General features: G+C 64.8%; 43 protein-coding genes. 20 read left to right on the top strand and 23 right to left on the bottom strand.

The features are described from left to right. Window positions 1-337: 337 nt before the first annotated feature. Together MJ956_RS14945 and MJ956_RS14950 are read right to left on the bottom strand one after the other, a co-directional pair. The gene (locus tag MJ956_RS14945) at window positions 338-1,246 is read right to left on the bottom strand and encodes a hypothetical protein (RefSeq protein WP_253965238.1); all 909 of its coding nucleotides are present in this window, start codon (window positions 1,244-1,246) and stop codon (window positions 338-340) included. A gap of 73 nt (window positions 1,247-1,319) precedes the next feature. Beyond that, entirely contained in the window at window positions 1,320-1,544 is a 225-nt protein-coding gene (locus MJ956_RS14950; RefSeq protein ID WP_253965239.1) for a hypothetical protein, read from the bottom strand. A 3-nt stretch (window positions 1,545-1,547) separates the two neighbouring features. Between MJ956_RS14950 and rpsU the strand changes: the two genes are divergently transcribed. Continuing rightward, window positions 1,548-1,772: a 30S ribosomal protein S21 gene (gene rpsU, locus MJ956_RS14955; RefSeq protein WP_253965240.1), complete on the top strand. Its 225-nt coding sequence runs from the start codon at window positions 1,548-1,550 to the stop codon at window positions 1,770-1,772. A 324-nt stretch (window positions 1,773-2,096) separates the two neighbouring features. Next, entirely contained in the window at window positions 2,097-2,885 is a 789-nt protein-coding gene (locus MJ956_RS14960) for a tetratricopeptide repeat protein (RefSeq protein ID WP_253965279.1), read from the top strand. An 80-nt stretch (window positions 2,886-2,965) separates the two neighbouring features. Here the strand turns inward: MJ956_RS14960 and MJ956_RS14965 are convergent, their stop codons facing one another. Beyond that, the gene (locus MJ956_RS14965; protein ID WP_253965241.1) at window positions 2,966-4,798 is read right to left on the bottom strand and encodes a hypothetical protein; all 1,833 of its coding nucleotides are present in this window, start codon (window positions 4,796-4,798) and stop codon (window positions 2,966-2,968) included. A 184-nt stretch (window positions 4,799-4,982) separates the two neighbouring features. Between MJ956_RS14965 and MJ956_RS14970 the strand changes: the two genes are divergently transcribed. Then, entirely contained in the window at window positions 4,983-5,519 is a 537-nt protein-coding gene (locus MJ956_RS14970) for a DUF992 domain-containing protein (RefSeq protein WP_253965242.1), read from the top strand. Window positions 5,520-5,635: 116 nt separating this feature from the next. Here the strand turns inward: MJ956_RS14970 and MJ956_RS14975 are convergent, their stop codons facing one another. From MJ956_RS14975 to MJ956_RS14995, 5 genes are all read right to left on the bottom strand, one after another. Further along, window positions 5,636-7,036, bottom strand: a complete 1,401-nt coding sequence (locus MJ956_RS14975; protein WP_253965243.1) for an NAD(P)(+) transhydrogenase (Re/Si-specific) subunit beta — start codon at window positions 7,034-7,036, stop codon at window positions 5,636-5,638. A gap of 14 nt (window positions 7,037-7,050) precedes the next feature. Further along, a complete protein-coding gene (locus MJ956_RS14980; protein WP_253965244.1) occupies window positions 7,051-7,467 on the bottom strand; it encodes a proton-translocating transhydrogenase family protein in 417 nt (138 codons plus the stop codon). Further along, a complete protein-coding gene (locus tag MJ956_RS14985) occupies window positions 7,467-8,630 on the bottom strand; it encodes a Re/Si-specific NAD(P)(+) transhydrogenase subunit alpha (protein ID WP_253965280.1) in 1,164 nt (387 codons plus the stop codon). Before MJ956_RS14985 ends, MJ956_RS14980 begins: the two co-directional genes overlap by 1 nt. Before the next feature lie 209 nt (window positions 8,631-8,839). Continuing rightward, complete coding sequence (locus MJ956_RS14990) at window positions 8,840-9,064, bottom strand: aa3-type cytochrome c oxidase subunit IV (protein WP_253965245.1); 225 nt, start codon at window positions 9,062-9,064, stop codon at window positions 8,840-8,842. 234 nt (window positions 9,065-9,298) lie between these two features. After that, window positions 9,299-9,823 (bottom strand): regulatory protein RecX, encoded by a 525-nt coding sequence (locus MJ956_RS14995; protein WP_253965246.1) that lies wholly within the window; start codon window positions 9,821-9,823, stop codon window positions 9,299-9,301. 693 nt (window positions 9,824-10,516) lie between these two features. On the opposite strand from MJ956_RS14995, the gene MJ956_RS15000 reads away from it, so the two are divergent. Then, window positions 10,517-11,362: an isocitrate lyase/PEP mutase family protein gene (locus MJ956_RS15000; protein WP_253965247.1), complete on the top strand. Its 846-nt coding sequence runs from the start codon at window positions 10,517-10,519 to the stop codon at window positions 11,360-11,362. 44 nt (window positions 11,363-11,406) lie between these two features. On the opposite strand, the gene MJ956_RS15005 is transcribed toward MJ956_RS15000, so the two are convergent. Beyond that, window positions 11,407-14,868 (bottom strand): indolepyruvate ferredoxin oxidoreductase family protein, encoded by a 3,462-nt coding sequence (locus MJ956_RS15005; protein WP_253965248.1) that lies wholly within the window; start codon window positions 14,866-14,868, stop codon window positions 11,407-11,409. A 404-nt stretch (window positions 14,869-15,272) separates the two neighbouring features. Between MJ956_RS15005 and MJ956_RS15010 the strand changes: the two genes are divergently transcribed. Together MJ956_RS15010 and MJ956_RS15015 are read left to right on the top strand one after the other, a co-directional pair. Next, on the top strand, window positions 15,273-15,890 hold the full coding sequence (locus MJ956_RS15010) for a TRAP transporter small permease subunit (protein ID WP_253965249.1): 618 nt from the start codon (window positions 15,273-15,275) through the stop codon (window positions 15,888-15,890). Further along, window positions 15,883-17,703, top strand: a complete 1,821-nt coding sequence (locus tag MJ956_RS15015; RefSeq protein ID WP_253965250.1) for a TRAP transporter large permease — start codon at window positions 15,883-15,885, stop codon at window positions 17,701-17,703. Before MJ956_RS15010 ends, MJ956_RS15015 begins: the two co-directional genes overlap by 8 nt. A gap of 89 nt (window positions 17,704-17,792) precedes the next feature. Here MJ956_RS15015 and MJ956_RS15020 read toward each other — a convergent pair whose 3' ends face one another. Continuing rightward, window positions 17,793-18,911, bottom strand: coding sequence for a TRAP transporter substrate-binding protein (locus MJ956_RS15020; RefSeq protein ID WP_253965251.1), 1,119 nt, complete (start codon window positions 18,909-18,911; stop codon window positions 17,793-17,795). A gap of 291 nt (window positions 18,912-19,202) precedes the next feature. Between MJ956_RS15020 and MJ956_RS15025 the strand changes: the two genes are divergently transcribed. Together MJ956_RS15025 and MJ956_RS15030 are read left to right on the top strand one after the other, a co-directional pair. Then, on the top strand, window positions 19,203-20,705 hold the full coding sequence (locus MJ956_RS15025) for an ATPase domain-containing protein (RefSeq protein ID WP_253965252.1): 1,503 nt from the start codon (window positions 19,203-19,205) through the stop codon (window positions 20,703-20,705). Between the two features lie 2 nt (window positions 20,706-20,707). Then, entirely contained in the window at window positions 20,708-22,828 is a 2,121-nt protein-coding gene (locus tag MJ956_RS15030) for a hybrid sensor histidine kinase/response regulator (RefSeq protein ID WP_253965253.1), read from the top strand. A gap of 120 nt (window positions 22,829-22,948) precedes the next feature. On the opposite strand, the gene MJ956_RS15035 is transcribed toward MJ956_RS15030, so the two are convergent. Further along, complete coding sequence (locus tag MJ956_RS15035) at window positions 22,949-24,055, bottom strand: TRAP transporter substrate-binding protein (RefSeq protein WP_253965254.1); 1,107 nt, start codon at window positions 24,053-24,055, stop codon at window positions 22,949-22,951. A gap of 279 nt (window positions 24,056-24,334) precedes the next feature. Between MJ956_RS15035 and MJ956_RS15040 the strand changes: the two genes are divergently transcribed. Next, window positions 24,335-25,096, top strand: a complete 762-nt coding sequence (locus tag MJ956_RS15040) for a gamma-glutamyl-gamma-aminobutyrate hydrolase family protein (RefSeq protein ID WP_253965255.1) — start codon at window positions 24,335-24,337, stop codon at window positions 25,094-25,096. Window positions 25,097-25,185: 89 nt separating this feature from the next. On the opposite strand, the gene MJ956_RS15045 is transcribed toward MJ956_RS15040, so the two are convergent. The 5 genes from MJ956_RS15045 to MJ956_RS15065 all read right to left on the bottom strand — a co-directional run bounded on the left by MJ956_RS15045 (window position 25,186) and on the right by MJ956_RS15065 (window position 29,837). Further along, window positions 25,186-26,373, bottom strand: a complete 1,188-nt coding sequence (locus MJ956_RS15045; RefSeq protein ID WP_253965256.1) for a diguanylate cyclase domain-containing protein — start codon at window positions 26,371-26,373, stop codon at window positions 25,186-25,188. Window positions 26,374-26,491: 118 nt separating this feature from the next. Continuing rightward, on the bottom strand, window positions 26,492-27,601 hold the full coding sequence (locus MJ956_RS15050) for a nickel/cobalt transporter (RefSeq protein ID WP_253965257.1): 1,110 nt from the start codon (window positions 27,599-27,601) through the stop codon (window positions 26,492-26,494). Next, a complete protein-coding gene (locus MJ956_RS15055; RefSeq protein WP_253965258.1) occupies window positions 27,583-28,254 on the bottom strand; it encodes a DUF1007 family protein in 672 nt (223 codons plus the stop codon). The genes MJ956_RS15050 and MJ956_RS15055 overlap by 19 nt, the downstream gene beginning before the upstream one ends. 83 nt (window positions 28,255-28,337) lie before the next feature. Next, a complete protein-coding gene (locus MJ956_RS15060; RefSeq protein ID WP_253965259.1) occupies window positions 28,338-28,856 on the bottom strand; it encodes a L,D-transpeptidase in 519 nt (172 codons plus the stop codon). A 63-nt stretch (window positions 28,857-28,919) separates the two neighbouring features. Further along, window positions 28,920-29,837: a LysR family transcriptional regulator gene (locus MJ956_RS15065; protein WP_253965260.1), complete on the bottom strand. Its 918-nt coding sequence runs from the start codon at window positions 29,835-29,837 to the stop codon at window positions 28,920-28,922. Window positions 29,838-30,374: 537 nt separating this feature from the next. Between MJ956_RS15065 and odc2 the strand changes: the two genes are divergently transcribed. The 4 genes from odc2 to MJ956_RS15085 all read left to right on the top strand — a co-directional run bounded on the left by odc2 (window position 30,375) and on the right by MJ956_RS15085 (window position 34,870). Then, window positions 30,375-31,508 (top strand): ornithine/lysine decarboxylase, encoded by a 1,134-nt coding sequence (gene odc2 / locus MJ956_RS15070; protein WP_253965261.1) that lies wholly within the window; start codon window positions 30,375-30,377, stop codon window positions 31,506-31,508. Window positions 31,509-31,654: 146 nt separating this feature from the next. After that, window positions 31,655-32,269, top strand: coding sequence for a GNAT family N-acetyltransferase (locus tag MJ956_RS15075; RefSeq protein ID WP_253965262.1), 615 nt, complete (start codon window positions 31,655-31,657; stop codon window positions 32,267-32,269). A gap of 160 nt (window positions 32,270-32,429) precedes the next feature. Next, window positions 32,430-33,638, top strand: a complete 1,209-nt coding sequence (locus tag MJ956_RS15080) for a PAS domain-containing protein (protein ID WP_253965263.1) — start codon at window positions 32,430-32,432, stop codon at window positions 33,636-33,638. After that, the gene (locus tag MJ956_RS15085) at window positions 33,542-34,870 is read left to right on the top strand and encodes a sensor histidine kinase (protein WP_253965264.1); all 1,329 of its coding nucleotides are present in this window, start codon (window positions 33,542-33,544) and stop codon (window positions 34,868-34,870) included. The genes MJ956_RS15080 and MJ956_RS15085 overlap by 97 nt, the downstream gene beginning before the upstream one ends. A gap of 25 nt (window positions 34,871-34,895) precedes the next feature. Here MJ956_RS15085 and MJ956_RS15090 read toward each other — a convergent pair whose 3' ends face one another. The 3 genes from MJ956_RS15090 to MJ956_RS15100 all read right to left on the bottom strand — a co-directional run bounded on the left by MJ956_RS15090 (window position 34,896) and on the right by MJ956_RS15100 (window position 37,852). After that, the gene (locus MJ956_RS15090) at window positions 34,896-35,873 is read right to left on the bottom strand and encodes a WD40 repeat domain-containing protein (protein WP_253965265.1); all 978 of its coding nucleotides are present in this window, start codon (window positions 35,871-35,873) and stop codon (window positions 34,896-34,898) included. Continuing rightward, entirely contained in the window at window positions 35,873-36,970 is a 1,098-nt protein-coding gene (locus tag MJ956_RS15095) for a CobW family GTP-binding protein (RefSeq protein WP_253965266.1), read from the bottom strand. The genes MJ956_RS15090 and MJ956_RS15095 overlap by 1 nt, the downstream gene beginning before the upstream one ends. Window positions 36,971-37,060: 90 nt before the next feature. Then, window positions 37,061-37,852: a creatininase family protein gene (locus MJ956_RS15100; RefSeq protein ID WP_253965267.1), complete on the bottom strand. Its 792-nt coding sequence runs from the start codon at window positions 37,850-37,852 to the stop codon at window positions 37,061-37,063. A gap of 162 nt (window positions 37,853-38,014) precedes the next feature. Between MJ956_RS15100 and MJ956_RS15105 the strand changes: the two genes are divergently transcribed. The 4 genes from MJ956_RS15105 (at window position 38,015) to MJ956_RS15120 (ending at window position 41,154) form a co-directional block, all read left to right on the top strand. After that, window positions 38,015-38,458 (top strand): MarR family winged helix-turn-helix transcriptional regulator, encoded by a 444-nt coding sequence (locus MJ956_RS15105; RefSeq protein ID WP_253965268.1) that lies wholly within the window; start codon window positions 38,015-38,017, stop codon window positions 38,456-38,458. A 112-nt stretch (window positions 38,459-38,570) separates the two neighbouring features. Further along, window positions 38,571-39,590, top strand: coding sequence for a LacI family DNA-binding transcriptional regulator (locus tag MJ956_RS15110; protein ID WP_253965269.1), 1,020 nt, complete (start codon window positions 38,571-38,573; stop codon window positions 39,588-39,590). Between the two features lie 45 nt (window positions 39,591-39,635). Beyond that, a complete protein-coding gene (locus MJ956_RS15115; protein WP_253965270.1) occupies window positions 39,636-40,619 on the top strand; it encodes a 2-hydroxyacid dehydrogenase in 984 nt (327 codons plus the stop codon). A 91-nt stretch (window positions 40,620-40,710) separates the two neighbouring features. Continuing rightward, window positions 40,711-41,154 carry a hypothetical protein gene (locus MJ956_RS15120; protein WP_253965271.1) on the top strand — a complete coding sequence of 148 codons (444 nt, stop codon included), beginning with the start codon at window positions 40,711-40,713 and terminating at the stop codon, window positions 41,152-41,154. Here MJ956_RS15120 and MJ956_RS15125 read toward each other — a convergent pair. The 4 genes from MJ956_RS15125 to MJ956_RS15140 form a co-directional block, all read right to left on the bottom strand. Further along, window positions 41,129-41,857, bottom strand: a complete 729-nt coding sequence (locus MJ956_RS15125; RefSeq protein WP_253965272.1) for a GNAT family N-acetyltransferase — start codon at window positions 41,855-41,857, stop codon at window positions 41,129-41,131. The genes MJ956_RS15120 and MJ956_RS15125 overlap by 26 nt on opposite strands. Further along, a complete protein-coding gene (locus MJ956_RS15130) occupies window positions 41,854-42,774 on the bottom strand; it encodes an alpha/beta hydrolase (RefSeq protein ID WP_253965273.1) in 921 nt (306 codons plus the stop codon). The genes MJ956_RS15125 and MJ956_RS15130 overlap by 4 nt, the downstream gene beginning before the upstream one ends. Before the next feature lie 92 nt (window positions 42,775-42,866). After that, a complete protein-coding gene (locus MJ956_RS15135; RefSeq protein WP_253965274.1) occupies window positions 42,867-43,226 on the bottom strand; it encodes a cell division protein ZapA in 360 nt (119 codons plus the stop codon). Between the two features lie 20 nt (window positions 43,227-43,246). Continuing rightward, window positions 43,247-43,525, bottom strand: a complete 279-nt coding sequence (locus tag MJ956_RS15140) for a DUF4164 domain-containing protein (RefSeq protein WP_253965275.1) — start codon at window positions 43,523-43,525, stop codon at window positions 43,247-43,249. 236 nt (window positions 43,526-43,761) lie between these two features. Here MJ956_RS15140 and tkt point away from each other — a divergent pair, with 236 nt between their 5' ends. The 3 genes from tkt to MJ956_RS15155 all read left to right on the top strand — a co-directional run. Beyond that, window positions 43,762-45,792 (top strand): transketolase, encoded by a 2,031-nt coding sequence (gene tkt / locus MJ956_RS15145; RefSeq protein ID WP_253965276.1) that lies wholly within the window; start codon window positions 43,762-43,764, stop codon window positions 45,790-45,792. Between the two features lie 210 nt (window positions 45,793-46,002). After that, window positions 46,003-47,013 carry a type I glyceraldehyde-3-phosphate dehydrogenase gene (gene gap, locus MJ956_RS15150; protein WP_253965277.1) on the top strand — a complete coding sequence of 337 codons (1,011 nt, stop codon included), beginning with the start codon at window positions 46,003-46,005 and terminating at the stop codon, window positions 47,011-47,013. Between the two features lie 75 nt (window positions 47,014-47,088). Beyond that, window positions 47,089-47,929 (top strand): phosphoglycerate kinase (locus tag MJ956_RS15155; protein WP_253965278.1); only part of this gene is annotated, 841 nt, incomplete at its 3' end.

The following is a 47,929-nucleotide window of genomic DNA, read 5'->3' on the forward strand; positions in this document are numbered from 1 at the left end:
CCTCGTATTGGCGGCGCGGCTCGGGCGACGCCCACTGTTCACCCCAGCCGGAATGACCGCGCATCGCCTCGCGCGCAATGGCAAAGGCCGAAAATTTCCGCATCTTTCGCCTCGCGTCCTAAAACCTGGCGTCGTTCGACGACGGCTCGCTCTGGTGTAGCGCCCCGCCGCCGCCTCCGGCAACCTGCCCCGACCCTGGACCTTCAGCGGTTATCGCGTCGCCATCGATGTTTATCGAGGATGGGGCGTCACCATGCTCGAATCGCGACAGCCGGTGACGCACAGGCGACGCGGGCGACACGCCGCGCCCGCCTCACCCATTCAGGTGGCCTCCAGATCAGACCCGGCTAGAGACGTGCGATCCTTTCGGGCGCCCGAGGAGACCTCCGAGTGCGCCAACGATAAGACCGAGCGCCAGGGCGACGAAGGCCGCGAACGAGGCGGCGGCCACCGCGCGGGCAGCGGCGTCAGCGGCAACGCGAGCCTCCCGCTTGGCGCTGTCGTAGGTCTGCTGGAGCTGCTGCAGTCGCTGTTCCGCTTCCGCCTGCGGGACCCCCGCCTGTTGCGCGATGGCCCGGCTCGCGGCCTGGCGCTGATCGGCCGTCGCTTGCTCGCCAAGGCCCGCGAGAACGGTTGCGACCATTGTCGCGTCATCCGACGCAACCGGCGCAGGCTCGGCTGCGGCCGGCGCCCCCTCGCCCTCTCCGGCTGGCTCGATCGTGGCCGGCGACACAGCGCCGGCACGCGGACGCAACGCCGCCTCCGCCGCGCGATTCAACGATCTGTCGGACATCGTATCAGGTGACATCGCGGACGACGCCTGCGCCAAACCCTGGATCGAGCCGCCGATCGCACCGAATGCGGCACCGAGTACCGCCGAGGCGCCGCTGGTTAGCAAAAAGACGACCAGAAGCGTCGACGTCGCCCAAGTGACGATGCCATGGAGGATCGCATCGGTTCTGGACGGGCTGCCGGCTAGCCGGCCGGCGGCATAGGCACCGACGAAGAGGCCGATCAGCACGACGGCGACGGTCCACAGGCCGCTGACGGATGCGAATGTGTTGGGGTCGAAGCTCTCCGCTCCGGTCGGATCGATGGTTGCGAGGCCGATGCCGAGCCCCAGCAAGCCCAGCATCAACTGGATGGCGAGGGCCAACAACGCACCGGCGATGATCGCGCCCCAGGATATCCGCCTGCGGCCGTCCGTCGCGACGACCGCCGCGCGCTCCCGTCTGATCTCGTTCATGTGCTCAGTTGCCTCCTGCCACTGTCTCGCGCGACCGCACCCGGCTGCCGGGCTTTCGCTATGCGACACCCTATCATCGAATGCGCGTGAAACCGCCCCGGGGCGGCATGGTTCCCTGCTCACCCGCCCGCATCGACTGTTCCGGCCGCGACAAGCGCTTGATCTTGAGACCGATCTTCCGCCCCTCGACAAAGGCCTGCCGACCTGCTAAGGGGCTGCCGAATTTCGAGGAATTTCTCTTCGTCAACGCTTCATCTCTGTACAGGCCAACGTCGGCCGCACGCCAGAAACGGAACATCCAGTGCAGGTATCTGTCCGCGACAACAACGTCGACCAGGCTCTCCGCGCCCTCAAGAAGAAGATGCAGCGCGAGGGGATCTTTCGTGAAATGAAGATGCGCAATTTCTTCGAGAAGCCCTCGGAGAAGCGCGCCCGTGAGAAGGCGGAAGCGGTTCGTCGCGCCCGCAAGCTGGCGCGCAAGCAGGCCCAGCGCGAAGGGCTGATCAGCGGCGGTCGCAGTCACTAGCAGCGGACCATAACAGGGCGCGCTCAGCCGCCTTTCTTCCGGCAATTTCAGGTCGTATCGGAGGCGGTCGTGGCGCGAGCCCGCCGCCTCTTTGCTTATGGGCCCGCGAGAGTCCATAAGATCGACCCCGGCCATGCGGTCCGGGCCGGCCACCGGGTTGGCGGGCCGCCTGATTCGTCTCTCGAGGGAAATTCATCGATGCAGCAGCCTCTGAGCCTCGTCGCCCGCGCGTTCAACCGCGGTCCCGTCCCGAGCCCCGCGACCTCGGCACCGGCGAGGCGAGGCGCGCAAACGACGTGGCGCGCCGTGGCGGTGCTGGGCCTGATGACGGTTCTCACCGCGTGCCAATCGACGCCGGACGCACCCGCTGTCACGGCGATCGCCCTCGATCAAAACCAGGGGCTCGACCAAAACATCGCCTCGCTGACCCAGGCGGTCAGCGCCAATCCCAGCGACCCGGAAGCCCTCAATGTGCGCGGTACCGCCTATGGCCGCGCCGGCAAATACGACGCGGCTATCCAGGACTTCACCACGGCACTGCAGCTCGATCCGAATTTCTATCAGGCCTACGCCAACCGCGCGCTGGTCTACCGCCAGACCAACCAGCCAGCGAAGGCGGTTCAGGATTACAGTACGGCCCTTCAGATCAATCCGAACTACGATTCGGCCTATATCGGACGCGGCAATGTCTACCGCGTCGCCGGCCGCAATCGCGAGGCGCTCATCGATTTCCAGCGGGCCATCGACCTCAACACCACCGACCCGCGCGCCTATCATAACCGCGGCCTGCTCTATCAAATCGACGGCCAGCACAAGCAGGCGATCGAGGATTTTTCGACGGCGATTTCGTTGCAGGCCACGGCGCCGGAACCCTATTCGGGACGCGGCGTCTCCTACCTTGCGCTCGGCGACGAGGAAAATGCCTTCGCCGATTTCAACGCGGCACTGAAGCTCGACGAGTCCAAGGCGGAGTATTGGGTCAATCAGGCGCTGGTCTATGAGCGCAAAGGCGATCGCGGACGGGCTTTCAAATCCTATGCGCGCGCCGCGCAGCTCGATCCGAAATACCGCCCGGCCAAGGACGGCATGGCGCGGACCAGCGGCTCCGCCTGAGGGCGGATCCGCGCTGCATCGTGTGAAAATCGCGCGGCCTGTTTCTGTCTCAATCGACCGTTGCCTACCCAAGCCTGGCTCTACACGTCCGCGTCGTGCGGCTGCGCAGACCGCGCAACAGGCTGCTCAGCAACCAACGGTTCGTCCAGAGCCATCGCTTCTCGCAGGACCTCGACATGTTGCCTCGGGTGCGGACCGCTGGCGCGATAGGCCGGGTGGATATCGCCGCAAACCAGTATCCCTTCCGCCTTGCAGTCCCAATAGAGCGTGTGCGTGAAAAACCGCCCCAAGCCCGGGATGATCGGGCTGCGCCGGCGAATTCGTATATGGCGATCGCGGATGCCGAGCCCCATGCCGGGATCCTTCGCCGCGTCCGGCTCGCGAAGATCGGTGCTCGCCGGTTCGCTCTGGACCGGCCCCGACACGATATCGCCGAGCAGCACTTTGGAGTGGCGGTCGTAGATATTCGTCCAGCGCGTTGCCGCGAACATGGCGGCGTGATGGGGAAGACCCGGCGGCTGCTCCTTGATCGCATGCAGCAGATGCAGGCGGTGATCGTCCGGGCGGTAGCGGAAATCGTTTCCCTCGACGGGCAGTGGCGGCGACGTCGCGATCTGCCGTTCCTCAACGAGTTGCGCAAGGCGATCGACGTCGCGGGCGAGCAGAAACTCGGCGTGGGTCAGCGGGCTGCCCAGGGTGACCAGATCGCTGATCCGCCAGAACAATGGTCTCTCGCCGGGATCCAGCGGCGCGCCGGATGCGGGCTTCGCACGGTCGGCGGTCAGGGCACGCGAAACCGCCCGTTGCAAATTTCGATAGGTCGAGAGTTCGCGCTCATCGCGCAGATCCGGTTCTGTCTCAAGGAATGCGACGAGCGCGCCGATCGTCTCGTGGACCCCCGGTCCCATCGGGTGGTCCCGACTCGGCCCGGCTTCCAGCCAGAACAGCCGCAGGAGATCGTAGGCGATGATGGCTCCAAGGCTGTGACCGACGACGACGATGCGTTCGTAGCGTTCCGCGTTTGCGCCATCATCGTCCGTATCGTCCGCTCCCTCGCCATCCTTCGGCGTTGCCGGCGGGGCCTCGCGGTGCAGCGCTCTCAGCAGCGCCAGCCCGCGCTCGCGGATGTCTCTGCGCTTTTCCACCGTCTCCGGTTCTGTCCGCACATAACGGGCGACGTCGCCAAGATAAGGAACGACGAGTTGGTGGATGACAATACCGATCACCGTCGACAACAGGAGCAGACCGACGCTCAGGGTCAGAATGGATGCCCAGGGAAGCAGAAAGGCGATGCCGACGAACACGAGAACCGCCGCCGCACCGGCGAAGCAGTAGGACGACGCGTTCGCCCTTGGTTCCTCTGTCAGCCGTTCCCACAGAAAATAAAACAACGCGCCGGCCGCAAGTAGTGCGACGGCGATGCCAACGATGGCCGGCCAAAACGGCGAGACCACCTCTGGAGCCGCCTCGGCCGGGCTCGAGTCGATCAACCCGAACAGCCCGCCGGCCGCCAAAGCGACGGCGACCAGCGTGCCGATCCACAACCATATCCACGCCGCCATCACATCGCGCGGCACGTGATGCGGCCAGCGCAGCAGCAGACCGGAGATCCAGGCCCGTAGGTGCTGCAGCGTCGTGCCCTGCATGATGTCGGCCCAGTAGAATTCGTAGAAGTCGGTGCGAACGCCGTTTGCATCGGCGGGCGTGGTGATGCGTGCAAGTTCGGCGGAGCCGGTGCGTGAATCCGGCACGATCCAGAAGGCGGATTTTCCGTCTGCTTGCGTCGCTTCGGAGCCCAGCACCGCCTCGACGAAGGACCGCAACGTCTCCATCGGTCGCTGCTCGCCCATGCCGTGGATTACCACCACGGCCTGGCGGCATTCGGTCTGAGTTGGTTTTTCCGGCTCCGTCATCGGTCGACCTCAACGAATCCAGTTCCTCTTACCGTAGGTAATCACGATCGGCACCGACCCGGCAATCGACAAGGCTGCATCGCGCGGCGGACTGCCTCGAAAAGAACACAGGTCAAACACGGAACCTCACGTCTTCCCACGACTTCCTTCCGCCGAAGTGGACAACCCACGAAAGGACCGTCCCATGAAGACCATCTTATCCTCGCTGGCGCTTGCCGCCGCCGTCGCCGCGACCCCGCTGCTCGCCTCGAGCGCATCGGCCGAAACCAAGATCGGCGTCCTTGGCTGCAACAGCGACGGCTCGACCGGTTTCATCGTCGGCTCGACCGACAACCTCGTTTGCGAAGTCACGCCGGCTGAGGGCGGCGCACCAGAACTCTATGCGGCGACGCTCGACAAGTTCGGCCTCGACGTCGGCGTCACCGGCCGCACCGTGATGACCTGGGCGGTCGTCTCGGCGGACGGCACCCCGTACACGCCGAACAGCCTGGCTGGCACTTATGTCGGTGCGACGGCTGATGCGTCCGTCGTTGTAGGGGGCGGTGCCAGCGTCCTCGTCGGGGGCAATAACGACAGCTTTTCGCTGCAGCCGGTGAGCGTGCAGGCCCAGGAAGGCATCAACGCGGCCATCGGCGTGGCGAAGTTCACGCTGGAGCCGGCCGTTGCCGTGGCCACGCCGCCGGCCGCCGTTGTCGTCCCCGTCGAGCCGCAGTCGAAATAACACCAGTCGCCGCGGCAAAGGTCGCGGCCGAAACGAAAAAGGCCTGCCATACTTGGCAGGCCTTTTTCGTGAGTGAGAAACAGCAGGGGCGACGCCCCGGCGGATCGACATCGTGTTCAGTCGGCAAGCGCCTTGACGATGTCCTCGACCATCTTCTTGGCGTCGGAGAACAACATCATCGTGTTGTCCTTGTAGAACAACGTATTGTCGATGCCGGCATAGCCCGAGGCCAGCGAACGCTTGATGAACAGGCAGGTCTTCGCCTGGTCGACATTGAGGATCGGCATGCCGTAGATCGGCGAGGCCTTGTCGTCGCGGGCCGACGGGTTGGTCACGTCGTTGGCGCCAATAACGAAGGCGACGTCGGTCTGGGCGAACTCCGAATTGATGTCCTCGAGCTCGAACACGTCGTCATAGGGCACGTTGGCCTCGGCCAGGAGCACGTTCATGTGCCCCGGCATGCGGCCCGCCACCGGATGGATGGCGTATTTCACCTCGACGCCCTCGTCCTTGAGCTTGTCGACCATCTCGCGCAGCGCGTGCTGAGCCTGCGCCACGGCCATGCCGTAGCCCGGCACGATGATGACCCGGCCGGCGTTCTTCATCAGATACGCCGCGTCCTCGGCCGAGCCCTGCTTGACCGTGCGGTCGCCGAGATCGTCGGCGCCCGCCGGCCCGCTCTCACCGCCGAAGCCACCGAGGATGACCGAGATGAAGGAGCGATTCATCCCCTTGCACATGATGTAGGAGAGAATCGCGCCGGACGATCCGACCAACGCGCCGGTGATGATCAAAGCCAGATTCTGCAGCGTGAAGCCGATGCCGGCGGCCGCCCAACCCGAATAGGAGTTCAGCATCGAGACGACGACGGGCATGTCGGCGCCGCCGATCGGAACGATCAGCAATACGCCGAGCACCAGCGCGACGATGACGATGAGCCAGAACAGAACGTGGCTCTGGGTGATCGCGAAGGCCACGACCAGCGCGATCAGCGCGACGCCGAGGGCGATGTTGATGAGATGGCGTTGCGGCAGCATGATCGGTTTGCCGCTCATGCGTCCGTCGAGCTTCAGGAAGGCGATGACCGAGCCGGTGAAGGTGACGGCGCCGATAGCGACGCCGATCGACATTTCCACCAGCGCCTGGGCGTGGATGTCGCCGACCGTGCCGATACCGATCGCCTCCGGCGCGTAGAGCGCCGCAGCGGCGACCATGACGGCGGCCATGCCGACGAGGCTGTGGAAGGCGGCCACCAGTTGCGGCATCGCCGTCATCGCGATCCGCTTGGCGGTCACCGCCCCGACACCGCCGCCGATGGCGATGCCGAGGACGATCAGCACCAGCCCACCGAAGGACGGGCCGGCCAACAGCAGCGTGGTGAGGATGGCGATCCCCATGCCCACCATGCCGTAGAGATTACCCTGGCGACTGGTGGTCGGGTGCGACAGGCCCCTCAGCGCCAAAATGAACAGGACGCCGGAGACGAGATAAAGGAAGGCGGCAAAATTCTCGGACATGATCTGCTACCGCCTCACTTCTCTTTTTTCTTGTACATTGCCAGCATGCGCTGGGTGACGAGGAAGCCGCCGAAGATGTTCACCGAAGCCAATACCAGCCCGATGAAGCCGAACGTCGTCGCCGTACCGGACGCCGAGATGCCCACGGCCAGAAGCGCACCGACGATGATCACCGAGGAGATGGCGTTGGTCACCGACATCAGCGGCGTATGCAGCGCCGGGGTTACCGACCAGACGACGTAATAGCCGACGAAGATCGCCAGCACGAAGATCGCCAGATGAAAGACGAAAGGGTCGATTCCGGTTGCCGCGCCCACCGCTTCGGTGATGCCCGAACTCATCAGTCCCTCGACGCCGGAGCGTGCCTCGCGAATAGCCGCACCGGCCGCGTCCAGCTGCTGCAGCGTGTTGCCAATGGTCTCGTTTTCCATCACGCCTCTCCCTTGGCCGTCTCGGCCGCGCCGTTATCGCCGGAGCCGACAGCCGGCTCCTTGGCGAAGTTCGGATGCACCACCTTGCCGTCGCGTGTCAGCAGCGTCGCCTGCACCAGCGGATCCTCGAAATCGATCTTCAGCGCCTTGGTTTCCTTGTCGATCATCGTCTCGAGGAAACTCGAAAGGTTCTTGGCGTAGAGCAGCGACGCACTGGCCGCGATCCGGCCCGGAACGTTGAGGTGGCCGACGATCTTCGCCGGCCCCATCTGCACGACCTTGCCGGCCTCGGCGCCCTCGACATTGCCACCGCGCTCGACGGCGAGGTCGACCACAATCGAGCCCGGCTTCATCGATTCGACCATCGCCTTGGAGACCAGCCGAGGCGCTGGCCGGCCAGGAATCAAAGCGGTGGTGATGACGATGTCCTGTTTGGCGATGTGCGATGCGACGAGTTCGGCCTGCTTGGCCTGATATTCTTTCGACATCTCCTTGGCGTAGCCGCCGGCCGTCTCAGCCGCCTTGAACTCCTCGTCCTCGACCGCGATGAACTTGCCGCCGAGGGACTCGACCTGTTCCTTCGCCGCCGGCCGCACATCCGTCGCCGTCACCGCGGCGCCGAGACGCTTTGCCGTGGCGATCGCCTGCAGACCGGCGACGCCGGCGCCCATGACGAAGACGCGCGCAGCGGGAACGGTCCCGGCCGCAGTCATCATCATCGGAAAGGCCCGGTCGAACTCGTAGGCCGCATCGACCACGGCCTGGTAGCCGGCGAGATTGGCCTGAGACGACAAAACGTCCATCGACTGCGCGCGGGTGATGCGCGGCATGAACTCCATGGCGAAGGCGAGGATGCCGGCCTCGGCCATCGCCTTGACCTCCTCGTCACGGCCATAGGGGTCCATCGTCGCGATTACCGCCGCGCCTGACTTATAGGTCTTCAGCTCCTCGGGCGAGGGCCGGCGCACCTTGAGAACGATGTCGGCATCGGAGGCGTCCTTCGACGTGCCGATCGCGGCGCCCGCCGCTTTGAACGCATCGTCGGTAACACGCGAGCGCTCCCCGGCCCCCGCTTCCACGGTGACGTTGGCGCCCAGACCCGTCAGCTTCTTCACGGTATCGGGCGACGCCGCGACCCGGGATTCCCCGTCGTCGCGTTCCATTGGCACGAACAATTTCAACTTGGAACGCCTCCCCCTCAAACTTTTAGCGCCCTGCGTCCATCCGGATGCGCAAAGGGCGTTTCATATCGAATCACTGGATGATTCTGTCCGGCGATCTTATCCGAAAATCGGTAGCGACCATCGGGTTCATCTGATGGCCACGCTTGGCGCGGCCATAAAATTCCTGCCGTCTCCCGTCGGCAGGCCGCCTACCTGGCGATGAAATAGGCGATCGCCAGGAGCACGACAAAGCTCAGGATACCGCCGAGAAACCCGCCGCCCATCATCAAGCCCACGGTCATGCCGACGAGAATGGCGACCGTGCCGATCGTGCCCCATTTGAACATGGCGAGAAACAGAGCGTAGGTCCGCTCATGCTCGGGATAGTCCATATCGGCCGGATTGGTGGTGTCGTAATTCGGCAGTTCGGCCACGTGGCAGCTCCCTTGTCGTCCTGTTTCTTCGGCACATACACGATATCGCGCGGAACTGGCAATGCCACACGGACGCCTCATTCCAGCGATGCGACCATGTGAAAGCGGCTGCAATCCCGTTGGCCGCCAACCGAATTCCGGTCACCCGCCACTTTGCGCGCTGTGCTTGACCGCATTCACGACCAGGACATGCTAGGCGCGCATCATTCTCCGGCTGGCTCGGTGGCCGGTGCGCTATTGCTCGCGGCCGTCGCCGTCGATCACCGCCGCGGCGTCGGAAAAACCGAATCCTGCCCGCACCATCGCCGCCACGTCACGGTTGCGCCGTTCGGCGCGGTCACGCAGACGGTGTGGGCCAAGCCGCCGCCGCTTCGCGTAGGCGGCAGCCGCCTCGCGTTCGCTGGTTTCATCCCTGGCAAGCAGCCTCTCGACGAGGTCGCGGCCGACGCCCTTTTCCGAAAGCTTCGCAGCCACCATGCGCTTCGACGTCCCGCGCCGGCGCAGGCTCGCCAGGCGCGCCTCCGCGAATGCCTGGTCGTCGACGAGTTTCAGCTCGACGAAGCGGGCAACCGTGGCGTCGATGAGATCGCCATAGGCGGCGGCCTCCTCGCCAAGCGCGTGGCAACGCCGCATCACCTTGCGCTCCAGCACCCGGCGCAGGTTTGCCGTGGTCGAAGCATAGCGTTCGAGATAATGCGCCGCCGCCCGGAACAGCCATTCGGGCGTGACCGGCTTCGGCTTGGGAGGCCGCTTGTCCATGCCGTCCTATACGAAGACCGGCTGTTCTGGCGCAATGGGCATCGGAGACCCGCATCGTTTCGAAATGGAGAAGCGATTTTCGGTTGGAACGGTGCCGCTCTTTAAAGCTGACGGCGCCAAAACTGACGGCGCCGCGCCCGAGCTCCCCGGACCGGAAGCTTGGCGCGGCGCACCGTGATGTCAGACGATGTCTGATTTTCCGCTTTGCTCAGCTTGTTCAGCACGCGTTACCAGCTGCTTGCCGCCCGGATTTTTCCGTCGCATCGAGGCGCCGCAACTGTTCCCGCAGCGGCGCCGGTATGCTCTCGCAAACCGCAAATGTGGGAAGATTCCGCAGATGGCGCGAGACTTCCGCCTGGCGACTTCGATTGACGATCGTTCTTGCCAGTTCAGACATTGAAATACCTTTCCCCTGCCGGATAAGACTGGGTTCCGTTGCTGACTAAGAAACTGCCAAGCACGTCAAAAAGTTCCGAGAAACCGCCATAAAAGTTCGAATGACGCTGCGTCAGATCCGGCGAACGGTCGGTGCAGCGATCTGCCGCTCGCGCGGATGTAAAATTCTGGCGCCACATCGACAGAAAAAGCCGTCTCCGCGTAAGTTTCAGCTTGCGTGATCGCCGACGCTCATGTGGGGTTTCCACCGGCTTCGCTTAAGCCGCGACATCATCAGAAATGGCTATGGGCACCCGCATGACGTCCTTGTCCCGCCGACATCAGACTTTCCAGAATCTCCATCAGGCTGGCTGTTTCGTCATACCCAATCCTTGGGATGCCGGTTCGGCCCGCATGATGGCCGCTGCGGGCGCCAAGGCGCTCGCCACCACGTCGGCCGGTTTCGCCTTCACACTCGGCCGGCCCGATATGGGCCACGTGACGCGTGACGAGGCGCTCGCCCATGCCGAAACGATCGTCGCGGCGACCGGTCTGCCGGTCTCGGGCGATCTGGAAAACGGCTTCGCCGACGAGCCCGACGCTGTCGCCCATACGATCCGATTGGCTGCCGAGGCCGGGCTGTCGGGCGGCTCCATCGAGGATACGCGGATGGCGCCGGGAAACCCCTCCTACCCGTTCGATCTTGCCGTCGAGCGCATCCGCGCCGCGGCCTCGGCCGTCTCCGCGCTGGGCCGTCCCTTCGTTCTGTGCGCCCGTGCGGACGGTGTGATGAACGGCAGTTACGACCTGGACGAGGCGATCCGCCGCCTGAAGGCTTTCGAGGCGGCGGGCGCCGATCTTCTCTACGTTCCGGCGCCGCCGGGGGTCGACGAATTGCGCCGGGTGCTGGGCGCCGTGTCAAAGCCGGTCAACGCGCTCGCCGCCGGGCCGCTGCGCCGCCTGTCCGTCACCGAATTCGCCGCGCTCGGCGTCCGGCGCATTTCGCTGGGCTCGACGCTGGCCCGCGTGACCCATGCGGTGATCCGCGATGGCATGCGCGAAATCCTCGCCGAGGGCCGATTCGCCGGCCTCGAATCCGCAGCTTCGGCAGCCGAGATCGACGCGATGCTCAAGGCGGGCGCCGGCTTGACCGACGCGATCTGATAGGGCGGGTGAATCAGCCCCGTCGTGGAAATGCTCGTCCGCCTCTACTCCGCCGCCTCCGCCACGTACAGCGCGCCGGCAAAGGCCGCCTCGGCCTCCTTGCGCCGCGTCCGGGCCCGCTCGGCGAAGCCGCGGCGGACGATTCCGAACCCCTTCAGCGTCTCCGGCCAACGGGCCAGTTCTACCGCGGCGTCGTAATTACCCGGTTGCAGCCCCGCAAGAATGCGATCGAGGCTCGCCTCGTAAAGCGCCCGTTCGTCCCGTTCGGCCCTGCGCTCGGCTGACCAGCGGAAGGGGTCGAGCGGGGAACCGCGCAACCGTTTCATTGCCGCCAGCAGTTTGAATGCGGTCATCATCCACGGCCCGAAAGCGCGTTTTTTCGGCCGGCCGTTCGGCCCGCCCTCGCCCATGATCGGCGGCGCCAGATGGAACTCCAGCCGGTCGTATCCGGAGAAACGCTCGCCGAGCTGCGCGGCGAAGCTCCCATCGGTGTAAAGCCGCGCCACCTCGTATTCGTCCTTGGCGGCCATCATCCGGTAGAGCTGCCGCGCCGCCGCGTCCGTCAGCTCACTGCGGTTCGGTGCGATCTTGGCTTCCGCAGCCCGGATCGCCGCGATGCGGTTTCGATAGGTCTCCGCATAGGCGTCGTTCTGATAGGCGGCGAGATCCGTCGCGCGCCGCGCGATCGCCTCGTCCAGGGTTTCGGAAAGACGCCTGTGGCCGAGCCCGGACGATGCGGGCTCGGCTTCCGCCGCCGGACTGTTCGCCGGATCGTGGGCGATCGCCCGCCCCCATTCGAAGGCGGCGAGATTGGCCTCCACCGCGACGCCGTTCATCTCCAGCGCACGCCGGATCGCGGCGCGCGATACCGGCAGCGCACCGGTCTGCCAGGCCAGGCCCAGCATGAGCATGTTGGCGAAGATGGCGTCGCCGAACAGCGCGACCGCAATCTTGTCGGCATCCGCCACATGGGTGCGCTCAGCGCCGGCCGCCTCGCTCAAGGCCGTCAGCACCCGCCGCGTCGGAAACGAGAAATCGACATTGTGGGTGAATTCGCCGGACAGCGTCTCGTGGCTGTTGACGATCACTTCGGTCTCGCCCTGGCTGATCGCCGAACGGACCTTGGCGGACGCGGCCGTCACCATGTCGCAGCCGATGATCAGCCGCGCATCGCCCGCCGCGATCCGGATCGACTTGACGTCGTCCGGGGTCGGCGCGATCCGCACATGGCTCATCACTGCGCCGCCCTTTTGCGCCAGCCCGGCCATGTCGATGATGCCGGCGCCCTTGCCGTCGAGATGCGCCGCCATGCCGATGATCGCGCCGATGGTGACGACGCCGGTGCCGCCGACACCGGTGATGATCACCCCCATCGATCGATCGAGTTCGGCGAAAGCGGGCTCCGGCACGTCGGGAGCGGCGGCCTTGCGACGCTCGCCCTTCTTCAACTGGCCGCCATGCACCGTCACGAAGGACGGGCAGAACCCCTCAAGGCAGGAGAAGTCCTTGTTGCAAGCCGACTGATCGATCTGCCGCTTGCGCCCGAACTCGGTCTCGACCGCTGTTACCGCGACGCAATTGGACTGGACGCCACAATCGCCGCAGCCCTCGCAGACCCGCTCGTTGATGACGACCCGCTTGTCCGGATCGGGAAACTTGCCGCGCTTGCGGCGGCGGCGCTTCTCGGCGGCGCAGGTCTGGTCGTAGATCAGCACCGTCAGCCCGTCGGTCGCGGCCAGATCGCGCTGCACCGCATCGAGTTCGGAGCGGTGATGGATCGTCGCGCTCGCCGGTAGCCGCGCATCGCCCCGGTGCTTGTCGGGGTCGTCGGAGACGATGGCAAGCTTCTTCGCGCCCTCGCCGGTCACCTGCGCGGCGATCGCCGCGACGGTCAGCCCGCCCTCGTGCGGCTGCCCGCCGGTCATCGCGACGGCGTCGTTGTAGAGGATCTTGTAGGTAAGGTTGGCGCCGGAGGCCGCCGCCGCCCGCAGCGCCAGCGCGCCGGAATGATTGTAGGTGCCGTCGCCGAGATTTTGAAACACGTGGCCGCGGGTCGAGAAGTGGTGCTCGCCGACCCAGTTGGCGCCCTCGCCGCCCATCTGGGTGAAGCCTTCCGTCGCGCGATCCATCCACAGCGCCATGTAGCTGCAGCCGATGCCGGCATAGGCGCGCGAGCCCTCCGGAACCCGCGTCGAGGTGTTATGCGGACAGCCGGCGCAGAAATACGGCGTGCGAACTGCGATCTCGGACATCGTCCCGGAAGTTGCCGCCAGGGCTTCGAGACTCGCCAACCGCGCGCCGATCTGCTCCTGCGGTGTCCGCGCCATGATCCGGCTGCCGATGGCCACCGCGATGTCGTTGGCGTCGAGCGACGCCTTCGGCGAGAATAGCGTCTTTCCCTGTTCGTCCGCCTTGCCGACGATCGCGGGCGCATTGGCCGCCCCGTAGAGGATTTCCTTGATCTGTGGCTCGACCAGACCGCGTTTTTCCTCGACCACGATCACCTGGTCGAGCCCGTCGGCGAAACGGCGGATAAAATCGGCGTCGAGCGGCCAGGGAACGCCGATCTTGCCGAGCCGGATGCCGAAATTCGCCGCCGCCACCTCGTCGATACCGAGGCTCGACAGCGCCTGCTCGACGTCGAGCCAGGATTTGCCCAGCGACAGGATGCCGATCTTCGCGCTCTGCCCGCCCGAATGGGCGATCCGGTCGAGCCGGTTCGCGGCAAGGAAAGCGCGCGCGGCTGGCAGCTTGAAGTCGTGGAGCAGCGCCTCCTGCTCCAGCGGATGGGCGGCGCGGCGAATGTTGAGCCCGCCCGGCGGCATGTCGAATTCGGGCAAAGTAACGGCGACCCGATCGAAATCGGAGCGCACCGTCGCGGTCGATTCGATGTTGTCCTTGACGCATTTCATCGCCGTCCACAGGCCCGAAAAACGCGACAGGGCGAAGGCGACAAGGCCGTAGTCGAGGATCTCCTGGACGCCGGCCGGGTTGAAGATCGGGATCATCGCGTCGACGAAGGCGAATTCCGACTGATGCGCCGTGGTCGAGGATTCGCAGGTGTGATCGTCGCCCATCAGCGCGAGGACGCCGCCGTTTCTCGAGGTGCCCGCCAGATTGGCGTGACGGAACGCGTCGCCGGAGCGGTCGACGCCCGGTCCCTTGCCGTACCAGATACCGAAGACGCCATCATGACGGCCCTCGCCGCGGATCTCAGCCTGCTGCGTGCCCCACAGCGCCGTCGCCGCCAGATCCTCGTTCAGCCCCGGCTCGAAAACGATCTTGTGGCGCTCAAGCAACGCTTTGGCCCGGGCGAACTGCTGGTCGAGGCCGCCGAGCGGCGAACCGCGATAACCAGTCACGTAAGCCGCCGTATCGAGACCCGCGAGCCGGTCACGCTCCGCCTGCATCAGCGCCAGACGCACGATCGCCTGCGTCCCGGACAGGAAGACGTTCGGAACGGTAAGATCGTACTTGTCGTCCAGCGAAACCGAGCGGTCGATCATGAAGCGAAGGTCCTCCCAAACCGGACGCCCGCCGCGCCCGCGGCCGCCGTCCCCAGCGCTTTGTCTTCCTTACCGTTTTGAGGCGTGACGGGGCCGAGGTCAAAGGTTTTTCCTCGGTTTTCCCATGGTGAGCCGGCGAGCGCGCGCGATATCCCACTCCGCGGCATAACGACCCGTGGCCGCAAGGCGGGAGACGCCGCGCGCCGGGTGGCGTCTCGCGCCCTTGCACAAGAACTGGAAATTACCTAACCACGACAGACTTCCCGACGCGGAAACTCGGCATCAGACTGGCGGGGCGCGACATGATCGGCGGCGTCCGGAACGGGATGGAATGGCGTTTCTTCGCCGCGTTGGAACGCAAACGCGACGGAAGCATCCGGGGGCACCAGGGGAGGCCAGGCCGAATGTCGGCGCTCTTGTCCTTTTCGCGAGGTGTCGATCGCGTCACGACCTTCCTCGGGCGGGCCGTTTCGTGGCTCGTCCTCGTGGCCGTTCTGGTCAGCGCCGGCAACGCGGTGATGCGCAAGGCGTTCGACATGAGCTCCAACGCCTGGCTCGAACTGCAATGGTACCTGTTCGGCGCGGTTTTTCTCCTGGCTGCCGCCTGGACGCTCAAGGTCAACGAGCACGTGCGCATCGATGTCGTCGCGGCGCATCTGTCCAAGCGCACGCGCGACTGGATCGATCTCGTCTGCCATATCCTGTTCCTGCTGCCCTTTGCCGGGCTGATGGTCTATCTCGCCATTCCCTACGTCCAGCTCTCATACCGCCAGCAGGAGGTGTCTGCGAATGCCGGCGGCCTGATCATCTGGCCGGCCAAGGCGCTGATTCTCGCGGGCTTCATCCTTCTTCTCGCCCAGGCGCTCTCCGAGATCATCAAACGGATCGCCGTCATTCGCGGCGTGATCGAGGAACCCTCGCCACGCCACGATCTACCGCCCGCTGTCGAGGACGTGCTCGAGATGGAAGACGCCGGAATTCCGGGCGCAAAGGAAGACCAGCGGGCACGCCGCCATGATTGAGTTCATAGCCCACAACCTCGCGCCGATCATGTTCGTCAGCGTCATGGCGATGCTGCTGCTAGGCTATCCCGTCGCCTTCACCCTCGCCGCGGGCGGGCTGTTCTACTTCGTTGTCGGCGTCGAGTTCTCCGAACTGTCGCCTCAAATCACGCTCTTCTGGAATCTGCTCGGCGCCCAACCCGACCGGGTCTTCGGGATCATGTCGAACGACACGCTGCTGGCCGTGCCGTTCTTCACGTTCATGGGCCTGGTTCTCGAACGATCGCGCATGGCCGAGGATCTTCTGGAGACGATCGGCCAGCTTTTCGGCCCGGTGCGCGGCGGCCTCGGCTACGCCGCGGTGCTGGTCGGCGCGCTGCTTGCCGCCACCACCGGCGTCGTCGCCGCATCGGTTATCGCCATGGGGCTGATCTCGCTGCCGATCATGCTGCGCTACGGCTACGACCGGTCGTTCGCGACCGGCACGATCGCCGCCTCCGGCACGCTCGCGCAAATCGTTCCGCCGTCGCTGGTCCTCATCGTCATGGCCGACCAGCTCGGCCGCTCGGTCGGCGACATGTATGTCGGCGCGCTCTATCCGGCGCTGCTGATGATCGGGCTGTATCTTCTCTACACCTTCGCGGTGACGATCGTGCGGCCGCATGCGGCGCCGGCGCTGCCGCCCGAGGCGCGCACGCTCGGCGGCGGTGTCCGGTCGCTGATCGCCATACTGCTCGCGGCGGCCATCATCACCGTGGTGACCTGGTACACGGTCTTTGCCGGTTTTCGCGATGAAGTCCGTGACGTCTGGGCGATGACCACGGGTGTGGGCGTCGCCTACGCTGTCGCGTTGTTGAATCGCGCTTTCGGTCTTGGCCTGTTGTCGCGGCTGGCCCAGCAGGTCGTCATCGTGCTGATCCCGCCGCTAGCGCTGATCTTTCTCGTTCTCGGCACGATCTTTCTCGGAATCGCAACGCCCACCGAGGGCGGCGCGATGGGTGCGACCGGCGCGCTCGTCATGGCCTTCGCCAAGGGTCGGCTTTCGCTCCGGGTACTGACGCAAGCGCTGGAGTCCACCGCCAAGCTGTCGGCCTTCGTGCTCTTCATCCTGATCGGGGCGCGGGTCTTCGGCCTGACCTTTTACGGCATCAACGGCAATATCTGGATCGAGGAGCTGCTGCTGGCGATCCCCGGGGACGAATACGGATTTCTGATCGCCGTCTCTATCCTCATCTTCATTCTCGGCTGCTTCCTCGATTTCTTCGAGATCGCGTTCATCCTGATCCCCCTGCTTGCCCCTGTCGCCGAGAAACTCGGCATCGACCTGATCTGGTTCGGCGTCCTCATCGGCATCAACCTGCAGACCTCCTTTCTGACGCCGCCCTTCGGTTTCTCGCTGTTCTATCTGCGCTCGATCGCGCCGACCGGCGAGTGGTTCGACAAGGTCACGGGCCGCACGCTCGCGGGGGTGAGCACACCGGCGATCTACAAGGGGGCGCTGCCGTTCATTCTCATCAACGCGCTGATGATCGCCATCGTCATGGCATTTCCCGGGCTGGTCACGCGGTACAAGGGTGACGTCAGGCCGCCGATGGATCCGGCGGAGTTCCGACTGCAAATCCCCACTTTCGGGGGCGAAGGCGGCATGAGCCTGCCGCCGCTCGGCGGCACTTCGGGCTCTGGCCAGACCACCAACGATGCGTTCGGTTTGCCGCCGCTCGGGCTGCCCGGTACTCCCCCGGGAGCGGGGCCATCACCCGACGCGAGCGCCCCCGCGCCGCCGAGCGAAGGGAACGCACCGGTCGATCTCTCGCAGCCGCCGGCGTTTCAATAGGTCGGCCGACCTTACAGCGCGCAGAAGAAAAGGCCCGGAACGGTTGTCGTCCCGAGCCTTGATGGTTTCGCCGCAGCTGCGCCTCTCGCTCAGAGCGCGCCTTCGCGCTGCTTGATCATCATGAAGGTGTCGAAGGTATATTCGGAGAGTTGTGCCCACAGATAGGCGTCCTGCTTGAAGGCGTTCTGGCTTTCGAGCAGCGTGCGGTAATCCTCGTTGGATGCCGAGATCTCTTCATGAACCTGTTTCGCCGCCTCGAAGCTCGCATTCATGATCTCCTGGCTGAATGGCCGCAATTGCGCACCTTCGCCGACCAGCCGCCGGAGCGCGGCGGGATTGCGATAATCATATGAGGCGAGCATCGACGCGTTGATCGCCTGGCAGGCCGATTCCAGCATCGCCTGGTACGCCTTCGGCAGCGCGTTCCACTGTTCAAGGTTGAACATCATGTGGAGTGCCGCGCCGCCCTCCCACCAGGCGGGATAGTAATAATACTTGGCTACCTTGTGGAAGCCGAGCCGCTCGTCGTCATAGGGGCCGACGAATTCGACCGCGTCGAGCGTACCGCGCTCCAGCGCCGAATAAATGTCGCCCGCCGGAATCTGCTGCGGCACGACGCCGAGCTTTTCGACGACCTTGCCGGCAAGGCCGGCGATCCGCAGCTTCAGCCCTTTCAGATCGTCGAGCGTGTTGATTTCCTTACGATACCAACCGCCCATCTGGGCGCCGGTGTTGCCCGCCGGCAGACCGTAGACCCCGGACTTGGCGAAAAAGGCATTCATCAGGTCGTTGCCACCGCCCTCATAGAACCAGGCGTTGAGCTGGCGAGCGTTGAGACCGAAGGGCACGGCGGTGCCGAAGGCGAAGGCCGGATTCTTGCCGACATAGTAGTAGGAGGCGGTGTGGCCCATCTGGACCGTGCCGTTTTCCACGGCATCGAGGACCTGTCCGCCTGGAACGATTTCGCCGGCCGCGAACAGCTGGATGTCGAACTGGCCGTCGCTCGCCTCGTTCACATAGCGCGCCAGCAGTTCCGAGGCACCGAAGATCGTGTCGACAGACTTCGGGAACGAGGAAACGCAGCGCCAGTTGACCTTGGGCCTGTCCTGAGCGATGGCCGGCGCGGCCAGCGTCGCGACCCCCGCGCCAACCACGCCGGCGCCCAATGCGCCCTTGGCGGCGCCACCGAGAAATCTGCGTCTGTCCATGGATGTCTCCCACAATGCAGGTGCCGCCCTGACGACGGCACGCGTCTTCGCCGTTCGGAATTCTCCGCCCGTGGCTCGGCGCGGGATCGTAAGGATTACAGACAGAAATTCAAGCGCAGATGAGGCAGCCGCCCCCGTTGCGATCCTGTAGGCGATCGACGTTCACCCCGGGTGGGTCGCTCGGGTCGGCGACGTGCGATGAATTCGCGCGGGTATGGAAAATCTGGAGAAGCCCTATAATTCACTCAATCGGCCTATGCGACGCAGCGTGCCTGAAGGTTTCGGATATCCATGGAAGTAAGAATTGATCGCCCTGCAAAGGCCCGGACCGGCGTTGTCGGGCTGGACGACGTCATGGCCGGCGGCCTGTCGGAGGGCCATGTCTTCTTGCTGGAAGGCAATCCCGGCACCGGCAAGACGACAATTGCACTGAGCTTTCTGTTGGAAGGCGAAGAGCGGGGAGAACGAGGCCTCTATATTACTTTGTCGGAAACGAAGGGCGAACTGCGGGACGGCGCGGCTTCGCACGGCTGGGTCATCCCCGACAATATCGATATTTTCGAGCTGGTTCCCCCCGAAAGCCTGCTCGATGCCGATGCCCAGCAAAGCCTTCTCTACTCGTCCGATCTCGAGCTGGGCGAAACGACGAAAATGATCTTCGAGGCCATCGAACGGGTACAACCCAGCCGTATCGTTCTGGACAGCCTGTCGGAGATTCGGCTGCTGGCCCAGAGTTCGCTGCGCTACCGACGGCAGATCCTGGCTCTCAAACATTATTTCGCGCGACGCGGCGCCACCGTCCTGCTTCTCGACGACCTGACCTCCGATACATTGGACAAGACGGTCCACAGTGTCGTCCACGGTGTCGTCCGCCTGGAGGAACTCGCGCCGAATTACGGCGCCGAGCGCCGTCGGCTGCGAGTCACCAAGTATCGTGGGCAGGCCTTTCGCGGCGGCTACCATGACTTCACCATCAAGACCGGCGGGGTGGAGGTGTTTCCCCGGCTCGTCGCGGCGGAGCATCGCACCGGCTTCTTCGGCCAGAAGCTGACCAGTGGCATCGGCGAACTCGACGCCCTGCTGGGCGGTGGCATCGAGCGAGGATCGAGCGCTCTGGTGCTCGGCCCTGCCGGTTCAGGCAAGAGCCTCTTTGCGCTTCAGTTCGTTGCCGCCGCCATCAAGCGCGGCGAGACTGCGGCGATGTTCATCTTCGACGAAGAGCTCGGGTTATTGTTCAACCGCGTGCAGGCGATGGGCTTCGACCTGAAGGCCATGCAGGATGCGGGCAAACTTCATATCGAGCAGGTCGACGCGGCGGAAGTTTCACCGGGGGAGTTCGCTCACAGAGTTCGCGATCGGGTTGCCGAGGCCGACGCGACCAGTGTCGTCATCGACAGCCTCAACGGTTATCAGGCCGCGATGCCCGAGGAGAACGCCCTGATCCTCCATATCCACGAATTGCTGCAATTTCTCAATCGGCAGGGCGCGACGACGTTCCTGACGGTGGCGCAGCATGGGCTGGTCGGCGAGATGAAGTCCCCGGTCGATCTGACCTATCTGGCGGATACCGTCATCTTGCTGCGCTATTTCGAGGCAGTGGGCCGGATGAGACGTGCCGTGTCGATCATCAAGAAGCGGACCGGAAGCCACGAGGACACGATCCGGGAATACGGCATCGGCAGAAACGGACTGACGCTTGGACAACCGCTGGAAGGATTCCAGGGGGTGCTGCGCGGCACTCCGACCTATGTGGGGGAGCCAAGGCCGCTGCTGAAGCAGACAGGCGCCGAGTGAGGATGGCCGCCGTGACGCAGCCGCCCGAAGCCCTTATCATCGCGCCCCACGGCCGCGACGCATCTGTTGCGGCCAGCCTCTTGGCGGAAGTGGGACTCCCATCTCGGGTTTGCGCCGATCTGGATGCCCTGAGCCGGGAAATCAGCGACGACACCGCTTTTCTCGTCATGACCGAGGAGGCGACGCGGGGCGCTGATCTGCGCCCCCTTGTCGGGCGGCTCGAAGCGCAGCCGAGTTGGTCGGATCTCGCCTGCGTGATTCTTACCAACCGGGGCGGCGGCCCGGAACGCAATCCGGCGGCAGCGCGGATGTCGGAGGGGTTCGGCAACGTCACCTTCATCGAGCGGCCATTTCATCCCACCACCTTCACCAGCGCGGCCCGCACGGCGCTGAAGGGCCGTCTTCGGCAGTTCGAGGCGCGAGCGCGGCTGGACGAATTGCGGGAGAGCCGGGAGCGCCTGACGACCGCGCTTACGGCCGGACGCCTCGGATCGTGGGAACTCGATCTGAAGACCTCGAAGCTTATCGTTTCGGATAGCTGCAAGGCGAATTTCGGCCGCGAGGCCAAGGAGTCATTGAGCTATGAGGAGCTCCTCGCCAGCATCCATCCGGACGATCAGGAGCGTATGCGCGAGGCGGTTGCGCGCAGCATCGCGGATAACAGCGACTACGTGATCGAGTATCGCGTCATCTGGCCGGATGGCAGCGTACACTGGATCGAGGTCAGGGCCCGCGTCGTAAGCGACGAGGCGAAAGGCTACTCGAGCCTTGTGGGCGTTTCCTCCGATATTACCGATCGCAAGACGTCCGAGGAAAACCTGCAGCACCTCAACGAGACGCTGGAGGAGCGGGTTGCCGAGCGAACCGCCGAACTCAATCGCGCCCACGAGCTTGTCCTGACGGAGATCGATCAGCGCGAGCGCGCCGAAGAACAGCTCCGCCAGGCTCAGAAGATGGAGATGATCGGGCAGCTGACCGGCGGCGTGGCGCACGACTTCAACAACTTGCTGATGGCGGTGCTGGGGACCCTCGATCTCCTGCGCAAGCATCTTGCCGAGGACGCCAAGGCCTCGCGCCTGATCGACGGCGCCTTGCAGGGTGCCAAGCGCGGCGCCGCGCTGACCCAGCGCCTTCTAGCCTTTGCCCGCCGGCAGGATTTGCGCGTGGAGGCAACCGATCTGGTTACACTTGTCGGCGGGATGTCGGCGCTTCTGGAAAAATCGGTAGGGTCCGATATCGAGATGCGGTTCGATATGGCGGACGGCTTACCGTCGGCCCTGATCGATCCCAATCAGGTCGAGCTTGCCCTCCTCAACCTTGTCGTGAACGCCCGGGACGCAATGCCCGAGGGGGGCACCGTATCGATCGGTCTGGACGCCGCCTCTCCAACGGCCAAACTCAATCTCCCCGCCGGCTCATATCTGCGCCTGAGTGTGACCGATTCCGGTCAGGGCATGGACGCGGAGACGGTGAGCCGCGCGATCGAACCGTTCTTCTCGACCAAGGAGCTCGGCAAGGGAACCGGCCTCGGCCTTTCGATGATCCACGGCCTGGCGGTGCAGTTGAAAGGCGCGTTGCGGCTGGAGAGCCAAATCGGCCGCGGCACAACCGCCGAGTTATGGCTGCCTGCCACGACGGCGGTCGCGCGCACCGAAGCAGTGATCGCGGGCAGCGGCGAAATTCTTGCTGGCGATGCGGTTCCGTGCTCCACCATTCTTTTTGTTGACGACGATTTCCTGATCGCAATGAGTACGGTCGACATGCTGGAGGATTTGGGCCACGAGGTCATCGAGGCGAATTCCGGTGCCGCAGCGCTCGAAATTCTGCGCGGTCCAGGCGCGATCGACCTGATGATCACCGATTATTCCATGCCCAAGATGAACGGCGGGCAACTCGCGGAGGAAGCGCGCCGTCTGCGGCCCGGTCTGCCGATCCTACTGGCCACCGGCTACGCCGAACTTCCCGATAATTCCAGTCTGGAGATACCTCGCCTCGGCAAGCCTTATCTCCAGCAGCAACTCGCGGCGGAGATCGCCAAGCTGATCAACGTTCGGCACACTGTCACGACGGAAACGGGCGCTTCGACGCGCGTGGAAGTCGCCCCTCGTCGGGGATCGGCTTAAGTTTCCCCCTTGCAGCGCAGCATGGCTCTTCCGGGAGCCTCTTGCGCAGCCGGGCGCAGCGGCGGAACAGCCACGAGACGTCGCGGTCCCGTGGCTGGAGGTATCAGACCGCGACCGCGGCTACATCGTGCCGTTGCGCTGCTGGATCATCATGAAGGTGTCGAAGGTGTATTCCGAAAGCTGCGCCCACAGATAGGCGTCCTTCTTGAACGCCAGCTGGTTTTCGTAGATCTCCTTGAACTTTTCGTTCCCGGCCGAAATCTCGGCATAGGTTTCCTTGGCCGCGTCGTAGGAGGCCTGCAGGATCTCCTGGCTGAACGGACGCAACTGGGCGCCGTTCTGCACCAGCCGCCGAATCGCGGACGGATTCTTGAAATCGTAGGACGCCATCATGTCGGCATTCGCCGCCTGACAGGCGGAGCGGACGACTTCCTGGTAATGCTTCGGCAGTCCCTCCCACTTGTCGAGATTGACCAGGGTGTGGAGCGTCGGTCCGCCCTCCCACCAGCCCGGATAATAGTAGTAGGGGGCAACCTTGTAGAAGCCGAGCTTCTCGTCATCGTAGGGGCCTATCCATTCCGCGGCGTCGATGACGCCCTTTTCCAGCGAGGGATAGATGTCGCCGCCGGCGATCTGCTGCGGCACCACGCCGAGCTTTTCGATGATCTTGCCGCCCATGCCGCCAATGCGGACCTTCAGCCCCTTGAGGTCGTCAAGGGTGTTGATCTCCTTGCGGTACCAGCCACCCATCTGCACGCCGGTGTTGCCGCAAGGCAGACCATAGAGCCCCTGAGTGGCGTAGAACTCGTTCATCAGCCGGTCGCCGTCGCCGTAGTAGAACCAGGCATTCGACTGACGGGCGTTGAGGCCGAACGGAACCGCCGTGCCTAGGGCATAGACCGGATCCTTGCCCCAGTAGTAATAGGACGCGGTATGCGCCATCTCCACCGTGCCGCCGGTGGCCGCGTCGGCTGCCTGCAGACCCGGGACAATCTCTCCGGCGGCGAACACCTGGACGTCGAAATTGCCGTCGGTCGAGCCCTTGATATACTTCGCCATCGTCTCGGCGCCGCCATAGATCGTGTCCAGCGACTTCGGGAATGACGACGTACAGCGCCACGTAATCTTGGGATTTTCCTGCGCGATGGCGGGCGCGGCCAGCGTCGAGGCTGCAGCGGCGCCGATCCCGACTCCCCCGGCCTTCTTCATGAATGAACGACGATCCAAGTAAATATCCTCCCATGTTCGGACGCCGCGGCGTCCGCCGGCTTTGCGGCGTACTCCCAGATCCGCGGCGGGCAGAAAAACGCTAGAACATCTCCCCTTGGAGGTAAAGGAATCTTGGCTCCTAATGGAATTTGGAACTAATACTTATAATAAGCTAAATATACGGACGTTTCGGCCACCATCTGTTCCAGAGACCGGCCTTGGCATGGTGGATCGACAATCGCCCAACGGCTTCCTACATCGGCACAGCCAAGGAAACGCCGGAGAAAGCTCCCGTCCATGCCCGCCGCTCCGATCCTCGTCGCCGTTCCCGCCGACGTCCGCGACTTCGACAATTATCGCTGGCACGCGACACCGGACACCTATCTGAAAGCACTCACCCGCGTTGCCGAAGCCCTGCCGATCATCGTGCCGGCGCTGTCGAACGAGTTCGAGATAGCGGTGCTGCTCGACCGGGTGGATGGCCTGATGCTGACCGGTTCGGCCTCGAATGTGCATCCGGATCGCTATGGCGTGCCGCCGAGCCAGGCGCATGAACCGTTCGATCCGGACCGCGACCGTCTGACCGAAGCGCTGATCCGAGGCGCGATCGGCAAGGGCGTACCGCTGCTGTGCATCTGTCGCGGGCATCAGGAGCTCAATGTCGCGCTCGGCGGTACTTTGGCGACCGAGATCCAGGAGATCGAAGGCCGCATGGATCACCGGGCCATGCCGAACAAGGAACAGCGCGAACGCTTCGCCATCCGTCATCCGGTCTCGGTAACACCCGGCGGAATGCTCGCCGGCATCGTCGGTGCGCACGAGATCGAGGTGAACTCGGTGCATCGTCAGGCGATCGACCGCCTCGCCGAGGGCCTTACCGTCGAGGCGACCGCCTCGGATGGAACGATCGAGGCTGTCTCCGTCGAAGGCGCTCGCGCCTTCGCGCTCGGCGTCCAGTGGCATCCGGAATACTGGGCCGAGACCGACGCCGCCTCGGCCGCGATCTTCGAGGCGTTTGGCGAGGCCTGCCGGGATTATGCCGCTGGTCGTGGCAGATAGCTGATCCATCGCCAGCGTCGAACGCGATGAACGCGCTGGTGTAGAGGACGCCACGTCGGCCATGGCCGGCGCAATCCAGACCTCCGGTCTCAGGCTGAGCGCGCCCGCCGGAAAGCCCTGCCATCGGTATCCATCGGCCTGATCGGCGCGGCCGTTCCAGACGCCGGCGCGTGGCCCGAATCCGTACGCATCATGGCCGGGTCGAACATGCAGAACCGGTTTCGTCCCGCGGCCTTGGCGGCGTAGAGGGCGGCGTCGGCGTGGATGAACAGCTCGGAAGGCGTGCAGGCGTCGACGCGTGCGATGCCAACCGATGCGCCGAGTTTGAGCGAATGGCCTTGACGATCGACAGGCCTGCCGAGAGCTTCCACGATTGCTCCCGCATGTTCCTCCATCGCGCGCCGGTCGAGATGGGCGCCGAGCAGTATCGCGAACTCATCGCCGCCGATCCGCGCAACCATCTCCGCCTGGGAGCACGCATTCCCAAGCCGCAGGGCGACCTCTTTCAGGCACTCGTCTCCAAGCGCGTGACCATAGGTGTCATTGACCTGCTTGAACCCGTCAAGATCCACCAGCATGAGCGCGCCGATCGGGTTGAGGTCGGCATCGCACGCGCCGAGATCTGAAAGCCGTGACTGGAACCGGCTTCGATTGCATAGCCCGGTCATCACGTCGAACTCCGCGAGATATCGCATCCGGTCCGAGATGATCTTTTCTTCGGTAATGTCCTGCTTCATCCCGAAGATCCGGACGGCAACACCGTTGTCGCACTCGACGGAGGCGGTTATCCGGATCCAGCGAAGCCGACCTTTCGTCGTGGTGATCTCGGCGTCGAGACTGAAGCCGCTGCGATCCTCGATCGCTTTGCTTCTCAACCTCTCGAGCATCTTGCGCGAACTCCGCGGATAACAGTTCAGAATCTCGTTCCGATCGAGCGCGCATCCGCGCGGGAGATCGAAGATGTCGTACACGACGTCCGTCCACGCCAAGGTATGGGAGGCAAGGTTGCATTCCCAAACTCCGATGCGCGCCGCAGCGGAGGCTCGCTCGAAGATCTTTCGGCTATGTGCCAGGGCGGCGGCCTGCTCTTCGATCAGCAACGCCTGGGCTTCCAACTGGGCCTGCTGGCCCGCGATAATGGCGGCACCGCCCTGGGGGATCGATAGCGACGTCATGTCGCCCGCCCAATCACCCAGGATACAATCGAGGCGTGCGGCATTTGCAATCCCGAGGGCGCTGTCCGGGTTCCAAGGGGATGGGGCATATTCGCGCTTCAAGACCTTCGGATCATACGTCTTCCGAAAGGTAAGACAGAGACAATTAACGCTTGGTATCGACCGGACCGCCCGGCGCTGCCGGCTGGCCCCAGACGGTCGCGATGCCGGCAGCTTTAATTCACGCTGAAGCCGTCTGGAGCGCGCCGCCAAGCAACAGCAGGCCGACGATCAGCAGAAAGAGAGCGCCGGCGATCTCCACCGTGGCCGCCACGGCCCGGCCCATCGTTCCGCCGCCGCTGGCTTTCAACGCGAAGCCCTTGGCGAAGACGGCGACGCAGGCGATGGCGGACACGGTAAGCGCGGTCCCGATCGCCATGGCGAAGACCGACAGGATGCCGCCGAGATAAAGGCTGTTGAGCAGGGCAAAGGTGAGGACGACGATGGCGCCAGAACAAGGGCGCAGACCGACGGCGAACACGGCCGCGGCGGCCGAGCCGAGCGTCATCCGGCCGCCGAGGTCTTTCGGATTGGGAATATGCGCCCGCCCGCAAGCGCATGTATCTTCGTCGTCGGTGCAGATCCCGGCGTCGAACGCCGCCGAGGCAGGCCGCATCAATGGCGCCCCTCCCCTCATGAAGCCCGCGCCGCCGGGCGCGGCGAAAGCGAGCGCTCCCGCCGGATCGGTCTGCTTCTTCGCAAGACGCGGCGGCGCGAAGGCCAGCGTTCCACCTGTCCGCAGCCCACCAAACAGACGCAACAGCTTGCGGGTCAAAAGCCACGCACCGAAGAGGGCGATCAGCGCATAGGAGGCAATTTCGAGCACGTCGGTCGCGTCAGTCATCGACACTGCGGTGCCGCGCAACACGTACCAGCCGACCCCGACCAGTGCGAGCGCTGACACCGCCTGCAGCAGCGACGACACGAAGGACAACAGGATCCCCCGACGCAACTCCACTTCGTTGGCCAGCATGTAGGATGAGATCACCGCCTTGCCGTGGCCGGGGCCGGCGGCGTGGAACACCCCGTAGGCAAAGGACAGACCGACCAGGAACGGCAGCGCCGAGCCATCCTTCTTCAATTGGATCAGGGCTTGCCGCAGCGCGGTGAAGAACTCCCGCTGATAGGTCGCTATCTGGCTGAAGATCGGAGCGAAGAGGCCGCCGGATGGTTGTGCGGTTACCGCGGCGCTGCCGATTCCGAGCGACGACTTGGCCAGTGCCGGTTCGACGATGAGCGCGGCCGCGAAGACAAGCGTGGTGCCGAGTCCAATCAGCTCGCGGGCGCGCATGTCACCTCCAGCCGTGTCGCCAGGACCTTGGAATAGTTGACGCCATCGTCGGGTATGGTTTCGTCCGGGGCCAGCGTCGCCACAGATGCCAGCCACTGCTTGGCGGCCTCGTCCTCGTCCGGCACGAGAAATTTCTTCGCGCAGCTCTTCGGCATGTCGATGAGTTGAAAATCGCTCTCGTCGGCAAAGTCAAAAGCGACGAAGAACGTCTCGTCGAAGTTGGAAACCGTCAGCTTGTCCTTGACGAGATCGACCGGTTCGCCGGCCTTCATCTCGAAGAACATCAGAAGCTGGTTGTTCTCCCAAAGCATGAGGATTTCGTCCGGCGGCGCCATCGTCACCTCGCGGCCACCGGCTTCCACGAAGGTGTAGAAATTCCACTCGGCGATCGATTCCTTGACCGTCGCTCCGACCTCGGAAAGTTCGTCGTCGTCAAGCGTGCCGTTGGCGTTCTTGTCGAAATCGACGATCACCGAGGACGAAAACAGCTCGTCCATGCGCCAGATGTTGCGGATCGCCGCGAGCTGTCCGTCCGGCGTGCCGACGATCTCGACCTTGGCCTCGGCGAAGACGTGCGGATGCGCTGAGGCGACGCCGGCCGTGAAAAGGACCGCGACAAGTCCCAGCGCGCCTGCCGTAACCCGATGATGCAAGGCCGTTCCCCTCCAAATCCGCCGAAACTGGAAACAGCATAAGAATGGCCGAAGTTTGAACGACCGCCCGTTTTGGCACCGGTTCAGCGCAGGACGAGAACCTGTGCGCCGACATTCACCCGCTCGAACAGATCCTTGACGTCCGCATTGCGCATCCGGAAACACCCGGCGGACGCAGCGCGGCCGATCGAGTTCGGCGAGTTGGTCCCGTGGATGCGGTAGGCGCCCCAGCCGAGATTCAGCGCCCGCTCGCCCAGCGGGTTCTTCGGCCCCGGCCCCACCGATTGGGGCAGGCTCGGGTTCTTCTTGCGCATCGACGGCGTCGGCGTCCAGGTGGGATTGTCGCGCTTTTTCGAGATCCAGCTCTTGCCGAACCATTGCTCGCTCGGCTTGCCGACGGCGATGTCGTATTCCAGCGCCTTGCCCTGCCCCGTCAGCAGGTAGAGTTTGCGCTCGCCGGTCTCGATGACGATCGTGCCGGGATCGGCATCGACGGCATATGGCATTTCGGAACGCGAGACGGCCGGCACCGCCTGCTCGTGGGCGGCGGCGGGTGCGGAGGCTAAGAGAGCCAGCGCGGCGAGGAAGGATCGACTCGACATGCAGCTAGCCTACCAAAGCTCTGCTAAGGTTGGGTAAAAGCTGCCGGCGCCGGCCGGCTCGCCTCAACCGCCGTTCCGACGCTTTGAATCGCACTTCTTGAACCAGTCCGCCAGATAGTCGACGAACAGGCGCACCCGCGCCGGCAGATGGCGGCGATGCGGGAAAACCGCATAGATTCCCGCTTCGCTCGGCATGTAATCGTCAAGCACCGTCATCAGTTTTCCCGCCTCGATGTCCTTGCGGATGACGAAGCTCGGGCTCAACGCCAGACCGAGGCCGGCAATCGCCGCCGCCCGGACCGTAACGGGGCTGTTGGCGGTGAATTTTCCCGACACGGTGACCGGGATCGTCTCCTTGGTTTCCGGGTCGCGGAAGATCCAGTTGGAAAACATCCGCGAATTGGAATCGATCACCGCCGGGAAGCCGGCGATCTGCGAGGGGTGCGTCGGCCGGCCGAGCCGCTTCAACAGGTCCGGGCTACCGACGATGGCGAAGTCGAGCGAAGCCAGTCGCCGGGCGATCATCGCGGAATCGGCCAGCCGCGTCATGCGGATCGCGACGTCGAAGCCCTCCTCGACCAGATTGACGAAACTATCGTCGAGATGGATGTCGAGCCCGATGTCGGGGTGGTCCCTGGCGAAGTCGACGAGGCTGAGCCCCAATTCAGCGTCGCCGAAGGTCCGGGCCGCCGACACGCGGATCGTCCCCTTCGCCTCGCCGGTCGCTTCCCGCGCCTCCTCGTTGAGGCTTTCGAGATCGGCGAGGATACCGGAGGCACGCGCCAGATAGACCTCGCCGGCCGCCGTGAGGGCGATCTGCCGGGTGGTGCGGTTGATCAGGAGAACGCCGAGTTCGTCCTCCAGTTCGCGCACATATTTCGACAGAAGCGCCTTGGAGCGGCCGGTCTTGCGAGCCGCTGCCGAGAAGCCCTGATTGTTGATGACGGCGATGAAGGCGCGCATCCGGGTCAGCGTATCCATTCGGGCACCTTGCTCCAGGCTTGAATTTGTGACCGCCGGACAACGGTGGCCGTCCTTCCTGCTATGGGAATGGGCAAAAAATCAATCGGGGCGTGCTTTTCCCCTTGTCTGTGACGGACCACCGGCATACATCGCATCTCGCCCCAAGTCGCACGTGCCTGTGGGCGTCCCCCGGTCCTCAAATGCGAGGGTTGCCGGGACGGTACCTGGACGTAACACATCCAGTCGGTTTTGCGAGCTTCGCAAAATTGAGGACGCCTTGAAGCAACGACGGTCCGGGCCTTTCTGGTCTCTCCTGGTCTCCAAAGCCGGGAATACTGAAGAGGCACACCATCCTTGCCTGAAGTGCGGCGGGTTCAAGCCCTCCAAGCCATGGCAGACTGATTACCGGAGACGGACGTTTCGCGTCCGCATCCGGCCATCGTCGCGTCTCGCAAGAGGCCGTTCGGAGGGTCGCTATCGGCTGTCCGCGGCAATCTTGCGGTCGTTCCTCGTCGATTTTCCGATCCGCAAGGATCGGGTCAATGGGAGAGCCCAATGGCCACGCAGCGCATCCTCGACTTCCTTGCCACCCGACGACCGGACGGCCCCTGCCTCGTTGTCGACCTCGATATCGTCGAGGACAATTTCAACGCCTTCCGCAAGGCCCTGCCCGATTCGGCGATCTTCTACGCCGTGAAGGCCAATCCGGCGCCGGAGGTTTTGCGCCTGCTCGCTTCGCTCGGCTCCAATTTCGACTGCGCTTCGGTCGCCGAAATCGAGATGGCGCTCGAGGCCGGCGCGACGGCCAAGCGTATCTCCTACGGCAACACCATCAAGAAGGAGCGCGACATCGCCCGCGCCCACGCGCTCGGCGTGTCGCTGTTCGCCGTCGATTGCGTCGAGGAGGTCGAGAAGGTGGCCCGCGCCGCGCCCGGCGCCCGCGTCTTCTGCCGCGTCCTGACCGATGGCGAGGGCGCCGAGTGGCCGCTGTCGCGCAAGTTCGGCTGCGTCCCGACGATGGCGATCGACGTGCTGATGCAGGCCAACGCGCTTGGTCTCACGGCCACCGGCGTCTCCTTCCATGTCGGCTCGCAGCAGACCGACACGGAAGCCTGGGACGCGGCGATCGCCGACGCGAAATACGTCTTCGAGGCGCTGGCCGACAAGGGCATCGTCCTGACGCTCGTCAACATGGGCGGCGGCTTTCCGACCCGCTATCTGAAGGACGTACCGGCCGCGAGCGCCTACGGTCAGGCGATCTTCGCGAGCCTCAGCAAGCATTTCGGCAACCGGTTGCCGGAGACGATTATCGAGCCGGGTCGCGGCATGGTCGGTGACGCCGGCGTCATCAAGGCCGAAGTCGTGCTGGTCTCGAAGAAGTCGGACGAGGACGCCAACCGCTGGGTCTATCTCGACATCGGCAAATTCGGCGGCCTTGCCGAGACCATGGACGAGGCGATCCGCTATCCCATCGTCACCCAGCATGACGGCGAGCGGACGGAACCGTGCGTCATCGCCGGCCCGACCTGCGATTCGGCGGACGTGCTTTACGAAAGGACGCCCTACCCGCTGCCGATCTCGCTGACGGTGGGCGACGAGGTTCTGATCGAGGGTACCGGCGCCTACACGACGACCTATGCCTCGGTCGCCTTCAACGGCATCGAGCCATTGCGTGCCTACGTGATCTGAGGCGCCGCATGCCAACCCGATTGCGACGACGGAGCCGGTCGCTCCGAAGCTGATGCCCGGCGCGGACCGCGCCGGGCATTTCGCCCGCGCGCCGCGGCATCGCCCGGCCGCTCCCTTCCGCCTCCGGTCGATCCGAGGGGGGTATTATGTCCGCATTCCTTCATGCCGCAGCCTTCGAGTCCGCCGCGCCGCTGTTTTCGATCGCTCCGGAAACCGAGGATGGCCTCGCCGCGCGCGAGGCCCTTCTCGACGTCGCGATGGGTCCCGGTCGCAAGCGCAAGTCGTCGGAGGCAATCCGGCGCGGTCGACGCCCGGCGGAGGGCCTCGCCTTCGCCGCGATCGCAGCCGGGGGGAGTCTGATCGGAACCGTGCGCCTGTGGAACATCGCCGCCGGCGGGCCGACCGGCAACTCGGTTCCAGCGCTGCTCCTTGGCCCGCTGGCGGTTGATCCCTATCTCAAGAATGCCGGTATCGGCGGCGCGCTGATGCGCCATGCGATTGGCGAAGCAGCGCGGCGCGGCCATGGCGCGATCCTGCTCGTCGGAGATCCGGAATATTATGGTCGCTTCGGCTTTTCATGCGCGGCCACCGCGAATCTCGCCATGCCGGGGCCGTTCGAGCCACACCGCTTGCTGGCTCTGGAAATCACGCCGCGACATCTCGCGCGCGCGGCGGGCACGTTGAGGCCGACCGGCCGCAGACAGCTTCCTGTAATTACTACCGATACGGCCGCGCATCGCTGCTTTGCGCCACCGGCTTGAACAGCGCATTTCGGTGAATAATCATTCAAACTTAATGACTTGCGTGGGACGCCCTTGTTCCCCCGCGGATGAAATGGCATAGGCAACCAACAGGGACATGGATGGGGATTTGTGGGCGGACACGTCCGACTTCCTTGACCTTTGCTGGGGACGGAGCCGGATGGAACTGGCCAAAGACGACCGGCTGGCCTCGGCCCTCGCGGAGAACGCGGCGTTGCGCCGCCGGCTGGCGAATCTGGAGTCCGCCAGCGGCGACGATGCCGCGACACGGCTCGACGCCGCGACGCACGAGATCGCCGATCTGAAAGAAGAGATCGCCAGCCTGAAAAAGGCCTTGCACAAAAGCGAATCCCGCTATCGCCTGATCGTCGAAAGCGCCGTCGACTATGCCATCATCGCCGCCGATCTCGACGGCACCGTCACGACCTGGAACGAGGCCGCCGAAGCCGTGCTCGGCTGGTCCGAACGCCAGATCGTCGGCCGCCCGATCGCGACGATCTTCACCCCCGAAGACGTCGAGGCCGGCGTTCCGGAACGCGAGATGAGCCTTTCCCTGACCATGGGCAAGGCAAGCGACGAGCGCTGGCACTTGAAGGCCGATGGATCGCGCTTCTTCGCGAGCGGCGAAATGATGCCGCTCCTCGGCGACGACGAGAAGCCCGCCGGCGTCCTCAAGATCCTGCGCGACCGGACACGCGAGCGCAAGGAACGCCAGGAACTGGAGGTCAGCCGAGAACGGCTGCACCTCGCCCTTGAGGTTTCGGACCTGGTTGGAACCTGGGATTGGGACATCCCGGGCGATAGCGTCTACGTCAACACACGTTTCGCCCGTCTGTTCGGTGTCGATCCGGCACTCGCCGACAAGGGCGTGCCAATCGAGACATTCTTGCGAGGCGTCCACCCCGACGATCTCGCCGGAACCAGCGCCGCGATCAACGCGGCCATCGAAACTGGCTCGGCTTATTCACAAGAGTATCGCTCGATCGATAGCGATGGCACGATCCACTGGGTGTTCGCCAAGGGACGATGCTTCTACGACAGCAACGGAAACCCGCTGCGTTTCCCCGGCGCGATCGTCGACCGCACGGCCGATCGGGCCCGCGGGGTACGACAATCCGCGCTGCTGCGGCTCGGCGACGAACTGATATTGAGCGAAACCTCGGCCTCTCATACCGACAAGGCACTGGAGATACTCGGCGAGACGCTGGATATCGCGCGGGTCGGCTATGCCCATGTCGATGCCGCCGAGACCACCGCGACGATCGCCAGCGAATGGACTGCGAGAATGCGACGGCGCTTTCCGGGGTCATTCCGCTCGAACAGTTCGGCACCAGATTTCTGGACGAGTTGCAATCCGGCCTCGTGGTGATCGAGAACACCGCTGACCATTCTTCATCGCCGGCCGTGAAAAAGGCATGGTCTGAGATCGGAATCGGCGCGCTCCTCAATCTGACGGTGGTCGAGGACGGCCGGGTTCGGGTCATCCTTTATCTGCACGCCGCAAAGCCCCGGCGTTGGAGCGACGAGGAAGTCACCTTCATCCGGGAGGTGCTGAACCGTTCCTGGACCTTCAGCCAGCGCCGACAGGCCGAGCAGGCTTTAATCGAAACCGAAAGACGTCTCCGACTGGCCCAGGAATCGGCGGGTATCGGAACCTTCGACTATGACCTGCGCAGCGGGGAACTGAGATGGGACGAGCGCTGCAAGGCCATGTTCGGCCTGGGGCCCGATGCGGAGGTCTCCTACGCGGGCAGCTTTCTTCCGGCTCTGCATCCCGATGACCGCGAACGCGTCGAGGCCGCCGTTGATCTGACCCTCGATCCCTCCAGCGGCGGCAGCTATGACATCGTCTATCGCATCGTCGGATTGACGGATGGTCTGCTTCGGCACATCCATGCCGCCGGCCAGACCATTGCGGACAATGGTGAGACCGTCCGCTTTATCGGTGCTGTGCGCGACGTGACGGAGCAGATGGAGGCCGAAGAGCGCCAAAAGATGCTGACACGGGAACTTCAGCACCGCGTCAAGAACACGCTCGCTATGGTCAATGCCCTCGCCAATCAGACGCTGCGCCGTGCCACCAACGTCCAGGACGGGCTCGCCGCCTTCTCGGCCCGGCTGATCGCGCTCGGCAAGGCGCACGACATCCTTACCCAAACGAGCTGGACCTCGGCGCCGATCGCGGCGATCGTCGCCAACTCACTGGAAACCCATCAGCCGCGAGACGAATCGCGGATCGCCGTATCCGGACCGGAACTGCGGTTGACGGCGCGGCAAAGCCTCGCTTTGGCGCTTGGCCTGCATGAGCTGGCAACCAACGCGACCAAATACGGCGCTCTGTCGAACGATACCGGCCAGGTGAGGATCGAGTGGGACCTGGAGAGCGCCAAGGGCACGCGGCAACTCACCTTTACCTGGCACGAAACCGGCGGTCCGCCGGTCGAAGCGCCCGCGGCCCGCGGCTTCGGCTCGCGCCTGATCGAGCAGGCGATGGCGGCCGAATTCGGCGGCGAGGTCAAGATCGACTACCGCCCGGAGGGCATCGTCTGCACAATCGAGGCGGCGGTGACGGAGGAGCCGGCGGAAGAGGATCCGGCGTAAAGCCTCCGCATCCACCTGCACCGTCTCACCCCGCGATGTCGATCACGCCGGCCTCGCCAGATTCCGAGCCGAAGGCGATCAAGCGGCCCTCGCCGCTCCAGGCCATCGTCCTGACCGGGCTCGCGCCACCCCGCCTGAGCAGCGCTTCCTTGGAATCGGCGAAGCGCACCGCCAGGATCATGCCGTCGCCATAGCCGATCGCCAGCATGTCCTCGGCCGGGTGGCAGGCAACGGCGGTCACCATCGTGTCGCCGCGGGTGCCAAGCTCCAGCGGCGCCTTGCCCATCGGCCCGTCCTTGCCGGAAAACGGCCACAGGATCGCGGCCGGCGCGCCGGACGTCGCCAGGAACTTGCCCTTGGCCGACCAGGACCAGTCCTTCACCTTGGCCGGATAGCCGGTCATCTTCATGTGCTTGCCGTCGTCGATCCGCCAGCCATGCAGGGCGTTTTCCTGCATGATCGTCACCAGGAAGCGTCCGTCGGGCGAAAAATCGATGCCGAGATGCGCGCCCTTCCATTCGAGCGCCGCCGGAGCGGCGTCCGTCGCGGGAAAGAACAGCGAAGCCCCGTCGTAGCGCGCGGTTGCCGCGCGGATGCCCTTCGGCGCGAAGGCGATGTCCTCGACCGTGCGCTCATGGCGGATTTCCTTGAGCGCGCCGCCGCTGAGCCGGACATAGGCGGTCCTGCCCGAGGCAAAGCCCACCGTATCCCGTGGGCCGCCGGCGACCGCGGCGATCCACTTGCGGCCGATCGAGGCGATTTCGCGCGCCGCGCCGCCGCCGTCAACCGACACCACGCGGCCGTCCTCGCCGCCGGTCAGAAGCCGCCGGCCGTACGGATCGTAGCGCGCCGACAACAGCCCGCCCGGATGCGCCTCGACCACCCGCTCGCCACCCGCCGGAAACCGTACGCTACCGTCGGCGATGGCGAAAACCGGCTGATCCTTCACGAAAGCCGCCGTCTCTACAAAATCCGGAAACTCATAGGCCGCGATCGACGGCATCAGGCATGTTCCCGCTGACGCGCCGCGCACGCCTCGAACTCCGCCGACAATTCCTCGGCGTCGAGTTCGCGGCCGATGAACACCAGTCGGCTCTCGTGCTTTTCGTCGTCGCGCCATGGCCTTTGGTGATCACCCTCGACGATCATGTGGACGCCCTGCACGACATAGCGGTCCGGATCGCCGGCAAAGGCGATGATGCCCTTGAGGCGCAGGATATTCGGTCCCTGTTCCTGGGTCAGTGCTTGAATCCAGGAGAAGAATTTTTCGCTGTCGAGCTCACCGCCGCGCAGCGACACCGACTTCACCGTCACATCGTGCAAGGGCGAGGCCGCATCGTGGTGGTGCGCGTGGCCATGATGATCGTGGCCGTGGTGATGGTGTTCATGGTCGCAGTCCGGGCCGCAGCCATGCTCGTCATGAACGTCTTCCGCGCCGGTGAGAAAATCGGGGTCGTCGTCGAGCACGCGCTTGAGGTCGAAGGCGCCCTGCCCGAGCACCCGCTTCAGGTCGATGCCGGCCCGCTGGGTGCGATGGATCACGGCGGTGGGGTTGATCGCGCGGACCGTCGCTTCGACCACCGCGAGCTGCTCCGGCGAGACGAGGTCGGACTTGTTGAGCAGCACGACATCGGCGAAGGCGATCTGGTCTTCCGCCTCGCGGCTGTCCTTGAGGCGCAGCGGCAGATGCTTGGCGTCGACCAGAGCGACAACGGCGTCCAGCCTGGTCCTGGCGCGCACGTCCTCGTCCATGAAGAAGGTCTGCGCCACCGGCACCGGGTCGGCGAGACCCGTCGTCTCGACGATGATCGCGTCGAAGCGGCCCTTGCGGCGCGTCAGCCCCTCGACGACACGCACCAGATCGCCGCGCACCGTGCAGCAGACGCAGCCATTGTTCATCTCGTAGATCTCTTCGTCGGATTCGACGATGAGGTCGTTATCGATGCCGATCTCGCCGAACTCGTTGACGATGACAGCGTATTTGCGGCCGTGATCCTCCGACAGGATGCGGTTGAGCAGCGTCGTCTTGCCGGATCCCAGATAGCCGGTGAGGACGGTGACCGGGATCTGCGCGTCGGCCTGGCTGGCGTTATCGGACATCAAACTCTCCTGCTTGGATCGGCCAACGATATAGGCGCGTCGGATCGTGAATGCACGGGGTTGTCTAAACGGCTGACCCGGCGTGCCCGATCAGCGCAATCGCGACAGGTCGAAGGCCAAGACGTCGTCGAGAAACTCCACGAACGCCTTTGCCTGATAGTCGGCGATCGCCGCGCCGATCGCCGCCGTGGCCAGCGTGGCGTCGCCAACAACGCCCGCCGGATTGAGGTCCTCGGCCATCCAGCCAAAACCGAGCCGGCCATGCGCCCTCAACCGCTTCGCCGAGCCGTCGAGATCGCTCTGCAGGGAGGCGAAATCACGGACCGCCTCGGTCCGCACGAGGTCCGGGCGGAAATGCAGCATCAGCGACGTCTCCACCGCGCCGCCGTGGATGCCGATGACGCTCTCCTCTTTCGGCAGCAAGCCGTCCGGAATGCCGAAACGCAGCCAGGAACAGGTCGCGGCCAGCACGCCATGCGCCTTGCGCAATTCCAGCGCGGCGGTGTCCATGACCGGCGTGTTGCCGCCATGGGCATTGACGATGACGAGGCGGCGAAAGCCGGCGGTCGCGAGCCCCTCGCCGATCTCGATCAGCGCCGCCGTCGCCGTTCGCCAGTCATGACTGAGCGTGCCGGCAAGCCGCGTATGTTCGGTGGACTTGCCGATCCGCGCCGTCGGCAGAAACGTCACCGGGCGCGCCGTCGGCAGCATCGCCAGAACCGTCTCGACCATCGCGTCGGCTAGCATCGCATCGGTGCCAAGCGGCAGATGCGGCCCATGCTGTTCCACGGCGGCGATGGGAACGACCGCGACAGCCGCGTCCAGCCCCGAACGCTCGGCCGCGAGTTCCTCGCTCGTCATCTCCTCGTAGCGTGGCCGCATGGTCGATCCTCGTGATGAGCCTGGCATGTCTGGTTCGTGACGATGTTTCCTTGCATGAGGGTAGCGGGCAAACAAGGTAGACAACATAGCGACGCTTCGTCATTTTGCCCTGCGAAAAGGAATGGGGACAAGATGGCGGGGAAGAAGCAGAGGAAGCGGTCCGTGACGACGCATCTGGGCGTCGCCGCGCGTCTGGCGCGAACCGCTCTGGCGGGACGGCTGGCAACGCTCGATCTCTACCCCGGACAGGACACGGTGTTGCTGGCGATCAGCGAAAAGGACGGCGTGACCCTGCGGGAACTGGCCGAGCATCTGTCGGTGCGACCGCCGACGATCACCAAGACGGTGGCCCGTCTGATCGCTCAAGGACTTGTCGAGAAACGCGTTTCCGAGCGCGACGGACGCCAGAGCCACGCGCATCTGGCCGACAAAGGCGCGGATATCGTCGATGCCGTAAGCGCGGCGCGCAAGGCCGTCGATCGCGCCGCGCTTGCCGGCTTCTCCAGCCGGGAGCGCAAGACTTTGCGCAAGCTGTTGCAGCGGATGGCGCAAAACCTCGCCGACACCGGTGCGGCGCCGACGGTGGACATTGCGGCGGGTGATTGAGCCGGCGCCCGCGCGGTTCCTTGCCGTGAACGAACCGACAGGGCTTTGCGCGGCCGTCGGCGTTTGCCATAGATCGACGGGGCATCAGTGGAGATGGGGGGAGCGGTCCTAGGTGGCGCAGAAGGTCAAACTGTCGACGATCGCGGATTCGCTGGGTCTTTCGACCGCAACCGTATCGCTGGCCCTGCGCGACAGCTCTCTGGTCGCGGAGGTCACGCGCGAACGCATCAAGCAGTCGGCACGCGATCTCGGCTACATCTACAACCGGCGCGCGGCCTCGTTGCGCACGTCGAAATCCGGAATCCTCGGAGTCTGCGTCCACGACATCATGAATCCGTTCTTCGGCGAGATCCTGAAATCCGTCGAGGACGAGCTCGACCGGCGTCGCCAGACCTTCATCCTGTGCAACCATCACGACGAACTGGCCAAACAGCGGTCCTTCGTGGACACCATGCTGCAGCTTGGTGCCGACGGGCTGATTCTGTCACCGGCCATCGGCACCCCGGCCAGCGACATCCATCTGGCCGAGGAGAACGACTTGCCCGTGACGCTGATCGCTCGCACAATCGAGGGGTCCGGTGTCTGCGGCTTTCGCGGCGACGATGCCTACGGCATGGGGCTCGCCGTCGACCATCTGATCGGGCGCGGACATCGCTCGATCGCGATGATCGGCGGCACGGCCATGACGTCGACCGGGCGCGACCGCGAGGCCGGTTATCGCGCGGCGCTGAAGCGCGGCGGGATCGAATTCCGCGACGAATGGCGCGTCGAGGGTCCGCGTGACCGTCATTCCGGCTTCGACGCCGTGTCCGCTTTCCTTGCCATCGAGAAACGGCCCACCGCGATCGTCTGCTTTTCCGATCTCGTCGCGCTCGGCGTCATGTACGGATTGTCCCGCGCGGGACTTCGGCCGGGCGTCGATATCGCGGTGATCGGTTATGACGACATCGACGAGGCGGCGATCGCGACGCCCGCGCTGACCACCGTCGCGAACGGCCAGAGCGAGGTTGGGCGGCGGGCGGCGGGCGCCCTGCTCGACCGCCTTCAGGGCCTGCCGGCGAGCGAAGAGACCATCCTCATCACCCCGGAACTCAAAATCCGACAGTCCAGCGAATTCGCCTGGCCAAACTGACCCATCGCAATTCTTCGATCCACATATTTTTCCAAGGGAGCCATCATGTCCGACCTATCCTCCGTAACCATTCTCGTCCCCGGCAAGCTGAACCCTGACACGCTCGACACGCTGAAGAAGACGTTCGATGTCGAGCATGTTCTCGATCGCGATGTGTCGAAGCTGAGCCAGGAACGCCGCAATTCCGTGCGCGGGATCGCGATGATGGGAGCGGTGCCGGCCGACATGATGGACGCGCTGCCCAATCTCGAGATCATCGCCAATTTCGGCGTCGGCTACGACGGCGTCGATGTGAAGCACGCGACATCCAAGGGCGTCATGGTGACTAACACCCCCGACGTACTGACAGACGAGGTCGCCGACACCACGCTCGCCATTCTCCTGATGACCGTGCGCGAACTCTACGCGGCGGAAAAGCACCTGCGCGAGGGCCGGTGGGAAAGCGAGGGCAATTACCCGCTGACGCCGATGACGCTGCGCGGGCGCACCGCCGGCATCATGGGCCTTGGACGCATCGGCCTGGCCATCGCCCGGCGCCTCGAAGCCTTCGGATTGCCGATCGAATATCATAACCGTTCGGAGCGCACCGACGTCACCTATCGCTACCATCCGAGCCTCGAAAGCCTTGCCAGCTCGGTCGATACGCTGATCATCGCGGCACCCGGCGGCGCCGCCACCGAACGCGCCGTCGACGCCAAGGTCCTGAAGGCGCTCGGGCCCGACGGCGTCGTCGTCAATATCGGCCGCGGCACGACCATCGACGAGCCGGCGCTGATCGAGGCCCTCGAAAACGGTACGATCCGTGCCGCCGGCCTCGATGTCTTCGAAAACGAACCGCACGTACCAGCCCGGCTGATCGCACTGCAAAACACCGTGCTGCTGCCCCATGTCGGTTCCGCGTCGCGCCATACGCGGGGGGCGATGGGCGACCTCGTCATCCGCAACCTGACCAACTGGTTCCAGGGACAGACGCCGGTATCGCCGGTGGCGGAATCGGTGAAAGCGGGCATTCTCCCGCGCCGCAACTGAATGCTTCGCTAACGCTCTCGCACCGCGTCAACCTTCGCTTAAGGTTGTAGGGAGCATATTGGTCCTCCGACAATCTCGTGAGGGAACCAATATGAACTTTGCCGTGACGGCCTTTGGGGCCGGAATTGCCGCGTCCGTCTTCGTCGCCGGCCTGCAGGGCGCGCCGGTTACGGCGACGGAGCCGGTCGCTGGCGTGACGACGCTGGCCGCTACGGCGCCGGTGTCGAGCGCCGTGTCGGATACCCCTCGACTGAACGCCGTGCGTGTGATCGACCTGCGCAGCGGCGCGACCTGCAAGATAGCGGCGAGACCGAACCTCGAGGCCGGCTTTGCCGACGCTCCGGTCGGCCCGGATTGCGCCGGCTCGCCCACCCTGCAAAGCGTTTCGCAATGGCGCTCGTCGCGCGATGGAACGCTCGAGATGGCCGACAGCGAAGGGCGGACGCTGATGCGTTTCATGCCGGGCGACGGCGTTTTGTTCGAGTCGATCTACCCGTCCGACGCCCTGGTCACGATCGTTCCGGCGCGGGGATAATCACCGCCTCGCCTTGTTGCCGGGCCGCGAGGCTCTCTCGAACCGGCGCCAGAGCGCGTCGTTGGCGCCCCTCGGTGTCGAAATTCTCCGGCGCCAGCCAAGCCTCGAAACCCGATCTGACCCTCGGCCAGTCGCGGTCGACGATCGCATACCAGGCGGTATCGCGATTGCGGCCTTTGACGATCATGTGCTGGCGAAACAGCCCTTCATAGACGAACCCCAAACGCTCGGCGGCTCGCTTCGATGGCTGGTTGCGATCGTCGCATTTCCATTCGAGGCGCCGGTAGCCGAGTTCGTCGAACACCCGTTCCATGATCAGGTAGAACGCTTCGCTCGCCGCCCGCGACCGCTGCAGCGACGGCGCAAGACAGATATGACCGATCTCGGTTACGCCGTTCGCCGTATCCGTGCGCATCAGCGCGGCGACCCCTTCCGCCCGACCCGCGGCCGACGGCAGGATCGCGTGAAACCGTATGTCGTCGGCGAGATAGGTCGCTTCCGCCCAAGCGCGGAACGCAGCCCGGTCGGCGAACGGCCCATAGGGCAGATGATCGAAGATCCCGCCCGTGCTATCTTCTGCGAAGGCGGCGAACAAGGCGTCGAAATGACGGTCGTCGACGATCGGTTCGACCCTGACGACATGGCCCTCGAGTGGGCGCGTCCCCGGACAGTCTCGGGGGCCAAAGTCCGCAAGCGCGCTCACCGCGCATTCTGCCGAATGAAGTCCAGAGTCGCATCGCGGATCGCGGTATCATTGAGCGGAATGGCGGTCGCGAAGGCGGTGACCGCCCCCAAATGATCGACGCCCGGATAAATCGTTTCGGTCACCGAACCGCCCGACGCACGCATTTTCGCGGCCAGCGAGCGGGTGTTCTTCGGGTCGACCGTCGTATCGTCGGCGCCGGCAATCAGCATCATCGGCGGCTCCCCGCCATCGACGAAGTTGATCGGCTGGCTCGCTGCGCGCTGCGCCTCCGGAAAAATCAGCTTGTAACGCTCCTCGGTCAGCGGCAGAAAATCGTAGGGACCGGCGAGACCGATAAATCCCGCGAGGCTATGCGGCGATAGCCCTTCCTGCGTCAGCCAGGTCTCGTCCGTCGCCAGCAGGCCGGCGATCTGGGCGCCGGCCGAATGCCCCATCAGGAACAGCGGGTGCGAACCGCCCGGCATGGCGTAGGCGCCACCGCGCACGGTCCTGGCGATTCGCGCCGTGGCCTTGGCGGCATCCTCGATGAAGCCTGGAAATCGCGCCTCGGGATAATGGCGATAGTCTGGGATGGCGACGATGACGCCCTCGCTTGCCAGCGACTGGCCGACAAACAGATAGAGATCCTTCGATCCCGAATCCCAGCTGCCGCCATAAACGAAGACGACGACCGGTGTTTGCGGCGTCACCGTCGCCGGAATGTAGAGGTCGTAGGTGCCGCGGTCGCCGGGCATATAGCGAATATCCTCGACGACGCTGTAGCCATTGCCGCTGGTCGCGGCATTGAGCACCGCCGCGCAGCCGGACAGGACAAGCGCGGCGAACGATACCGACAGCGAGGCTACGACAGCAGGCCGGAAACGGCGTTTCCGGCGTATGGCAGCGATGGACGCGGGGGACTGGACGTTACTCATGCGAGCGGAACTAGAGTGGCGTCGCGCCGCAACAACGGTCACGCTCCACAGCGATGCCTGCGGCACGGCGTCGCCGTGCCGCAGCGACTGGCCTAGCGGTCCTCAAGCCGTGCGCCGAGCCGCTCCAGGGCTTGCGCCGTCTCGTTGAGGCTGTCGACGAAACGGTTGCGCTCCTCCTGTCGTGCACCGTCCACTTCATCCGAACGAGCGGAATATCTGGCGATTTTTTCCTCAAGCTCGCGAATCCGACGCCGCGCCTCGAACAATTCGTCCGAGCCCATGATGGCCGCCATGACCATCAGACGGAGATCGTCGATCTGCCCGAAACTTTTCCTCAGATCGGCGATCCGCCCGTCGACCTCCGCCGCAAGAGCGGTCAGGTGAGCCTCCTCCCCTTCGCCGCACGCCATGCGATAGGTCTTTTCGTCGATGGTGACGACGATCTGGGGCATTCGACCTTTCTCCGCTTTCTTTATTTGTGGCGTGCGAGCACGCCACGCACCCGTTCCATGGCGTCGACGAGCCGCTGCGAGACCTCTCGGTTGGCGCGATCGAGTCGTTCCCCCCGCGCCAGCGCCGCGTCGAGTTCGCGCGCCAGACGAGCGCGGTCGGCCGTCATGCGCTGAATCTCGGCTTCGCCGCCCCGCAGGACCGATTCCCGCTCCTCACGCTCCTCGATGGCGTGTTCCAGCCGCTCGATCGCGGTCCGAAGGCGCAAGCGCGCCGTCTCGAACGGATCTTCCGACGACATCGCGTCGTCCCCCTGACACCAACCTGCGGGCAAAGCCCGCTTTGAAATGTACCTTCCGCGAATGCGCGCATGGCCTTTAATGGTCTAGCGTTTCGAGCGGGCCATGAAAAGCGGCGCGGCGGCGCGATCCCCCGATCCGTCGCGCCAGGATGCGGTCTTCGTTTGTTGACAGTAGCATAGCCATGTGATGACTGCCGCGCGTCATGGCCGTCAGGCCATCAATCGGAGCACCCTTGATGACAACACCCGACCAGCATCGCCAGATGGCCAACGCCATCCGGTTCCTGTCGGCCGATGCCGTCGAAGCGGCCGGGTCGGGTCATCCAGGCCTTCCCATGGGCGCTGCCGACATCGCCACGGTGCTGTTCACCCGCTTCCTGACCTTCGATCCGCGCGATCCCGACTGGGCGGATCGCGACCGTTTCGTGCTGTCGGCCGGGCATGGCTCGATGCTGCTCTACAGCCTCCTGTATCTGCTCGGCTACGACGATATCGACATCGACGAGATCAAGAACTTCCGCCAACTCGAAGCCAGGACCGCGGGGCACCCTGAATTCGGCCACGCCGCCGGCATCGAAACCACCACCGGACCGCTCGGCCAAGGTCTCGGCAACGCCGTCGGCATGGCGCTCGCCGAGCGCATCATGAACGCGCGCTACGGCGACGGGATCGTCGACCATTATACCTACGTGCTCGTGGGCGATGGCTGCCTGATGGAGGGGATCAGCCAGGAAGCGCTCGCACTCGCCGGCCACCTGAAGCTGAACAAGCTCATCGTCCTGTGGGACGACAACGACATCACCATCGACGGCGAGGTTTCGCTGACCGACTCGACCGATCAGGCGGCCCGCTTCGCGGCGAGTGGCTGGAACACGCTCAGATGTGACGGCCACGATCCCGACGCGATCGCCGCGGCGATCGAAGCGGCCAAGGCAAGCGACCGACCGACCCTGGTCGCCTGCAAGACCACGATCGGCTATGGCGCGCCGACCAAGGCGGGAACCGCCAAGGTGCATGGATCGGCGCTGGGAGCGAAGGAACTCGCGGCAACCCGCGAGGCGCTGGGCTGGGATCATGAACCCTTCGAGATTCCGGCCGCGATCCGCGACCAGTGGCGGATCGCCGGGCTGCGCTCCAGCACGCACCGTAAGGAGTGGCAAAGGCGCTTCGCCGAGATCGACGCCGAGATCCGGGGGGATTTCGAGCGGCGGATGCGCGGCGATCTGCCGAGCGGTTTCGTTCAGGCGATGCAGCGCTACAAACGCACTCTGAACGAGGAGCGCCCCACCGTCGCCACCCGCAAGGCTTCGGAAATGGCGCTTGAGATCATCAACGAGGTCGTGAAAGAGACGATCGGCGGCTCGGCCGATCTGACGGGGTCCAACAACACCCGCACCAGCCAGACCGCCGCCATCGTCCCCGGCGATTATTCCGGCCGCTTCGTCCATTACGGCATTCGCGAACACGCCATGGCCGCGGCGATGAACGGGCTGGCGCTGCATGGCGGCGTTATCCCCTATTCGGGCACGTTCCTGGTGTTTTCCGACTATTGCCGCGGCGCGATGCGCCTGTCGGCGCTGATGGGCCAGCGGGTCATCTATGTGATGACGCATGATTCGATAGGCCTCGGCGAAGACGGGCCGACGCACCAGCCCGTCGAGCATCTTGCCTCGCTTAGGGCGATGCCGGTGATGCAGGTGTTCCGTCCGGCCGACGCCGTCGAGACGGTGGAGTGCTGGCAGCTCGCGCTGGAATCGCGCCACGCGCCCTCGGTGCTGGCCCTCAGCCGCCAAGATCTGCCGGCCTTGCGGCTCGACAAGCACGACGAGAACCGCAGCGCGCGCGGCGCCTACGAGATCAGCCCGGCTTCGGGCGAGGCGGAGGTGACGATCTACGCTACGGGATCGGAGGTGCGGATCGCCATCGAGGCGCGCGCGCGGCTCGAGCGGGATGGCGTGCATACCCGGGTCGTTTCGGTGCCATGCTTCGAGCTGTTCGACCAGCAAAGTCCGGAATACCAGACCGCGATCCTCGACCACGGCACAGTCAATGTCGCGATCGAGGCCGGCATCCGCCAGGCTTGGGACCGCTTCATCGGTCGTGACGGTATCTTTATCGGCATGACCGGCTTCGGCGCCAGCGGACGCGTCGCCGATCTCTATGAGCATTTTGGCATCACCGCCGACGCTGTGGTCGCCGCCGTGGAGGCCCGCCGCGCCTCGCAGCGGCCGGTGGAGGACGGTGACGGCGCTCCAACATCCGATTGAGCATCGGGATGATCCCGAACCCGGGCGCCACCTTCAAGGTCCGATGCTTTCGTTCGCGCCGTCGTCGCGGCATCGAAATCAGCGCGCACCTAAGAAAAGCTGACCGTCCGGAATATTGATCCGGACCGCCTGCTTCTGTACAGCCCAAGGCGACCGCGACGCCCCTCGCGACGTTTGCCGGCGGGGCGCGCCATCGAAGGAGACGGATCAATGACAGTTCGCGTTGCAATCAATGGCTTCGGCCGCATCGGCCGCAATGTGTTGCGGGCGATCGTCGAATCCGGACGGACCGACATCGAGGTGGTCGGCATCAACGATCTGGGTCCCGTCGAGACCAACGCCCATCTGCTGCGCTACGATTCCGTGCATGGCCGTTTCCCCGCCAAGGTCACCGTCGAAGGCGATACGATCAGCATCGATGGCGGCAAGCCGATCAAGGTCACCGCCATCCGCGACCCCAAGGACCTGCCCTGGGGCGAGCTCGGCGTCGACGTCGCCATGGAATGCACCGGCATCTTCACCGCCAAGGACAAGGCGTCCCTGCATCTGGAAGCCGGCGCCAGGCGGGTGCTCGTTTCCGCCCCGGCGGCCGGCGCCGACAAGACCATCGTTTACGGCGTCAACCACGACACGCTGACGAAAGACGATCTGGTCGTCTCCAACGCATCGTGCACGACCAACTGCCTGTCGCCCGTCGCCTACGTGCTGAATGAGCTCGTCGGCATCGAGAAGGGCTTCATGACGACGATCCACTCCTATACCGGCGACCAGCCGACGCTCGACACGATGCACAAGGATCTTTATCGCGGCCGCGCCGCCGCCATGTCGATGATCCCGACCTCGACGGGTGCCGCCAAGGCCGTCGGCCTGGTGCTGCCGGAGCTGAACGGCAAGCTGGACGGCGTCGCCATCCGCGTACCGACCCCGAATGTCTCCGTCGTCGATCTCAACTTCATCGCCAGGCGGGAGACCTCGATCGAGGAAATCAACGCGGCGATCAAGACGGCCGCCGACGGCAAGCTGAAGGGCATTCTCGGCTACACCGACGAGCCGCTGGTTTCCATCGACTTCAACCACGACAGCCACTCCTCGGTCTTCCACATGGACCAGACCAAGGTCCTCGGCGGCACCTTCGTGCGCATCCTGTCCTGGTACGACAACGAATGGGGCTTCTCCAACCGCATGTCGGACACCGCCGTCGCGCTCGCCAAGGCGGGGTAAGCGATCGCCTTTTCCGATTGAAGCGAGCGGAGGCGCGAATGCCCCCGCCGCTCGGCAACATTGTGGAGGAAACCGATGACCCAGTTCAAGACGCTCGACGACGTCACCGTCGCCGGCAAGCGCGTCCTCCTCAGGGTCGACCTCAACGTGCCGATGCAGGGCGGCAAGGTGTCCGACCGCACACGTATCGCCCGCATCCTGCCATCGGTTCGGGAGCTTTCGGACAAGGGCGGGCGGGTCATTCTGCTGGCTCATTTCGGCCGGCCGAAGGGCAAGCCGAATCCCGAGATGTCGCTGGCGCCGCTGGCGCCGGTCCTGTCGGAGATGCTGGGTATGCCGGTCGGCTTTTCCGACGATTGCGTCGGCCCCATCGCGGCCGGCATCGTCGCCGGGCTCAAGGACGGCGACGTCGTGCTCATGGAAAACACCCGTTTTCACGCCGGCGAGGAAGCCAATGACGAGGACTTCGTCAGCCGTCTCGCATCGCTCGGCGATATCTTCGTCAACGACGCCTTTTCCGCCGCCCATCGCGCCCACGCCTCGACCGAGGGCCTAGCCCGGCATCTGCCGTCCTATGCCGGGCGCACCATGCAGGCCGAGCTGGAAGCTCTCGAACAAGGCCTTGGCGATCCCGTCCGGCCGGTCGTTGCCGTCGTCGGCGGCGCCAAGGTGTCGACCAAGATCGACCTCCTGTCGAACCTCGTCAAACGGGTCGACGCGCTGGTCATCGGGGGCGGCATGGCCAACACCTTCCTCGCCGCACAAGGCAAATCGGTCGGCAACTCGCTCTGCGAGCACGATCTGGCCGACACGGCCCGGGCGATCATGGCAACGGCGAAGGACGCCGGCTGTGAAATCGTTCTCCCCGTCGATGCCGTCATCGCCCGCGAGTTCAAGGCCGGGGCGGACAGCGAGG

This window comes from Aurantimonas marianensis (genome assembly GCF_024195285.1).
Classification (GTDB): domain Bacteria; phylum Pseudomonadota; class Alphaproteobacteria; order Rhizobiales; family Rhizobiaceae; genus Aurantimonas; species Aurantimonas marianensis.

Bases quoted from the DNA above. Each gene is read 5' to 3' on its own strand.
- MJ956_RS14945 (WP_253965238.1), bottom strand. From the start codon at position 1,246: ATGAACGAGATCAGACGGGAGCGCGCGGCGGTCGTCGCGACGGACGGC.
- MJ956_RS14950 (WP_253965239.1), bottom strand. From the start codon at position 1,544: ATGTTCCGTTTCTGGCGTGCGGCCGACGTTGGCCTGTACAGAGATGAA.
- MJ956_RS14970 (WP_253965242.1), top strand. From the start codon at position 4,983: ATGAAGACCATCTTATCCTCGCTGGCGCTTGCCGCCGCCGTCGCCGCG.
- MJ956_RS14975 (WP_253965243.1), bottom strand. From the start codon at position 7,036: ATGTCCGAGAATTTTGCCGCCTTCCTTTATCTCGTCTCCGGCGTCCTG.
- MJ956_RS15115 (WP_253965270.1), top strand. From the start codon at position 39,636: ATGTCCGACCTATCCTCCGTAACCATTCTCGTCCCCGGCAAGCTGAAC.
- gap (WP_253965277.1), top strand. From the start codon at position 46,003: ATGACAGTTCGCGTTGCAATCAATGGCTTCGGCCGCATCGGCCGCAAT.
- MJ956_RS15060 (WP_253965259.1), bottom strand. From the start codon at position 28,856: ATGTCGAGTCGATCCTTCCTCGCCGCGCTGGCTCTCTTAGCCTCCGCA.
- MJ956_RS15120 (WP_253965271.1), top strand. From the start codon at position 40,711: ATGAACTTTGCCGTGACGGCCTTTGGGGCCGGAATTGCCGCGTCCGTC.
- MJ956_RS15050 (WP_253965257.1), bottom strand. From the start codon at position 27,601: ATGCGCGCCCGCGAGCTGATTGGACTCGGCACCACGCTTGTCTTCGCG.
- MJ956_RS15025 (WP_253965252.1), top strand. From the start codon at position 19,203: ATGGAAGTAAGAATTGATCGCCCTGCAAAGGCCCGGACCGGCGTTGTC.
- MJ956_RS15040 (WP_253965255.1), top strand. From the start codon at position 24,335: ATGCCCGCCGCTCCGATCCTCGTCGCCGTTCCCGCCGACGTCCGCGAC.
- MJ956_RS15130 (WP_253965273.1), bottom strand. From the start codon at position 42,774: ATGAGTAACGTCCAGTCCCCCGCGTCCATCGCTGCCATACGCCGGAAA.
- MJ956_RS15000 (WP_253965247.1), top strand. From the start codon at position 10,517: ATGACGTCCTTGTCCCGCCGACATCAGACTTTCCAGAATCTCCATCAG.
- MJ956_RS15100 (WP_253965267.1), bottom strand. From the start codon at position 37,852: ATGCGGCCACGCTACGAGGAGATGACGAGCGAGGAACTCGCGGCCGAG.
- MJ956_RS15065 (WP_253965260.1), bottom strand. From the start codon at position 29,837: ATGGATACGCTGACCCGGATGCGCGCCTTCATCGCCGTCATCAACAAT.
- MJ956_RS15015 (WP_253965250.1), top strand. From the start codon at position 15,883: ATGATTGAGTTCATAGCCCACAACCTCGCGCCGATCATGTTCGTCAGC.
- MJ956_RS15030 (WP_253965253.1), top strand. From the start codon at position 20,708: ATGGCCGCCGTGACGCAGCCGCCCGAAGCCCTTATCATCGCGCCCCAC.
- MJ956_RS15080 (WP_253965263.1), top strand. From the start codon at position 32,430: ATGGAACTGGCCAAAGACGACCGGCTGGCCTCGGCCCTCGCGGAGAAC.
- odc2 (WP_253965261.1), top strand. From the start codon at position 30,375: ATGGCCACGCAGCGCATCCTCGACTTCCTTGCCACCCGACGACCGGAC.
- MJ956_RS14965 (WP_253965241.1), bottom strand. From the start codon at position 4,798: ATGACGGAGCCGGAAAAACCAACTCAGACCGAATGCCGCCAGGCCGTG.
- MJ956_RS15075 (WP_253965262.1), top strand. From the start codon at position 31,655: ATGTCCGCATTCCTTCATGCCGCAGCCTTCGAGTCCGCCGCGCCGCTG.
- MJ956_RS15005 (WP_253965248.1), bottom strand. From the start codon at position 14,868: ATGATCGACCGCTCGGTTTCGCTGGACGACAAGTACGATCTTACCGTT.
- MJ956_RS15090 (WP_253965265.1), bottom strand. From the start codon at position 35,873: ATGCCGTCGATCGCGGCCTATGAGTTTCCGGATTTTGTAGAGACGGCG.
- MJ956_RS14960 (WP_253965279.1), top strand. From the start codon at position 2,097: ATGACGGTTCTCACCGCGTGCCAATCGACGCCGGACGCACCCGCTGTC.
- MJ956_RS15140 (WP_253965275.1), bottom strand. From the start codon at position 43,525: ATGTCGTCGGAAGATCCGTTCGAGACGGCGCGCTTGCGCCTTCGGACC.
- MJ956_RS15010 (WP_253965249.1), top strand. From the start codon at position 15,273: ATGTCGGCGCTCTTGTCCTTTTCGCGAGGTGTCGATCGCGTCACGACC.
- MJ956_RS15020 (WP_253965251.1), bottom strand. From the start codon at position 18,911: ATGGACAGACGCAGATTTCTCGGTGGCGCCGCCAAGGGCGCATTGGGC.
- MJ956_RS15085 (WP_253965264.1), top strand. From the start codon at position 33,542: ATGGACTGCGAGAATGCGACGGCGCTTTCCGGGGTCATTCCGCTCGAA.
- tkt (WP_253965276.1), top strand. From the start codon at position 43,762: ATGACAACACCCGACCAGCATCGCCAGATGGCCAACGCCATCCGGTTC.
- MJ956_RS14980 (WP_253965244.1), bottom strand. From the start codon at position 7,467: ATGGAAAACGAGACCATTGGCAACACGCTGCAGCAGCTGGACGCGGCC.
- MJ956_RS14995 (WP_253965246.1), bottom strand. From the start codon at position 9,823: ATGGACAAGCGGCCTCCCAAGCCGAAGCCGGTCACGCCCGAATGGCTG.
- MJ956_RS15135 (WP_253965274.1), bottom strand. From the start codon at position 43,226: ATGCCCCAGATCGTCGTCACCATCGACGAAAAGACCTATCGCATGGCG.
- MJ956_RS14985 (WP_253965280.1), bottom strand. From the start codon at position 8,630: ATGGAACGCGACGACGGGGAATCCCGGGTCGCGGCGTCGCCCGATACC.
- MJ956_RS15095 (WP_253965266.1), bottom strand. From the start codon at position 36,970: ATGTCCGATAACGCCAGCCAGGCCGACGCGCAGATCCCGGTCACCGTC.